The sequence below is a fragment of the Jiulongibacter sediminis genome, assembly GCF_001306455.1.
Classification (GTDB): Bacteria; Bacteroidota; Bacteroidia; order Cytophagales; family Spirosomataceae; genus Jiulongibacter; species Jiulongibacter sediminis.
Map to the genome: position 1 here is coordinate 980,207 of NZ_LGTQ01000005.1, position 57,671 is coordinate 1,037,877.

Here is a 57,671-nt window from a genome sequence, read left to right on the forward strand (position 1 = left end):
AATAATTCCTGAAACCGCTTCAGTTAAAATTAAATCTCCATTTTCAACACGAATATTACCATTTACTTGAAGCCGATCTACAGGATTTGTCGTATTAATACCAACAAATCCACTTTCTGAAATTCGCATTCTCTCAGGCACTAAAGCTCCATAATAATTCGGCCCCGTTAGAAAAGTAATACCTGTATGTCCAACTGAGTATTGCGTACTTGATCTTAATATTAATCCCTTTCCTCCTTTATTTGAAATTACCCCATGATCTGCATAAGTATCGAATAGACCGTATCCCGAGCCCAATCCATAGTTTTCGGCAAAATACATCGATTCCAGAAACTTATTTTCGCTAGGACCTGATTGTTTTATTCCTACAGTTCCAAAACTATCGAGATTCTTAAGGTAGACATAATTCCTTTCGTCAATAGATGACTCCCCCCCCCTAACACTATCTTCTACATATAGTTTTGTGTTAATTTCACTAGAATTTAAAGAGATTTTCGTCGTAACAATATGTGTTGATCCATCACTTATTGGTTTCAGACTATAGGGTACTTGACTAAAAGAAATAACTGGAAAAAAAGTAGCAAATGAAAGAATCAAAAATCTTTTTGAAAATTGCGGAATCATAAATTAGTGAGTATACAACTGCGGATAATGTTTGCAAGATAACTTAATTTTTTAATTGAAAATGTTTAACATCAATGTGCCTCCAACCAATTCTCACCGATCCCCATCCCCGTATCAATCTTTACTTTCATCGGGATAGCGTTGACCATTAGTTTGTGGACGTTTTCTTTGAGGATGTCCAGTTCGTCTTTGTGGGCGTCGAAAATCAATTCATCATGCACCTGAAGCAGCATTTTTGATTTGAGGTTTTCTTTCTTCATCCACTTGTCAATGTTGATCATGGCCACTTTGATCATATCTGCTGCTGAACCTTGAATTGGAGCATTTATGGCGTTTCTCTCTGCAAAACCGCGGTTGGTTTGGTTGCGGGAGTTGATATCTCTCAGATACCTTCTGCGGCCTAAGATAGTTTCAGCGTACTCGTTTTCCCGGGCTTTGTTAACGCACTCATCCATATAGGACTTTACCCGTGGAAACTGCTCAAAATAATTATCAATGATCTCTTTCGCCTCAGAACGGGCAATGCCCAATCGCTGAGCTAAACCAAAAGCTGAAATACCATAGATGATACCAAAATTGACCATTTTAGATTTACGACGCATATCCGAAGTTACGTCCGCAAGGTTTACCCCAAAGACCTTTGAGGCCGTGGTGCTATGAATATCTACGTCGTTATTGAAGGCATTTACCATAGACTCATCTTCACTGAAAGCTGCCATGATCCTCAGCTCAATCTGGCTGTAGTCTGCCGAGAATATTTTGTAATCTTCATTTCGCGGAATAAAAGCCTTTCTAATCTCACGCCCACGCTCAGTCCTGATTGGGATGTTCTGAAGGTTTGGATTATTGGAACTCAATCGTCCCGTAGCAGCAACAGCCTGATTATACGAAGTATGAATATGACCTGTCCGTTTATTGACCAATGCCGGCAAGGCATCTACGTAGGTACTTTTGAGTTTACTCAACTCTCTGAAATCTAAAATTTTGCGGGCAATGGCGTGCTCATTTTCATACTTCACAAGGATATCCTCACCTGTGGCATATTGACCTGAAGGTGTTTTTTTGGGTTTGAGATCAATTTTGAGATGATCAAACAAAATCTCTCCTAATTGCTTTGGCGAGCCCACATTAAACTCTGTTCCTGCAAGTTCAAATATTTCTTTTTGAGTAGAAACGATATCCGTTTGAAGCGTTTCAGACAATTCATAAAGCGAATGAACATCCACGTTGATCCCTTCCATTTCCATATCAGAGAGAACATGGACCAGGGGCACCTCTACTTCGTCCAGTAACTTCCTTTGGCCCCGGGCCTGTAGTTCGGCGTCCAGTTTGTGTTTTAGTTGAAGTGTGATATCGGCATCTTCAGATGCATATTCTGTCACCTGCTCTACCGGCACATCACGCATATTGCCTTGCTTTTTACCCTTTTTACCAATTAAGGTCTCAATGGAAACTGGCTGATAGTTCAAATATTGATCGGCTAAAGCGTCCATGCCGTGACGTTGATCGGGCTCAAGAAGATAATGAGCCAGCATGGTATCATATTGAGGACCAGCAACTCTCACTCCGTACGTTTTAAGTACCGAGATGTCATATTTTAGGTTCTGGGCTATTTTACCCACCTTTTCATTTTCAAAAACAGGTTTGAACTCATCGACGATGGCCTGAGTTTCCTCCCTTTTGGGTGGAGTAGGAACATAATAGGCTTCACCCGGTAAATAGCTGAAAGACATGCCTACCAGCTCCGCATCAAAGGCGTCTACATCAGTCGTTTCAGTATCAAAACAGAATTCATCCTGTGCCTGAAGATACTTTATAAGCTCGGCACGCTTCTCTTTGGAATCTATGCAGTAATACCGGTGATCCTTTGTCTCAATGGTTTGAATAACAGCCGGGAGGCCGGGTTCTGCCACGGCCACATCCGCACTGGTACCACCGAACAAATCCATTTGAGAAGACTCCACCGTTGCAGACTTTTTGACTTTTGCAGGAGCAGCAGTACTAACCGTCGCCGGTTCATCACTTGAGCTTTCTCCCGGCAGCATTCTCCTTTTCAGTGTTCTGAACTCCATTTCATCCAGAAATGCTGCCAACTCTTCTTTAGAGTATTCTTCAACCTTTAATCTTTCTTCATCAAAAGCAATGGGTACGTTGATATCAATCCTAGCAAGCTCTTTTGAGAGCAAGGCGGATTCTCTTCCATCACGTACCTTCTCTCCTATTTTTCCTTTGATTTCATCTGCATGCTCCAAAAGGCCCTCTACACTGCCGTATTCTTTTAGGTATTTCAATGCCGTTTTCTCACCCACTCCGGGTATTCCTGGAATGTTATCCACCTTATCGCCCATCAGGCCAAGCATATCCACCACCTGATCAATATGATCAATGCCCCATTTAGCTTTCACCTCCTCGATCCCCTGCTTTTCTATCGCATTTCCCATAAAAGCCGGCTTATATAGGAAGATATGCTCCTCCACGAGCTGGCCATAATCTTTATCGGGCGTGTACATATAGACCTCAAAATCTTCTCGTGCAGCTTTTTTGGCAATGGTACCAATGATATCATCGGCCTCATAGCCGTCAAGTTCAAGCAGCTCAACATTCATCGCCTTGGCCAACCTTTTCACCAACGGAATAGCAATACCAATATCCTCCGGCATTTCTTCACGATTCGCCTTATACTCTGGAAAGCGAACATGTCTGAAAGTAGGTGCTTTGGTATCAAAAACGATCGCAATATGGCTTGGATTTTCCTTTCTAAAAACCTCCAAAAGGGTATTGGTAAAACCAAAAACAGCTGAGGTATTCATTCCGGTTGTGGTAATTCTCGGGTTTTTGATGAATGCAAAATGTGCTCTGTAGATAAGGGCCATTGCATCAAGCAAAAAGAGTTTTTTAGAAGGCATCGGGGTTGAGATTTGATGAAAAATAAGTCTTCAATATTCGTTAATTTTACGCTCTATTAAAACCGAATGCTCAGATAATGATCAAAAAAACGGCTCTTGTCCTCCTGCTTTCTTCCTCTCTCATTTACGCACAGCAAATTACCCCTGGCAATTACCAGGCTCGTAACGAAACTGAGCTGGTTGAGTTTGAATTTGTGCTGCCGCCAAAGGCATACGATTTTAATACGTCTGATCTTCTGGTGAAATGGCATGTCATTATGTTTGATTTGCTGGAGCAATCTACCGGATACACCCCAAATGTGGCGGGTCGAAGCCTAGCTTATGTCAATCTGGCAGCTTATGAATCCATGCTTCCTGGGCATCCTGAGTATCAAAGCCTGAGCGGCCAAATTCAGGAATATAAGCGACCAGAAGATTATGATGTGGGTGAGGAATATTTCAATGACGCCACCGCTGTAAACAATGCCATTTTCTCAATGGTTGATAAGATGTTTGCCACCGCACCGTATGTTTGGATGGAAAAAGTTTGGGCTTTCAAAGACTCCGTCAATGGTGTGCTTGAGAGCCAACTGGATCTTGTGACTTACCAAAAATCCAAGAACTATGGACTTGCCATTGCCGATCTGATTTACGACTACTCCAAAACAGATGGTGGTCATCAATCATACATTAGAAGTTATGACATGAACTACCTTCTACCAGCCTGCGAGGCCTGTTTTGAGATTCACCGTCAGGCTGATGTGGAAAATACAGGCCCTCTGCACCCACAATGGATTAACAACAGAACCTTTGTTGCTGAGAATAACACCGATTTCGGGATTAAACCGAAAGTTACTTTCTCTAAATACCCTGAGTCACCTTTTTATAAAATGGCCAATGAGGTCTACGAGGAGTCGAAAACCGTTAACCCGGGCAATAAAAAATATGTGATTGCCAATTTCTGGGATGATGCCGCCGGCTTTACGTATACGGCTCCGGGGCATTCATTTGCCCTGTTGACGATGGTTATGAGAAACCGAACCATTTCTCTTGCAGAAGCTACTGAAATTTATGCAAGGTTGGGAATTGCCGTTAATGACGCTATCATTTGCAGCTGGAAAGGTAAATACAAGCATAACCTGATTCGTCCGGTTGCTTATATCAATCGCTATATCGACTCCGCCTGGGAGCCGAAACTATTGACACCACCTTTTCCAGAATTTCCTTCGGGTCATTCAGTGCAATCTGCCGCGATGGCTGAGGTCTTGACAGCCACCGTCGGTGACAATCAGGAAATCACGGATTATTCCAAATTCTGGGTGGGTGAGCCCCGTAAATTCAACTCATTCTGGGAAGCGGCTGATGAAGTCAGTATATCAAGACTTTATGGTGGAATCCACTATCGGGATGCTTTAGATCAAGGTCAGGATATGGGAAGATTAGTTGGTAAAAACGTACTGGAGCATTTGAAGTTTAGGGCAGATTAACTTCAGTGTTATTTCTCCAAAAAATCTAAAACAGCCTGCCAGTCCTCCTGATAAAAATCAGCGACTTCTTCCTTTTCTTTTTTGCTGATCAAAGGTTGATTTGAGAAAAAGGAATCCGGTACAATTTTGGCCAAATACATGACCACATACCTGATCGTATCTACTCTAAGACGGTAAAATCTGTTCCTCAAATCTGAGGAATAAGGCTTTGAACGAGAAATGTTGACATATTTCATAACCCATCGTAAAGCCTTCAATTGGCGATCATTATACGAAGTGTGGACGGGTTTGAGACTTACTGTTGATTCGTCAAATTCCTCACCGACGTAGTCCGCCAGCTTTTTGAGAAACTCCAGAGGATTTTTCCGTAGATCACCATGAATTAAATAAAGCGGCGGATATTGAGTTTTACTTTCCAGAAACTCAATCTTGGGTCTATACTTGATTTCCTCAGGATCAAAAACAGACTCACCATTCTGATTCCACAATTCATCAAAACGAATATTGAAACCGTTTTTAACGATGCGTTTATAATGAGAAACGAGCCAACCACTCAGTGGTCGCATCACCATGATAATCCTGGCCTGCGGAAAAGCCGATAAAAAATCATTCACCTCCACCTCAAAATGGCTGTTGAGGTTTAGCTCCATGGAGACCAGATACCGCTTATGCTCCTTTTTAAGAATGATTTCCTTCGCCTCAGGGTAGCGATCTTTATTGATGAAATGCAGCTTTTTATAGGACGGAAAAATGCTTTTCTGAAGGTACTTGGTTCCTGTACGTTCCACACCCACATGAAAGTAGATTTCTGTATCTGAGAAATCGGTGGTAAGCAGTTTTTCTTGCAGATCTGCCGGAGTCTCGCGAGGCACTCCGTATTCTATCATGTAAGGAATCATCATAAAAAAGCCGGAGGGTTGCTCCGGCTCAAAATTACTTAATCAAACTGAAAAGTCGTTTCCATCGAATCTTATTGAGCAGATTACCATCTGCATCAATTGACATCCAGATGAACACAGCCTTTCCAACAATGTGATCCTCAGGCACAAAGCCCCAGAAACGGCTGTCGTCAGACTCATAACGATTATCACCCATCATGAAATAATAATCCTGATTGAAAGTATATTCCGTAATCGGCTGACCATCAAGATAAACCTTTCCGTCTTTTACTTCAGCATTATCATTATGATCAAAAGTGGTGATCACCCCTTTGTAAAGAGCGAAATTCAGTTCATTGGTCAAATCAACGGTCATTCCTTTTTTAGGAATGGTCACCGGACCAAAGTTATCTCTGTTCCAGTTCACTAAATCAGGTCTGTACGGGAATGTCTTATAAGGAGTCAAAGAGTCATCCGCGGCAATGATATCAGGGTAAATATTGGTCACGAAATCAAGACCCTGAAGATTATTCACCGCACTTTCAGTGGCATTGATGGCATAATAATATTTGCCATCCTGAGTTCCCTGGCCACGCTCGCTCACATCGTATTTGTTCCATAGATTCGGGTTGATGGAAGTAGTACTTTCAAGTGTGTACCATTTCTGCATACCTTCAGGATTCTCCATGGCTTTATCATTGACATAGACCTGAGCATCTTTGACACTCACCTGATCTCCTGCTATACCGATACAACGCTTGATATAGTTCGTTCTCAGGTCAACCGGGTATTTATCAAAACCACCAAACTGATCTGGACGCTCAGGGCAGCCCGGATAGTTAAACACCACCACGTCGCCGTTCTTAACATCTGTGAAACCAGGTAATCTGAAATAGGGTAACTCAATGGCATCTGAATAAGAAGGCACCTCAGTAAACCAGATTTTCTGGTGCGTCAATGGCACCTGAAGTGGCGTCATAGGTGTACGAGAACCATAATGCACCTTACTTACAAAAAGGAAATCATTAACAAGAAGGCTTTTCTCCATGGAGCCTGTAGGAATGGTGTAGGCTTCGAGAAACAACCATCTGATGAGTGTGGCGGCTACTACAGCGAACAGAACGGAGTCAAACCATTCTCTAATCGGGCCTTTCTTTTTCTTTTCTTTGTCTTTAGCCATTGGCTTTAAAATTTTTGGCGAAACTAGTTTAAAATCTTTAATTATATCCTAAAAAATGGAAGAAGGGCATATTTCCGTGATCAAAACCCTAACATTTGATCCATGTTTAAGACCCCTTTTTTGTCTTTTATCCACTCGGCCGCAATTACAGCTCCCAGAGCAAAGCCCTGACGGCTTTTGGCCTCATGCTTTATTTCAATCTCATCAACTGCAGAGATATATTTAATACTGTGCGTACCCGGAACAGTACCTTCGCGACTACTCCAGATCGGCACCTCATTGGCCTTTGCAATTTCCTGATTTACCCAGCTATCTTTTCCCTCAATTCCTTCAATGATACCTTCAGCAAGTGTAATGGCAGTTCCACTTGGCGAATCCAGCTTTTCGGTATGGTGAATCTCATTGCTGGTCACTTCATATTGGTTTTGACCGTTCATCAGTTTGGCCAATTGCTTATTCAATTGAAAGAAGAGATTGACCCCGATACTGTAATTGCTGGCATAGAAAAATGCTGCTTCGTTTTCATTGCAAAGCTTTTCAATTTCAGCTTTTTTATCCAGCCATCCCGTGGTTCCTGAAACCACTTTTAAACCCTTTTTCATGCAAAACTGTAGGTTATCAAAAGCAGAAGCCGGCGAACTGAATTCAATCACCGCATCCGTATTTTCAGGACTAATCTTCTCACGATCTTCTTTATTGGCCACGTCTATTTTAAATGAGATTTCATGTCCGCGATCCAGAGCAATTTGCTCAATCACTCTTCCCATTTTACCGTAACCCAATAACGCAATTCTCATATACTCTAATTATTTAAACTCAAATGCCAAACTTATACCCGAGGCCTGCATACCAAAAGTCTGCGGCCCTGCCGGTTTTATTTTAAATGAAATATCTTCACTCATGTCAAAGGTTTTCAGGTGGGCCGCCACATTGGCCTCCAAGGCAAAAAACAGCCACCCGGCCGCAAAACCAATGTAAGAGGCATCACGCCATCTTCGGTATTGATTTTTGGCCGACTGAAAAGTTTGGGAATTGAAAGAACCTATGATCTCGCTGTCTTCCACATTCACCTCTTCCGCAACAAAATAGGTGGTTTGCACACCTTCAATATCACCTGATTGTTTATTCAGTACATACTTTTTGCCATCGGTATCTCTAACATAAAGAATGGCATTATCAGCATCATTTGATACAAAAAACAGACTGCTTTGTGGCAAAGAATTGGCAATCGAAAGGTCAACATTATCGTAAAAAGCCAGATTTCGGCTCACGAAAGTGGCTCGCTCATAATGGCCTAGATACTTCTGATATTGCTGGTTATTTGCTCTTATTCCGTAATACCAGCCGGCACCGGCAGCTCCGTAAACCAAGCCTACTTTCCAGAAATCACGATTGGTAATTTGCCCCCAGCCCGGTAAAAATAAAGATCGAATGAAAGCTACCCGAGGTTTTTCCAAAGACGTGTATGGTTTCACACCGAAAACCTTCCCCATGGTTTTGAAGAATTTTCCGGTAGTATCAGACTTTGTCACTGCCTTTTTAACTTCCTTAATCGCAGCCTCCACTTTAACAGAGTCCACAAAAACAGAGTCAGGCAACACCTGTGCTTTCAGGCTAACCGAAAAAATGAGGAGAACAGAAAATGTGATTAGTGCTTTCATTAAGCTTATTAACGCCTTTCAGACTGCTTAATTCTACTTTTTAAGTCTATTTAACAAAGTCTCAAGCTCTTCTTTGCTTTTGAAAGGAATCTTGATTTCACCTTTATTTTTGGCATCAGCTTTCACCAAAACTTTCGTTCCAAACCAGCCGGCAAGTCTTTCCTGAAGATCAAGCATTTCCCGTCTGATCTCCGAAACTTTCTTCGGTTTTGGTTCTTCATCCCCCCCCATTTGCATAGCTCTCACCAGCTCTTCCACTTTTCTTACGGAGAGCTGCTCGTTAACCGTTTTACGGTATAACTTTTCCATGGCTTTGTCATCCTCCAGACCCAATAGAGCTCTGGCATGGCCCATCCCAATCAAATTTCCCTGAAGACCTTGCTGCACCTCGGCAGGTAATTTGAGCAGTCGCAGATAGTTATTGACCGTTGAACGCTTCTTTCCTACCCTTTCGCCCAGTTCTTCCTGTTTGAGATTACACTCGGTCATGAGTCGTTGATAGCTCAATGCTACCTCCAAGGCATTCAGGTTTTCACGCTGAATATTTTCAATCAGAGCCATTTCCAGCATTTGCTGCTCGTCAGCGGTTCTGATGTAGGCAGGTATTTTTTTTAGGTTCGCCAGTTTTGAGGCCTGAAGACGTCTCTCACCGGAAATCAGTTGATAACGTCCGCCATCTATTTGTCGTACCGTGATCGGCTGTATAATACCCTGAATGCGGATAGACTCAGATAATTCCTGAAGAGCTTCCTCATCAAAATGTGTTCTTGGCTGAAAAGGATTGACATCAATGGAATCCACAGAAATATGAGCAGAGAGCTCGTCTGTCACTATTTTCTCTTCTTTCACCTCTTCCTTGTCCGGAAGAAGCGTACCCAAACCTTTTCCTAATCCTCTTCTTTGCTTCATCATATCCTATAATAACTGATTAGCTACACTTAAATAAGTTACTGCAGCTCTTTGAGTAAGCTCACTTAAAACAACTTTTTTAAAATCTTTCTGGCGGGCCAGATAATAGTTTCTTTGAATAGCTGGCAGCACTAAATCTCCAAAATTAAGCTTTAGTTCCTTTAGTACAGCCTCACTCGTCTCACTGTCCGGTTTATACATCACCGGCAAAAAACCACAGGTCTTAATCTTTACCGCATCGACTAACCGAAGAACGTCCGGCAATTCGTTTAAGCCATAAAATTCACATTCTACCGGAATTAACACCTCAGCAAGTGCTGACAGAGCTTTAAATATTTCACCCATTTTGTGAGCCGGGCAGTCAATCACAATTTTATCAAAAAGATCAAGGCTTTCTTGGTCTATCTCACCGGCATTCTGGAAAGTCAAAAATGAATTAAGGTTAATTCTTCCCTTTTTTGATTGACTACACAATCCCTCCATCCATTTCCCCGGATCCAGATCAATCAATAAGGTTTTCTGAGTTAATGTGGCAAAGCATAGTGCCAAATTTAGACTCGTTGTACTCTTCCCAGATTGCCGTGCACCGTTGGCTATGATGTAGATTTTTCCCATTGCCTAATTCTGGTGCAAATTTGAGCTTAATTCATGGTAAAGCCAATAGATGTTCCACGAAAAATTCAGGAATGTTCCACAGCTATATTGAGCCCTAAGAACATTGTAGCTTTAAGTGAAAAATAAAAGCTCGGTAACATCAGCGTAAATTTCCTCAGCTGCAACTTGGCCCTATCACTCAGGAGGTCTGGTCAAGAAAATCAATAAACTCCTGTGGATTAGCGAAGAAGGTGGCCTGTTCGTCTAAGGCATCAATTTTAATCCCTGAATACAAAAGGTCAGTTTGCGAATCGGCGAGAAAGCTTTTCAAATTTACGATCGTATCCTCTGCAGGGGGAATAGTAAAAATTGTCATGATTCGCTTCGCATTTGTTAACTCAATAACGGGTTGAAGATTCTCTACGGGCACTTTCCTGCTCAGGTAGACACACTTTATATTTCTTAGTTTGGCGAGATAGCAGCTTAGCAAAAGCCCAATCTCATGTTCTTCTTCATCAAGCAGAGCAAAAATCATAGGCGATTTGGTTCCTTGCGACATCTCCTCTAATTCTGCATTTAATCGCTGGGCAAGAAGATGACTCACAAAATGCTCCTGTGCCGGAAGTGATTTACCTGCGGCCCATAAAACTCCAAGGTATTGAAGGAAAGGATATATTAGAAACAGAAAAGTGGCCTCAAATCCTGATTGACTTATTTCGTCTTCAATAACTGCTCTAATGGTATCTTCGTCAAGAGCCAAGGTTGCCGTAGCAAGAAGTTTAACTAAATCAGTTATCGCTACATTCTGATCTCTGGCAAACTCCAGCACACGATCAGAGATTTCTTTCTGAGACATATCAGCTATTGCCGATATCTTGTAACCTCTTTCCAACAAAAAGCTGGCGTTTATTAAGGTAACCAACTGATCATCTGTATAATACCTAATTTTTGAATCAGTACGATTTGGCATTACAAAACCGTATCTTTTTTCCCAAGCTCTAAGAGAATGTGTACTCAGGCCTGTGAGCTTTTCAATGTCTGAAATCGAGTATTTTCTCATGTTTTTTGCTTGAAGTTGAACTTAGATGTAGATACATTAGTTACATCTACATCAACGATTGTCTAACTGTAAACACTTCAAAGTTAGACAAAATAAAAACTAAACAAATCAAAGCTATGGAAAAACTTATGCGATTCAAATGGACAACTCTTCTGCCTCTAATTCTCTTCATTACAGCCTTAACTGGTTGTGATAAAGAAGAACCAGACCCGATCATGGAACAGACTTCTATTGCTGAAATAGCTGTAGCGACCCCTGAACTATCGACTCTGGTATCCGCTCTTCAAACCGCCGATCTGGTGAGCACTTTCCAAGAAACTGGACCTTTCACAGTTTTTGCACCCACAAATGCAGCCTTTGAAAAACTTGACCCGACAACACTAAATACCATTCTGAATGATCAGGCTCTTCTAACAAGGCTGCTACAGTATCATGTGGTTGGAGGTGCGGTTTTATCTTCGCAGCTAAGCAACGGACCCGTACCCACGCTCGAGGGCTCCACAATTGCTGTTGATCTCACCTCAGGAGTAGTTCTGAATGGTTCAGCCAATGTTATAACGGCAAATGTTGAAGCTTCAAACGGTGTGGTTCACCTGATTGATGAGGTCTTGATTCCCGAAGACTTCTTTGCCCAAACCATTACACAAATTGCTACTTCTAACTCTGACTTTAGTATTCTTGCCAGCATTCTTGCTCGTCCCGAAATGAGCGATCTGTTAGCAGCAGCGTCCAATCCTTCTAGTACACTCACGGTATTTGCTCCCACAAATCAAGCTTTTACCAATCTCCTCGCTACCTTATCAACTTTAGGAATTAATAGTTTAGATGAGCTGCCGAGTGGGCTATTGGCAGAAATCGTTCAATATCATATCATAGGAAATACAGTTCTTTCAGGAGATTTGAGTGAGGGAGAAGTTCAGACGTTGTTGAGTGAAGAAAGTGTTAGCGTTAGCCTGGCTAATGGTGTAATGATCAACAATGCCAACGTGGTTCAGGCCGATGTTCAAGCCATAAATGGAGTTGTACACGCCGTAGATCAGGTTTTAATACCCAGCTTTATTGCAAACGCCTTGGGAACAATCTCTCAAAGTATAGTTTTCAACCCTGATTACACAATTCTGGCAGCAGCTTTACGTAAAGCCGGGTTACTCAACACCTTATCAACTACTGACAATTTAACGCTATTTGCTCCAACGAACGATGCTTTTACCGCCGCAGGAATCACTTCTCTTGATGGTCTCACGGCTGAATCCCTAACACCAATTCTTCTCTATCATGTATTGGGAGCCAAGGTTACATCAAACCTTTTGCCTGCATCAGGAATTGCCACTACTCTTCAAGGCGATAATCTGTACCTGGGCTATTTAGGTTCTGGAGGAGTGCTGATCAATGGACTATCCAACATTGTTGCGGTAGACGAAGAATTAGGATCTGGCGTAATTCATCAGATTGATAATGTCTTGACACCTCCTTCCCCGGATGTTGTTGACGTCGCGGTAGCCATGAGTCAGGCAGAGACAGCTGAATTTACAGTTCTCACAAGTCTGCTGACTTCACCCGACTTTGCCGCTGTAACTCAAGCACTAAAAACTGCGGAAAACGTTACAGTTTTTGCACCAACTGATGCTGCGTTTGCCGAAATAGCCGATGTCATTCCAACGCTTACAGTTGATCAGATTACTTCAATTCTTCAATACCACGTACTAGGTGACAGAGTTTTCAGTACTGATTTGACCAATGGACAAACGGCTACAACTTTGAACGGACAAACATTCCAAATCAATTTGGGAGCCACCGCCACTATTACAGACAAATCCGGAGGCCGTGATGCACAGATTCTGGAGACCAACGTTCACGGAAGAAATGGCGTCATTCATGTCATTGATAAAGTAATACTACCTGAATTATAAAATGAGCTGGAAGGTGACTCCAACGAGTCACCTTCTTAATTTCTAAATCACAGTCCAATGTTTAATCTATTCAAATCGAAAAAAGAGAAGCTGCAACTGAAACATAGAAAACTGCTTGAGCAGGCTTTCCAAATGTCAAGAATTGATCGCTCAAAATCGGATCAATTACACGCGGAAGCGGGAAAAGTATTAGAGGAAATAGAAAAACTTTAATTCCCGTTTTTTAATTATTTTTGGGCAAACCCTGTTGAAAAATCATGCTTAAAAAGCCCTTTATCTTTGTTGTCGGAACCATCATTCTTGCTCTTGGTTTAACTTATTATTTCGGCCCAAGACCAGAAAAACCAGATCTGCAAAAAGAATACTCTTTTGACTTACCCAATGAATTAGGTCAACTCGAAGCCAAAATTACTCAGGAAGAGCAAAATATTGATGGTATCAAAAAAGACAATGAGGCTGAATTCGTTTGGGCAGACAGCATTCCAAGGGTCACAGAATATTCCATCGTCTATATTCATGGCTTTTCTGCTTCGCATGAAGAAGGTGCTCCTGTTCATGAAAATCTGGCAAAAAAATATCACGCTAACCTTTTCAAGGCACGAATGGCCGAGCATGGCACTGATCGTGGTGATGAAACAATGGCTGAACTCACGACCGATCGTTATATTGAAACTGCTGAGCGGGCACTGGCTATCGGTAGAAAAATTGGTAAAAAAGTGATTATTGTGGCCACATCTGCAGGTGGAGCTCTTTCCTTACATCTGGCTTCAAAGCATGACGACATTGAAGCAATGGTTCTTTATTCCCCATGTATTCAGATTTATGACGAAAATGCCGCACTTCTTGATGACCCCTGGGGGCTCAAGCTTGGTCAAATGGTACAGGGAAAGCCTTTCAATGATATTACTCCGGCCAATGAAAACCAGCCGCTTTACTGGACCATGCATTACCGTCTGGAAGCCTTAGTCGCCCTTCAAAATCTACTTACTCACACCATGAATGAAGAGACCTTCTCAAAGGTGACATGCCCGGTTTTTGTAGGTTATTATTACAAAGACGAAGAAAATCAGGATAAGGTCGTTTCAGTTCCGGCAATCCTCAATATGTATGACCAACTGGGTTCAGAACATAAGGTCAAAAAAGCTTTTCCAAATGCCGCAAATCACGTTTTAGCATCATGGGTTTTGTCCAGTGATGTCGCAGGTGTTCAGATGGAAACAGAGAAATTCCTCGATGAAATAGTGGATAAGACTACTCTTTAACTACTTTAAAGAAGTGCCAAACACGGCTTTTATCCATCAGTTTCAAAACATAAACGCCGTCCGATAAACCTCTTAGATCAATCAAATCAGCAGAAATCGGCAAGTCATAGCTTTTCCCGTTTAATGCTACGGCAGAAGCCCTGAGAAAGTGCTTCTCAATATTAACACGAAGAAAATCTTTTGTTGGATTCGGATAAGGAGCGAGATACTGCTCAGAAGCTAGAGAACTCAATACTTTCTGAACCTCCACCGTAAGTTCCGCCGAGCCAACACAACCACGGCTATTGGTAACCTGAACGCTATAAACACCAGCATTAGCCTGAGCAGCATTTTGAACAAGCGGGTTTTGCTCAGACGAACTAAAACCGTTTGGACCTGTCCATTGATAAGTAGAGCCGCCAGTCGCTGACAGCTGAATATCTGCTCCTTCATTTACCGTTCCGCCGCCGGAAGCTGTGGCATTGACAGTAGCCACCTCAATTTCAATTTGCTCCTCCTGGCTTTCAGCACAGCCAGTTTTTTGACAGGAAGCACTGTAAGTAGTACTGCTTGCAGGAGAAACAAGAATATCCGATGTGGTTTCAGAAGTAGACCAAAGCAAATTTCCAAGATCACAGGTTCCTGAAAGGGTGATAGCCTCATCCGTTTCCGGGCATTTAAAATCAGCCGAACTGGTTAGAACCGGCTTTTGTAATTCCTGAATGGAGATATTGATAGCTTCCGATTCCAGACCTTCATGATTTTTGAAAATGAGTTGATAATCACCTTTCTCAATAGCTTCAGGTAAATTGAAACCAGACTCATTTTGAGTCAATATCATATTTCCACCTTCATTGATAATTTCCACGGAACTGATAGCATCTGATGAAGAGACCTCGAGCTTTTCACCGGCACAATAGTCGTTTCTGTTTAACTGAACCACCAGTTTCTGCTCCAAACCAAACTCACCTTCCGGGCTTATGTAGTTTGTGTAAAGGTCATATTCCTCTACGTTGATATCGTCATTTTTACTCCCCGAGTAAAGAGCAATGACTCCCCCACTTTCATGCGGAACTAAGCGGTAATTACTCCACCATTTAAAGTCGGTCAACTGAAGCCCAAATTCACCAAAAAGCTGATTTCCGTTTGCATCTAAATGCTGAATAGACATATCAAAACCAACCGCTTTTGAGGTAAACCACATCACATAACATCCGCCTTCCCCGTCTGAAGCAAACTTATGCGGGGTAAAATAACTTTTGCCTGCTTGTGTTTTGAATACCGGCTTTTGCCATAAGACATTACCCTGAGCATCTACTCCGGCAGCCATCATTTTAGTTTCGGTGAGGTTGGGTTCATTCCAGGCCATGATTCCACCACCGTTCTCGTTGGGACCGATATGAATGTCATAAGCATTATTTGTACCCAGCACCACACCGCCTGTTTTCCAGATGTTATTGAGGTTTTGATCTAGCTTTTGGGCGACAACCTTTTTTGGACCGGAGCCGGATAAACTGCGTCCCAAATAGGTAAAACCATCAATATTTTGAAAATCATCAATTCTTGACTCTCCTGAGAAAGAGTTATTTAAAACCGACTTTAAACCAACCAAATTTTGACCGGATAAATCATACTTAAACCCTTTAAAATCTTCAGGACCAGATTGCCTCACAAAAACGTCCAAAGTCCCTTCCCGTTTGTCGAAAGCAACTTTTGAGCCTTCTGCAAAAGCCAATTTTAAATTCACAGACTCCCCTTTTTGCAGGTCAGAATCGAACTTTTGAAGAACTAACTGATCCCCACTTCCACCGGGGGCATTATAAACCAGAAATAGATTTGTGACTGAATCCTCTCCAACAGTCAGCACCGCTTTATTGATATCAGAATTTAATATGCTTTGAGCTACCAAAATACCTTCTGAAGACATAAGCTCACCTGAATTGCTCACTTTAGTGATTCGAATATTCTTAATATTCGGCTGTGAAGAATTAATTATCTCATGCCAAACTACAACCAAATCGCCGTTCTGAGAGATAAATAATGATTTCGCGGCCAGTTGAAGGCTCACACCCGAAATAATCTTCCCTATTCTAAGACCTCCGGAGGTGAACTGAGACTCACCAAATTGATTTAACTTCTGTACATAAATCTCACCATTGCCTGACCTAAAGTCGGTCCAGGCGTAGTAACTATTCCCTCGATCATCCGAATTAAACGCCACATCAAACTCCGTAGCGGGCCCCTGAGCCATAGGCAAAGGAGTTTTGTCATTATTGTTCCATTGGGCAGTGGCCGAAATGGCCGTAGTGAGCAGCAAAAAAATTGTCTTAAGCTTCATTAGAAGGCAGGAAAGCGTAAATAAGCAATATTAAAGTATTGATAAAAAGGCCCAGCGACTCTCGTCCGAGTTCTATATTGATGGTTTTCATGCCCATTTCATTGAGCATCACTCCTTCCCACTGTTCAGGATAAAGGCTTACTCCCCAAAGAAAATAAACGATTGCCGGCAGGATAAATACCAACGATGAATCCTTGTATTTCATTTTACGCCAGCCTAAAAAGGCCACAATTAAATAAATGGGTATCCAGATATGCGGATCCGGGTCATTCCATTGAAAGAATGCGAAAAGAAGCATGAGAGCAATGCTGAGGTATAACAGACTCTTTTTTACTGACATAGCAAATAGGAAGATTATTTGGGGCGAATTTAGTGGAATTCCTGCACTAAAAATAAAACAGACTGATTTGGGGACCTATACAAATATTCTTACCTTTGTGACGGCAAATTACCAGCTCCTGCTGAATCCCCCAGGACCGGAAGGTAGCAAGGGTAGGCGGTTGTAGCGGTGAATTTGCCATTTTTTTTGAAACTTATTTTATAATTGTCAATCTGACATTTAAAACTATATCTCATGAAATTTTTTATCGATACAGCTAGTCTGAAAGATATTCAGGAAGCTCAGGATCTAGGTGTTCTGGACGGAGTTACAACTAACCCATCGCTAATGGCCAAAGAAGGAATTGGTGGTGAAGAGAACGTAAAGAATCACTACAAAGCCATCTGCGAAATTGTGGACGGAGATGTAAGTGCTGAAGTAATCTCTACTGATTTTGAAGGTATCGTTAGAGAAGGTGAAGAACTTGTAAAGCTTGATGATCAGATTGTGGTAAAAGTACCAATGATCAAAGACGGTATCAAGGCCATCAAATATTTCTCAGAAAGAGGGATCAGAACGAACTGTACACTTGTTTTCTCTGCGGGTCAGGCTCTTTTGGCTGCCAAAGCAGGTGCTACTTATGTTTCTCCTTTTATTGGTCGTTTGGATGATATCTCAACCGACGGTCTTCAATTGATTCAGGATATCAGAGACATTTATGATAACTACGGTTATACCACTGAAATTCTGGCGGCTTCTGTACGTCACCCAATGCACATTCTGGAATGTGCTAAAATTGGTGCCGATGTAATGACCGGACCACTTTCAGCCATTCTTGCATTATTGAAGCATCCGTTGACAGATAATGGTTTAGCCCAATTTTTAGCAGATCATGCCAAAGTGAACGGCTAAGTCTTTCATAATCATTTTTAAAGAATTCCGGTTTTACTCATCAAAGTTATATCTTTGCTGAGCCTCAAAACCGGATTTTTTTATGGTCATTTCTGTCAAAAACGCTGACATTTATCAAAAGGAACAACTCATTCTCTCAGATGTAAATTTTGAGGTCAATGAAGGCGAATTTGTTTACCTGATTGGCAAAACAGGCAGCGGAAAATCGTCACTTCTCAAAACGCTTTATGCCGAGCTGTGGCTTGAAAAAGGACAGGCTACTGTTGCAGGTTTTGACCTTCACGTATTAAGAAAAAAAGATACTCCGGAGTTGAGAAGGAAAATTGGAATCGTGTTTCAGGATTTTCAATTATTGACCGACAGGAACGTCAAAAAGAACCTTGAATTTTTTCTCAAAGCCATGGGCTGGAAAGAAAAAAGTCAAATTGATGCCCGTGTGGCCGAGGTTCTTGTTCAGGTTGATCTACCAGATGTTCTTCAAAAAATGCCCCACCAGCTTTCAGGGGGTGAACAGCAGCGTATTTCTATTGCCAGGGCTTTACTGAATCATCCGCAAATTATCATGGCTGATGAGCCTACAGGGAACCTGGACCCGGAAAAGTCACTGGATATTCTGAAGTTGTTTATGAAAATCAATAAAGAATCAAACACCGCTGTTTTGATGGCAACTCATGATCTGGAATTGATTGAACGCTTTCCAAGAAGAACCATTTTCTGTGATAAGGGCACTGTTAACGATCTTACAGAAAGTTTGTAAGATTTAATCGAATCTGAAAATTCGAATGCTTGATTACACTTTTATCGTGGTATATTTCATCGTAGCCTACAACAGGATTTTGTATGATATAGAATGAATCGCGGCGAGTAGTTGTAATTTTCTCAGAATCCTGAAAGTAAAGACCCAAATCAACATATCTGGGGTCACCGTCTTTTTTCAACCATTTGATGCCAATTCCAGCTCCTAATCCATAATTTTTTGTGGTCTTGGTATCTCCAAAAACTTTGCGGGTTTCACCTTCTCCGAGCAACTCGGTAACTTTTGAATTCACAAAAGCTGGTCCCGCAAAGAGATCAAAAAATGGATTAATCTTACTTGCCCCTGAAACCGGTCGCCATCGAGCCACAAAATTTAGCCAATAATAATTATGCTGATTGGTAAAGCGGTTTTTCTGGTAATAATCCACAGGATCAGAACCCCACCCAAGCAATCCGAACTCCCCTCCTACCATAATGGGAGAGTTGCGGTCTGATTTGGAAATAGGATTAAAAAGATAACCTCCAACTAAACCAATTTTAGAAGTATTTTTATCAAACCCGTCGAGGTATTCTTTGTAAGATCCTACGGCATTGGCGTTTAAAGGCCCCCAATACCACGATCCTTTGTCAACATATTGAGCTTTTGAATTAAAAAAAATGCTTAAAAAAAGTAAAGTTAGAAAGTACCTCATTTTGCTTTTAGATACACACAAGGAATAATGACTTCCTCCAAAGATACACCTCCATGCTGAAAAGTATCTTTATAATGGCTCACATAATAATTGTAATTATTAGGATATGCAAAGAAGTAATCGTCTGTTGTAAAGAAATAAGAAGTGGAAACATTCGGACTTGGTAAGCCATAATTGTCAGGTCTTCTAACCTCTATAACGTGGTCAGCTTTGTCAGACAGATTCAAGTTTTTGCCTTGTTTATACCTCAAATTTGTGTTGACATTCCTGTCTCCCACAATTCTTTTGGCATTTTTTACCCTAACCATCCCATGATCAGTGGTGATAATTACCCGACCTTTTTTCTCGGCAATCATCTTTAGCAAGTCCAGTAGCGGGGAGTGCTCTATCCAGGATTTAGTGATTGACCTGTAGGCCGCCTCATCGGGTGCTAACTGCTTAATCATCTGTGAGTCTGTACGGGCATGGGAAAGCATATCCACGAAATTGTAGACCACACAGTTCAGATCATTATTCATCAGATTATTGAAATTATCATTCAGCGTTTTGCCATGATTATTGGTAATAATCTTGTTGTAGGAAAACTTAATATCCTTATGCCCCTTGCTTAATTGCAGGCGTAGCAACTCCTCTTCATTTTGATTCAGTCCATCTTCATTATCTCCTTCATCAGTGACCCAAAGATTGGGGTACCTTTTTGAGATTTCCAGAGGAGTCATTCCGGCAAAGATTGCATTTCTTGAATATGAGGTGCTGGTGGGTAAAATTGAGTAGTACGTATCCTCTTTTTCAATTCTAAAGTACTCTGAGATCGTCTTGCTGATAACTCTCCACTGATCATATCTGAAGTTATCAATCAGAATAAAGAACAAAGGGCCCTCCTCTTCTTTGACCCGCGGTAAGACCATTTTTTTCATCAAATGATGAGACATCACGGGTCTTTCTGCATTGGGTTCACAAATCCAATCTTCATAAGATTCTTCAATGAATTGTGAAAACTTAGAATTGGCTTCCTGCTTTTGCATCTCAAAAACCTCTTCCATCGATTTATCAGAAGAACCATCAAGTTCTAAATCCCAGTAAACAAGTCTCTTATAAATATCAGCCCACTCTTCATGATCAATACGATCATTATATTGCATAGCCAGATTTCTAAAATCCTGCTGGTAACTCATATTGGTCTTTTCAGAAACCAATCGCTTATTATCCAACAGTTTTTTGACTGTCATTAATATCTGATTCGGGTTAATCGGCTTAATTAAGTAGTCGGCGATTTTTGAGCCAATCGCCTCTTCCATGATATGCTCCTCTTCAGATTTGGTGATCATAACCACCGGAATCGTGGGTCTGATTATTTTTATCTCTGCCAGCGTTTCCAAACCTGTCATGCCAGCCATCATTTCATCCAGAAAAACGATATCAAATCTGGTTTCTTTTACCTTATCAATGGCATCTGAACCACTGGGAACTGGGGTAACATCATAACCTTTGCCTTCCAGAAAAACAATGTATGGTTTTAGCAGATCTATCTCGTCATCTGCCCAAAGTATGGAATATCTGTTCATTGATTTAGTTTTGTTTCTATACTCTAATGCCCGATTTGCTTATTTATTGTCAAAATTCAGCTTTTCCAGGTCTTCCGGAGTATCTATGCCGAGACTTTCATAATTGGTTTCGCTCGCCATAATCCGATATCCATAACCCAGCCAACGGAGCTGCTCAAGCTTTTCGGTATTTTCAAGTACGTTTAAAGGCAACTTTACGATTTGTTCAAGTACATCTGATCTGTATGCGTATATGCCAATATGTTTATAAAACTCTGCATGGTCAAGCCATTCACTTTGCTCCACACCTCTCACATACGGTATTGTTTGCCTACTGAAATAAAGAGCCTGTTTTCTCATGGTCAACACTACTTTGACCACATTAGGGTTCAACAATGTTTCCTGGTCTTTTATACGTTTGACTACCGTTGCTATCTCCGTTTTGTAATCGAGTAATTCACAGAGTTCGTTGATCACTTCAGGGTCAATAAAAGGTTCATCTCCCTGAATATTAATGATATAATCATAGTCTGCTTTCAAAAGAGCATAAGCTTCTGCACAGCGTTCTGTCCCTGTTTGATGCATTTCTGAGGTCATTATGCACTTTCCTCCCAGCCCGGTGATCACGTTTTTAATTCGGGTATCATCCGTAGCTACCACCACATCAGTGATTTTCTCTGCCTTTTTGACCTGCTCATACACTCGTTGAATCATTGATTTACCACCAATGCTGACCAGAGGTTTACCGGGAAAACGGGTTGAGGCGTATCTGGCTGGTATTATTCCAAGGATTTTCAAATTCCTGAACTTTTCATGCAGCGAAATTAGCTAAGAATTAAAAAGTATTCAGATTTTAACCCAAAAAGCTCAATCAGGCAATAGAATTTATTACTTTTGTTTACAAACTTTCCTAATACATCAAGATGAAAACGATAACATTTACTTTTGCTTTATCGTTGTTTTTGCTGAACGCACACGCCTTCAAAACAGCGACTTATGACTCTTTGGGAACAAAGAGCGTCAATGAAGCCACCTATATCATTCACAAAGTACAACCAAAAGAAACTCTCTACAGTCTTTTGAGAAGATATGATTGCTCTTCTGCTGATTTCCACCGGTCTAATCCTGAACTGGGCGGTGGCCATAGCATTAAGGTCAATCAATTATTGAGGTTCCCAACGTTGGCCACAGTTAATACATCTACGAATATTGAAGCAAGCCGTTCGTTCGCGGAAGCAAACTTATCTGAAGAACCAAGTAAGGAAATCAACCGGGCAATGACTGCCATTCATAGGGTAGAGCCGGGGCAAACCCTTTTTAGCATTAGTCAGATGTACGGAATGAATATAGATGCCATAAAACAGCTCAATGGTCTACCAGACAATGAAATAAGCATTGGCCAATCGCTTCGTATCAAAACAACCGAAAAAAACTACAATGATGTCAGTGCAGGACTTTATCCACCAAACCTAACACCTGATATTCACCCTGATATAGAGATTGTCCCGAATGCCCCAAGAGGCGAAGAAGTAACCGAGCTTGGTATTGCCGAGGTTATTTCCGGAACCAGAAAGGGGTCAAATAAAATGCTGGCCCTTCACAAAACAGCTCCTTTGGGCTCTCTAATGGTTATTCAAAACGAAGCTACTAAAAACCAGGTGGTAGTAAAGGTTATTGGAAAGTTACCGGAGACGGGTAACAATGAAAATATTTTGGTCAGGTTATCACCAAATGCATTTTATAAACTGAACCCCAAGGACATTCGAATAAGGGCAAAAGTTACTTATTATCTTCCGCCTAGCTCATGAAAGAGCTAAACAAAAAAAGCCTGTGAATTAACACAGGCTTTTTTTGTTTCAATGCCAGCCATACCTTTGTCAGATGCAACATGAGGAGCTTTTTGAGCTATTAGAATACAAATATCAGCAATTTAACCAACCCGGATTTATTGAGTCTGACCCTATAACCATACCTCATCGTTTTAGAAGAAAAGAGGATATTGAAATAGCAGGTTTCTTTGCTGCAATTTTGGCCTGGGGCCAACGCAAGACCATCATTAATAAATGTACAGAGCTTTTTGAGCTCATGGATAACTCACCATATGAATTCATTCTAAATCATCGGGATGAAGATTTGAAACATTTCCAAAATTTTAAGCACCGTACTTTCAATGATACAGACACACTTTATTTCATAGAAGCACTCAAAAGCATTTATAACAATCACAATGGGCTTGAGGGGGCCTTCTCTAAGAAATTAAGTTCCAATGACGATTCTGTTAAAAATGCTCTGATTAGCTTTAAAGATATCTTTTTCAACCTGCCCGATTTTCCTGAAAGAACTCAGAAGCACATTTCTTCTCCTGCCAGAAACTCGGCCTGTAAACGTATTAATATGTATCTGAGATGGATGGTAAGGAAAGACGATAAAGGCGTTGATTTCGGACTCTGGGAAGGGATAAAACCTTCTCAATTGATTTGCCCCTGTGATGTTCATGTAGAACGAACCGCCAAACTTCTGGGTCTGACTACCTTAGAAAAACCTAACTGGAAAATGGCTGAGCAAATCACAGAAAACCTGAAGGCCTTTGATTGTGAAGATCCCGTCAAATATGATTTTGCTCTGTTTGGCCTTGGCATTGAAAAGTATTTCGAAAGCGGGATTTCATCCTAAGACTAGCCTCTTTATTCAGGATAATAGCTATTTTTGCCCCGCACAAAATCAAAGAGTTTGAATCTATCACTAAAAAGTAAAGAAGGCAATGAAGCCGTTATTGAGCTGAATGGTGCTTTAATCAGCAGGTTAATTCTTGGTAACGAGGATGTTATCAAATATCCGCTGAAAGAGGACGATCCTAAAAAAGGCTATCCTTCTGCCCTACTTTTCCCCTTTCCTAATCGAATCAAAGACGCCCGTTATACCTTTGAAGGCAAAGAGTATACGTTGGATATTAATGATACCGATAGCCATAATGCCATACACGGTCTTATTGCCTTCGAGCGTTTTGAACTGGTCAGTCAATCAGAAAACAGAGCTAAACTGAAGTACGTTTATCATGGACAAAATGAGGGTTATCCTTTCCCTTTCGAGTTCATGGTTGAATATTCACTATCAGGTCATCAGTTGAAAGTTGTTGCTGAAGGAATCAACACCGGAGAAACTAACATGCCTGTTGGTTTTGCATGGCATCCCTATTTTGGTTTTGGTTCTGCTCCAATCGGTGAAATGGAGGTTAAGGCTCCAAGAAGAGTTAAGATGGAGCTGAGCGAGCGAAATATTCCGACCGGTGAAAGCGAAACAGAAAGGGCAGGTCTAATTCCGTTGAAAAACACCATTCTTGATAGTGTTTTCACCTTACCCGAAGGAGAAAACGGTTCAGAGAACACGATTGAGCTGAGATTCAAAAAGAAAAAGCTTCTTGTTTCTCAAAAGACGGGCAAAAATAAGCTTAACTATTTTGTGCTTTACACGCCACCAAGCAGAGATTGCATCGCCATCGAGCCCCAATCTTGTAACACAAATGCCTTCAATAATGAAGAAGGACTGGTGGTCTTAAAGCCGGGGAAAAAAGTGAAATATGAAATGAGTGTTAAGCTGGAAGCCTAAGCTTCTGTCTTTATATTTGTAATAAGTGGATAAAACAAAACTCGAAATATTAGACATCTCACCTAGTCAGGTTCAGGCCGGTTCCTTTACACTGGTGCTGGGTGAAGAAAACGGCGATTTGAGATTGCCGATAATCATAGGAATGTTTGAAGCTCAGGCCATAGCCATTGAGCTCGAAAATATAAAGTCAAAGCGACCGCTGACACATGATTTGTTTGCGTCTTTTGCCCGGTCTTTTGATTACACCGTAGAAGAGGTACTTATTACAGACATCGATGAAGGCGTATTTTATGCCAAAATAGTATGTTCTGACGGTATTCGTCAGAAAAATATTGATGCCAGACCTTCTGATGCTATTGCTATTGCTTTAAGATTTAATGCACCTATTTACTCTGTGCAAAAAGTTCTGGACAATGCCGGTGTAAGTACCGCCGATCTTGTAGGCGAACGCTCTGAGGAAGCGGAAGAAGGGAAAAAAGTTTCTGTCCCCGTTTCAGGTTCAAAAAGAGCAAAGCCCCTCTCTGAAATCAGTATTTCTGAATTGAAAAAAATGCTTCAAGAGGCTCTAGACAAGGAAGCCTATGAAGATGCCGCTAAAATCAGAGATGAAATAGAAAGAAGAAACTAGGTTCTTTCTAAACCTTAATCCACAATTTTATTAAATTGAGATGCTTGACATTGGTCAATTGATCTTTTATGCTAAAAACCCTAAGAAATTTTCTCCCTGACCCACCCGAGAGCAGACAAGGCTTAAAACGCTTCCTGTCTTACATTGACATTTTAGGTCTTTTCCAAACCGACCCCTGGGGGAATTCTCTTTTCTTAAAGCGAGTTATTATTTTTGTTGCCGGATGGCCTACTTATTGGCGTATTGCAGTTGCCAACAAACTTACTATTGAAGGCGGCGATCAGCTTAAGAAGCTACCAAACAGTAATGTGCTGTTCATCTCAAACCACCAGACATACTTTGCTGACGTCATCACGTTTTACCATATCTTTTGTGCAGCCAAATGGGGAATGTTCAGAAAACTATACCCTTTCTATCTTTTCTCGCCAAGAGGTAAAACGTTTTATGTGGCTGCCAAAGAGACGATGAAATCCGGCTTTCTACCCAAAATGTTCAGCCTTGCTGGTGCAATTCTCGTGGAAAGGTCATGGCGGGCTAAAGGGGAAAATGTTCAAAGAGAAGTAGACACCTCAGCTGGAGATAACGTCGAGAAAGGATTGAATTATGGCTGGGTGATTACCTTTCCACAGGGCACTACCAGCCCCTATGCTCCTATCAGAAAAGGAACCGCCCATATCATAAAGCACAATAACCCCGTTGTAGTACCCGTAGTTATTGATGGCTTTCGCCGAGCTTTTAATAAAACCGGACTTAGTTATAAGAAGCGAAACACCAATCTAAAAGTCAGGTTCAAATCTCCAATCTATTTTACAGAGGATCAGTCATTAGAAGAAATCGTTCAGATTGTCTCAGATATTATTGAGCAGAATATTCCTGAAAATATTGCTGAATGGCGTGAGGAAAACTCGAATTCTTAAAAAAAACTAAATGCTCGCTGAAGTATTTTCATTCGCTTATCTTTGCTGAAACCATAGGTCATAAATGCGATCAAACAAGAAACTAGGTAGCTATCCGGGAATACTGATTACAGTCAGTCTAACCGTTGCTTTGTTTCTTATTGGCTTCTGCGGATGGGTAGCCTTATCATCGAAAGAACTCATCAGATACGTCAAACAGAATATTGAGGTACAGGTTTACCTTAACCATGACCTTACTCAAAATAGCATTGACTCTCTTCAAAGTATTTTTGCAGCTTTGCCTGAATTGGAAACCAAGAGTGCGGAAAATACCATTTCATTTGTGTCCTCTGAAAAGGCCGCAGAAGCCTTTCTTGCAGAAACCAATGAAGATTATAAAGATATTCTTGGTGATAATCCTTTTCGGGATGCCTTTACAATGAAGGTGAAAGAAGAAATTCTTAGCGAAGGTCAGCTGGCCCTATTTAAGAAAAAAATTGAGGCCTACCCGGGGGTATATGAAGTGGATTACGCCAAAGACTTTGTGAACGGAGTAACAGAGAATGCCAACAAAGCCTACTTGATTTTATCGGCTATAGTGCTCATTTTTTTAGTGGCGACTATCCTTTTGATCAACAATACCATAAAGCTGGCACTTTATTCTCAACGCTTTATCATTAGAACAATGCAGTTGGTCGGTGCTACAAATGGTTTTGTTCAAAAACCTTTTATCACAAAAGGGCTTATTCAGGGATTTGTGGCCGGAGCCATTGCCGCTGTTTTGTTGTTTATTACCCAGCAATTGGCATTAAAGCAGTTGGAAGGTTTAAGTCTGATACAAAATAGCGGGCTTATGACCGTCGTGCTACTAATATTACTAATTTTGGGTCCCCTAATTGGTGTTGTAAGCACCTATCAATCAATAAGTAGATATTTAAATGTGGATCTGGACGATCTGTATTAATCGATAAAAAAATGTCAAAAAAGAATAGAAAAAACTCAAAACCCGAAACAAAGGTGGATGCCGTCATCGACGAGTCTCCAAAAGCAAAAGTAGTCTCAACTGACTCCGCAGCAGCTTCAGAGTTAGCTTTTGGAAAATCTAATTACCGCTTCATGCTTATTGGTATAGCTGTAATTATCATCGGTTTCTTCATCATGACTCAAGATAAAGAAGAGTTCGGTTTTGGTTTTATGGGCATCACTCTTGGTCCAATTGTCGTTTTCCTCGGTTTTATGATCGAGCTTTATGCTATTCTTAAGAAAAAAGCCTGATATCTTACCATAAATGGATTCTATTCAAGCGATTATCCTCGCTATTATTGAGGGTATTACCGAGTTTCTACCCATCAGCTCTACCGGTCACATGATCATTGCCTCATCCTTTATGGGTATTGACAATGATAATTTTACTAAGCTTTTTGAGGTCAACATTCAGTTTGGAGCTATTATTTCTGTAATTGCACTCTACTGGAAACGTTTTGTCCAGTCGCTGCAATTTTACTACAAACTAATCTATGCCTTTTTACCGGCAGCTGTCATTGGTTTTTTACTCAATGATTACATTGATATGCTTCTGGAAAGTGTCATCGTTGTAGCCATTATGCTGGTCCTGGGTGGTATAGTGCTCATTTTCATTGATAAAGTTTTTGAAGGAAAAGAACAGCATGACGAGGTATCTTACGGCACTGCTTTGAAAATCGGCTTCTTTCAATGTATCGCTATGATTCCTGGTGTTTCACGTTCTGCTGCTTCGATTATTGGTGGTATGACTCAGGGATTAACCCGGAAATCTTCTGCTGAATTTTCTTTTTTCCTTGCGGTACCTACCATGTTTGCAGCTTCAGCATACAAAATGCTCAAAGCGTATCTTGATGAAACTTTAAGTTTTTCTTCTGAAGAGATTCAACTTCTGGTTATAGGCAATGTAGTGGCATTTCTTGTTGCTCTCGCAGCCATTAAGTTTTTTATCAGCTACTTACAGAAATACGGTTTTAAAGTTTTTGGTTACTATCGTATCGTAGTAGGTCTTATCATTTTACTTCTGGTAGCCTTAGGCTACGACCTCAATATTTAATGGATTATTTTGACGAGCAAGGCTGTGTAATATTGGTTGATAAACCATTAGAATGGACCTCTTTTGACGTAGTGAACAAAATCCGCTATTCCGGCAAGTTCAAAAAAGTAGGTCACGCTGGCACTTTAGATCCGCTTGCCACAGGGCTTTTAATATTGTGTGCGGGCAAGAAAACGAAGCAAATAGATACCTTTCAGGCTCAGGAAAAAGAGTATACAGGTAAACTGGTTCTGGGAAAAACTACTCCGTCAGTAGATTTAGAAACTGAATTTGATGGTGAATTTCCAGTAGAGCATATCTCAGAAGAGGATTTAGAATCCGCCCGACAAAGTTTTACCGGCTTCATAGAACAAACTCCACCTGTACACTCAGCAGTAAAGGTTAAAGGAAAAAGAGCTTATGAGGCCGCCCGTAAAGGAGAAGAGATTAAACTCAAAAGCAGAACTGTTGAAATAAAAGAGTTCGATATCGATACCTCAAACTTTCCGGAAGTTAGTTTTAGAGTCGTTTGCAGCAAAGGCACTTACATCAGGAGCCTGGTTTCAGATTTCGGTAAAGCTCTGAAAAGCGGGGCTTATATGTCAGAGCTTCGGCGAACCCGTATCGGTGAATTTTCTGTTGATGATGCCGAAGGTGTGATTGAACTCGCCGACAAAATCAAAGAATTGCGTGAAAGTCTATAAAAGCCTGAGTGAATTTAAAGCATTGAAAAATGCCGTGGTAACCAGTGGTACCTTTGATGGTGTGCATTTGGGGCATGGGAAAATCATTTCAATGTTGAAAGAAACTGCGGCCAAAACCGGAGGAGAAAGTGTAGTGCTAACCTTCTGGCCTCACCCCAGACTCATTGTTTCACCATACGATCAGAAAATAAAGCTCCTTAGTACTCTCGATGAGAAAATTGAGTTACTTGAAAACCTTGGGATAGACCATCTCGTTGTTCTTCCCTTCACCCGTGAATTTTCTGAATTAAGTTCTGAAAAATACGTTGAAGATGTTCTGATTTCTGGAATTGGAACACAAACACTGGTTATCGGTTACGATCATCGTTTCGGTAAAAACCGTGAAGGTGGATTTGATTATCTCAAAAACAACGCCCATCGCTTTAAAATTGATCTTGTTGAAATTCCTCGTCAGGAAATTGAGAGTTTGACAATCAGTTCAACTAAGATTCGTGAGGCACTAAATAATGGAGATATTTTAATTGCAAACGGGCTCTTGGGTCGGCCATATTCATTTGAGGGTTTAGTCAAAAAAGGAAGGCAGCTGGGCAGAACCATCGGTTTTCCCACAGCCAATGTTCATGTTGCTAAAAAGTATAAGCTCATTCCCTCAAACGGCGTTTATGCTGTTCACGTTTACCTCCGCGGACGGTCTTTTCAAGGGGTCATGAATATTGGAGAAAGACCAACCGTGGACGGAAAAGGCATCACTCAGGAAGTCCATATTCTGGATTTTAACGATGATATATACGGCGAAACCTTAAGGGTTGAAATCGCCGATTTCATTCGTCCGGAAACTAAATTTGCCAGTGTTGATCAACTTGTAGGGCAAATCAAAGCCGATTGTGAGAAAGCAAGAGAACTACTTAGTTAGATATTTCTCACATAACTACCCAAAACCTTAATATGATCCTGGTGCTTCTCAATGATCTTGCTAAGTTTTTCATCTTTATAATACCCTCCTACTTCCAGGAAAAACCAGAAATTAAACTCCTGACTGCCTTTATAAGGTCTGCTTTCAATTTTTGAAATATTGATCTCCTGTTCCTTAAAGTCGGTCAGGAAGTCTGCTAAAACGCCGGGGTTCTCCGTATGCGGTAAGCGGGCAATCATCGTGGTTTTATCATTGCCGCTTGGCTGATTCTCAAAGTTTTTGGCAAGAATAAAGAATCGCGTTCTGTTATTACTACTGTCTTCAATATTTTGGAATACCATGGGTAAACCAAAGAGTTTAGCAGCAATCTCAGAACAAATGGCAGCACTCTCAGGATCATTAAAGGCCATCTTAGCCGCTTTTGAAGTAGATTCTACCTGTATTTCCTCAATTCCCTGCTGCTCAAAATACTTATTGAGAAAACTACGGCATTGACGAAAAGCAATATCTTTTGAATAGATTCTCTTAATATCAGTGAGATGATTAGCCACGGAAGCCAGAGCAAAATGAATTGGAATTTTTAATTCGGCCACAATGCTAACATCCATTTCATTGAGAAGGTCAACCGTCTCATAAACGATACCAGCCTGATTGTTTTCAATGGGAATAACACCAAAACGTGCTCTCTCCGTATCAACCGACTCAAAAACAGCCTGAATTGAAGGGAGCATAATATATTCACTCAGTGCTCCGAAGCGGCTCTCAGCAGCCTGATGAGTAAAACTACCTTCAGGGCCCATATAAGCCACTTTTTCCGGCAATTCGATATTACGGGCAGTGGCAAAAATCTCAAGAAAAATAGCCTCGATAGCCTTTTGATCAAGGGCACCTTTGCTCTCAGCAGCCAATCTGCTGACGATTTCCTTTTCTCTTTCTGGTCGGTAAATTACTGTTTTGGTTTCTCTCTTGAGATCACCAACCTGTTTTACCAATTCCATGCGTTGATTGAGCAATTCTAATAATTGACTATCAATGCTATCGATACCTTTCCTTAGATCGTCTAAGTTCACTTTCCTTCTTCTTTTTTGTAATTATCGTCCCAGTTTTTGACATGGGGTTCATGAATTTTCCCTAAACTTTTACCGACCAGCAATGCCACAGTGGCATCACTCGTCACATTAACAGAGGTTCTTATCATGTCCAGTGGTCTATCGACGGCAAAAATAAGAGCAATTCCTGCGGGATTCACACCAATCGACTCTAAAACTATGACCAACATTAAAATTCCTGCTCCGGGTACAGCGGCAGTACCTATGGAGGCCAAGGTTGCGGTGAGAACAATCGCCAACTGATCACCCATGGTAAGATCGTTTCCGAAAACCTGGGCTATAAAAACAGCTGCAACTCCCTGATATAAACTGGTACCATCCATATTAATGGTAGCTCCAACGGGTAAAACAAAAGAAGACACATCCTTATCAACACCAAGGTGCTCCTCAACCCTTTCCATAGTTACCGGTAAAGTAGCAGCACTTGAACTGGTGGAAAAAGCAAGTAACTGAGCCGGAGAAATACCATTCATGAACTGGCGATAGCTTAGCCCCGCAAAAAGCTTTACAGCCGTAGGGTAAAGAATAAAAAGCATGAAACCTAAACCCAAAACCACGGTAAGGGCATATGCTCCTAGGGCCAAAAAGACATCTGCTGATGGTGCCTCTACCACCAGAGCGGCCAACAGAGCAAAAACTCCGAACGGAGCTGTAAGCATGATCAGGTCAATCATTTTAAGGATAACCTCATTAAGCCCGTCAAAAAAATCTTTAACCGGCTTTGACTTTTCTGGCTCTATCAAAATGATTCCGATGCCAAAAAAGACGACAAAAAAGATCACCTGCAGCATATTTCCATTAGAAGACATAGCACCGATGATATTATCCGGGATGATATCAACTAAAGCTGCCAATGGACCACGTTCTTTGGTTTCAGCAGCAGAAGCTATCCTATTTCCGGCCTCTCCTGAGAAACTCTCCATCATATCTGTACGGGTTCCTTCATCAATGAAACCACCTGGTTCAATTACATTAACCATCAACAGACCAACGGTGATAGCAATAACTGTTGTTATCAGATAAATACCAATGGTTCTTGTCCCCATTTTAGAAAGCTGGCTGATGTCATTCAGATCAGAAACACCTTTCACTAAGGAGGCCACTATCAGTGGAATGGCGATGAGCTTTAAGGAATTGATAAAGAGTGTACCAAAAGGTTTGACCCAGTCAATGGTAAACTGTTTTCCCCAGTCAAAATTTAGAATTAGAGCACCAAAAAGTACTCCGGTTACCATTCCGATAATGATCTGCCAATGCAGAGCCAGCTTTTTCATATAGTTTAGTTTGTTGAATGTTATGCTGCTTCTTCCAGCTCAGTCTCCTCTTCCTCAGGAATCAACTCACCGTTTTCATCCACAACGTCTTTCTCAATTTTGAGGTTTTCAATGATGAACTTCTGACGCTCAGGAGTGTTCTTACCCATGAAATATCCCAATATCTTGGAAACCGCTGACTCTTTCTCCAGAATAACCGGATCAAGTCGGATATCTTCTCCGATGAACTCTTCAAATTCCCCAGGTGAAATCTCACCCAATCCTTTAAATCGGGTAATCTCTGGTTTCCCACCAAGTTCCTTTATGGCCTTTTGACGCTCCTCATCTGAATAGCAGTAGATCGTTTTTTTCTTGTTACGAACTCTGAATAAAGGTGTTTGAAGGATATAAAGGTGTCCCTCTCTCACAATATCAGGAAAGAACTGAAGAAAGAATGTCAAAAGAAGTAATCTGATATGAGAGCCATCAACATCCGCATCGGTAGCAATAACCACCTGATTATACCGCAGCCCTTCCATTCCAGCTTCTATGTCAAGAGCATGCTGAAGTAAATTGAATTCTTCGTTTTCATAAACCACTTTTTTTGATAAACCAAAACAATTTAACGGCTTACCTCTTAAACTGAAGACAGCCTGTGTGTTTGGATTCCTGGCTTTAGTGATTGAGCCTGAAGCCGAGTCTCCTTCTGTTATAAAGAGAGTAGTCTCCAGTCTGTCTTCGTATTTTTGATCAGTAAGGTGATATTTACAGTCCCTCAGTTTCTTATTGTGCAAGTTGGCTTTTTTAGCTCGCTCATTTGCCAGTTTTTTTACACCTGCCAGTTCTTTTCGTTCACGTTCGGACTGCTCTATTCGCCTCTTCAGAGCCTCTTTAGTCTCTGAATTCATGTGAAGGAAGTTATCCAGATGTTCTTTAACAAAGTCATTGATAAAAGAACGAACCGTTTGCGAGTTCTCGTCAGGAGCAATATTGACTGAACCTAGTTTAGTTTTGGTTTGTGACTCAAAAACAGGTTCCTGAACTCTTATTGAGATAGCACCAATAACAGAAGCTCTGACATCTTCAGCTGCATAGTCTTTCCCATAATGATCTCTGATTGTCTTTACTATTGCCTCTTTGAATGCAGAAAGGTGAGTTCCACCCTGAGTGGTGTTTTGACCATTGACAAAAGAGGAATATTCTTCACCGTACTGATTGCCATGCGTCATAGCCAGCTCAATATCTTCCCCTTTTAGGTGGATGATTGGATAACGGTTACTTTCTTCGTCAGTTTTTCGCGAAAGCAAATCAAGCAGTCCGTTTTGAGAGAAATATTTCCTCCGGTTAAAGTTTATGGTCAATCCGGCATTGAGGTAGCAATAGTTCCAGATCAGGTTTTCAACATATTGTGGTATATAATGGTAGTTTTTGAAAACAGTGTTGTCAGGTACAAACTCAATAAGCGTCCCGTTTTTTTCATCGGTAGTTTCTTCTTTTGACTCCTGGGTTACCTCCCCTTTGTTAAACTCAGCCCAGGCAGTTTTACCATCACGAAAAGCCTGAACTTTGAAATACGTAGAAAGGGCATTCACAGCCTTGGTACCAACTCCATTAAGACCTACAGACTTTTGAAAAGCTTTGCTGTCATATTTGGCTCCTGTGTTGATTTTTGAAACCACATCCACCACTTTCCCGAGAGGGATGCCGCGTCCATAGTCTCTTACAGTAACCTTACCATCCTCTGAAATTCGGATATTGATACTTTTACCATGGCCCATCGCATATTCATCAATACTGTTATCAACCACCTCTTTCAGAAGCACATAAATACCATCATCGGCAGAGGCTCCGTCACCTAACTTACCGATGTACATTCCGGGTCTTAATCTAATATGTTCTTTCCAGTCTAGTGACCGGATACTGTCTTCATTGTATTGAGCTTCACTCATTTTGGTTTATGCGATAGTTTTAAGGGTACAGATTATGTATGGCTTTCCAGAAATATTTAAAATGAAGTCCAATTTCTCAAAACCGAAAATGTTCCGTTATTTTGCACGAAATTAATACTAAACCAAACCTCAAACCGGTTAAATAGTTTATTTAAAGTCTTTCTATGAAACTGTCCAAAGTTAGGAATTCAGTTCGACTCCCGAAAGTTCTAATTAGCATATTGATTTGTACTTTTTCCACATTTTGGGCTTCAGCCCAATATCCTGCCGGTTATCCACAAGGCTACCCTCAAACGGGAGGAATTCCAGGTTACCCTAATGGATATCCGGTTGGCAACTATCCAGGCCAAACCACTCCAACCAGAACAGGCACTCTTCCTACCGGCGATGGTATTAGAACGACTGAAATGACAGAAGAAGATGAGCAAGCTATGACTCATGAGGATTCTGTTAGAGTAGCCCTGGAAGAACGCGAAACAGAAGACCTCGCTCTTGAAGACTTCAGGAGAAAAATCTTTGGTTACAAGCTTTTTAATGGAAGAACTTTTGACCCTAATAGCGTTCTGAACATCCCTACGCCTAACAACTATGTTCTAGGGAGCAACGACCATCTTATCATTGATGTTTACGGTGCTTACACACAATCCCAGCAAGAAGTTGTGATCAATGCTGATGGATATGTCACTTTGAATCGAGCCGGTGCCATAAAGGTTGGGGGACTACCCTTTGAGGAGGCTGAGGCCAATATCAGAAAGGCCTTATCAAACACAATTGCTGGTTTTAGCACAGGAACTACAAAACTCAGAGTTTCATTGGGAGACGTGAGAAGTATAAAGGTTACTATTACAGGTGAGGTTATAGCACCCGGCACCTACACAATGAGCTCTCTCAATTCCATTTTCAATGCTCTTTATCGTGCAGGCGGGCCAAACGAATTGGGTTCGTTCAGAGAGGTCAAATTGATTCGTGATAATAAGGTTATTGCTACCCTTGACCTCTATGATGTGCTTATTAAAGGGTACTCTGATAGCAACAGACTATTGAAAGACCAGGACATTATTCAGGTACCTACCTTTAAAAATCGGGTAGCTGTTTCCGGTGAAACGAAAAGAAAAGGCTACTTCGAGTCTACAGATGGAGAAACACTTGAAAACCTGATGGTATACACAGGAGGTTTCTCACCGAAGGCCTATACTCATCGTGTTAAGGTTTACAGAAACACCCCGAGAGAGAAGGAGATTCTTGATGTTACTAAAATTAATTTTAGTCAATTTAAGCTTCAAAGCGGCGACTCGCTCTTTGTGAGTGAGGTGATTGATAGGTTTACAAATCTGGTTAGTCTTGAAGGTGCAGTTTATCGACCGGGAGAATATTCCATAAATAGCAATGCTACGCTTAAGGCCTTAATAGAAAATGCTGAAGGAGTTTTACCGGATGCCTTAATTGGAAGAATTTCAATTCTAAGAACAAACGAAGATCTAACCAGCTCAAATATTTCAGTTAACTACAGAGACATTCTCAATGGAACTGCCGAAGATATCCAACTTCAGCGTGAAGATGTGGTCATGATTCCGTCAAAATTTGATCTTTATGAAGAATCATTCATTCGTATTTCCGGAGCTATCAATAATGAGGATGCTGGAGATGGCGTAGAAATTCCATTTGCTAGAAATATGACACTTGAGGATGTATTGGCAAGAGTAGGGGGTCTTACCGAAGCTGCAAGCCTGTCACGGGTTGAAATCGTGAGAAGGAAAAGAAACGTCGATGTATCAAAAGCAAATGCTCAGATTTCAGAAATCATCAATCTCGAGGTTACACCGGATCTTGAAGTAGTAAGTGGACGTCAAAACATTGTGCTACAGCCTTACGATGAAATCTTTGTAAGACGTTCACCCAATTATGAAGAGCAAAAATTTGTAGACATTCAGGGTGAGGTTTTTTATCCGGCCAAATACGGAATTGAGAGCAAAGAAGAAAGAATAAGCGATGTTATCAAAAGAGCAGGTGGTTTAACACTTCAAGCTTATATACCTGGAGCTACTTTGATCAGAACAATAGTACTTTCGGAAGTGGAACTAGAACAACGTCGTCAAGCCTATGAAGATCTCGCAGGAGCCGCAGATGACAGTCAGATCATTGAACTTGATGAAGTGGATGAAACTATTGAAGAGTCCATTGGTATCAATCTATCGAAAATTTTAAGAAACCCAGGCTCTGATGAAGACCTAATTCTTCGTGACGGAGATATTATCAGAATTCCTCAGGCTTTGGAGACCGTTCGTGTTCAGGGCGAAGTGCTTTACCCAACCAGTGTTAAATACGCTTCAAACAACAATTTTGTAGATTATATAAGTGGTGCAGGTGGATTTACTAAACAATCTTTCAAAAGAAAGGCTTACGTAAGGTATCCAAACGGTTCAATAGATAGAACACGAAAATTCCTTGTTTTCAATATCTACCCTAAAGTACAGCCGGGCTCAGAAATTATCATTCCTGAAAAGGCTCAAAATGGTGCTGAGCAATTAACTGCCTTTGGTAGTATCCTTGGAACCTTGAGTGCCACATTAGGTACGATTTTTACAATTTACAGCTTGGTAAAGCTTAACACTCCTGCACCGTCATCTGGTACTAATTAATTGTTAATGGAAACAAAAAGCTCAATAGATACTCAGGTTTCTACCAAAGAACTTCTGGTAAAAACGTTCGGCTTTTTTAAGCTGCTTTTTACCAAATGGAAAATTTGGTGCTCTGCCCTGCTATTAGGAGCTATTGCAGGCCTCATTCATGATTATTTTGTGGATGAAGAGTTTAACTATCGTGGTGTTATTATTTTTAATCTGGAGTTGGGAGGCAGCACTCAAATGAGCCAGTTTGGAGGTCTTGCCAGTACCCTGGGCCTAATGGGTTCACAGGGTGCTTCGAGTGGAGAACTCTTCACCAGTCAGAATTTCCCCACAATTGTAAGATCAAGAGCCGTAATTGAAAGGGCTCTAATGAAAGAGGTTGAGGTGGATGGTGATACCTTGCTCATGATCAATTATGTTGCCGATAGCAGTGACATAGCGGAAAAGGAATGGGGTGGTGATTTATTCCACAAACCGTTTACAGCAGCTATTAATTATACTTTTGAGAAAAAGGAACCAAAGGACTTTACCATTCTCGAGAACCAAATCATAAACACCATTTATGAGAAACTGAGGGATGCCACATACCTCGATCTTGCAAAAGGAACGAATAGTATCATGGTACTTTCCGCTCTTTTGTCAGACGAAAAGCTCACCAAAAAATGGGTAGAGACCGTTTTGGAAACGACAGAAGAGTTTTATGTGGAAATGAAAACCAAGAAAACTCGAGAGCTTCTGAAGATTCAGGAAAAAAGACTTAAGAAGTTAGAACAAGATCTTCTTTCAACAGACAGTCGTACAGCTCAGTTGGCTCTTCAAAACCCGAATTTCATAGACCCTTTGGGGAGAATGCAGGAAACTCAGGCGAACAGAAAGTCAAACTTTCTTTCCAATCAATATGTCACTCAACTGGCCACCATTGAAGGCCTGGAAAGAGTCATACTTGAGCAAACTCCGATTTTTACAATTGTGGAAGAAACGAGACTTCCTCTTGAGAAAGATTTTAACCGTGAAGGCCTTGATGTCAAACTGGCTAGTCTTGCGGCTTTGGTATTAACTATTTTAACGCTTGTTATTGTGGATGCTTATAAGCAGATCATGAAGCCCTAAAATTATCATCTTTGAAAAGCGAAAAAGTAAGAGTAATAACCGCTAAACCTTCTTTCATTGAATACTGGAAAGAGGTTTTTGATTATCGAGAGCTCTTTTGGATTCTGGCCAAAAGAGACATTATGGTCAGGTATAAACAAACCATTTTCGGTGTTCTTTGGAGTATACTACGCCCTTTAATCTCCTCCCTGGTTTATGTTTTTGGGGTTAACAAAATCGGAAATCTTGGAGCTAATTCAGAGATCCCTTACATCCTCATCATTCTTCCCGGAACTATCCTTTGGTTATTTTTCTCTCAATCTTTACTGAATATCAGCTTAAGTATTGTTACCAATAATAATCTGGTCGCCAAGGTTTTCTTCCCCAGAATTATTATTCCGTTCAGTTCTTTTTTTCTGGGTTTGCTTGACTTTCTGATAGGGCTAATCGTTTTTTTCGGGTTTAGCTTTTATTATGGTTTGTTCCCCGAAATAAAAATCATATTCACTGTTCTTTTTGTGGTTCTGGCCTATTTAGCCACAACAGGCATCGGACTTTTCGCCGCCGTTTTAAATGTGAAATACCGGGATATAGGCCAGTTAATTCCTTTTGTCCTTAGTTTCGGACTTTTCATTTCTCCTGTTTTGTACACCACTGACAAAGTGATGGGTGACTGGACCTATAATTTGTATGTTTTGAATCCCGCTGTAGGGGCCATAGATGGTCTCCGATGGGCTTTACTCGGCGAGCACGCTCAGTTTAACTGGGATAGTTTTATACCACTGGTTGTTTTCTGTATTGTCAGTGTTTTTATTTCAATTCGCTTCTTCAGAAAGCACGAAAACTCTTTTGTAGATTATATTTAAAGGATGTCGGTAATAGAAATCAATAATGCCTCAAAGAGTTATGTCATTAAGCATAAGCTTAACAAGGGAAACACCCTTAGAGATGACATTGTCAACTTTACGAACTCTGTTTTCAGAGGAAAAAAAGCATCTAAAAAAGAGCTTTTCTGGGCTTTGAAGGATATCAACCTGAAAGTAGAACAAGGTGACAGACTTGGCTTAATTGGCTCAAATGGTGCCGGTAAATCTACACTCCTGAAGCTTTTGAGCAGAATTACAGCCCCAACAAGTGGAGAGATTAAAATAACGGGGCGAATGGCCAGCCTTCTTGAAGTTGGTACCGGATTTCATCCAGAGTTAACGGGTCGTGAAAATATATACCTCAATGGCTCAATTCTTGGCATGAGGAAATACGAGATTAATCAGCAATTTGACAATATTGTGGAGTTTGCTGGTATCCAAAAATTTCTGGATACGCCTGTTAAGCGTTATTCCAGTGGAATGTATGTTCGTCTGGGTTTTGCCATTGCCGCTCATTTAGAGCCAGAAATTCTTGTTGTAGATGAAGTTCTGGCCGTAGGCGATGCTGATTTTCAAAAGAAAAGTATCGGTAAAATGAGGGACGTCTCGAAAAGTGGAAGAACCATCCTTTTTGTGAGTCATAATCTCACCGCCGTAGAAAGCCTTTGTAATAAAGGAGCCTTTCTAAATAAGGGAGAGCTCATTGACCACGGTCCTATCAAAAATGTGATTAATAATTACATTCAAAAGGTATCCTCGTTCAAGATCAAACAAGAATGGATTGACATCTCCGATGCCCCAGGCGAAAACGGCATCTACGCCAAAAGAGTTGAACTTACTTCTGACGAAGGCCTGGAAAGCGGGATACAGTTAACCACAAGAATTCCGTTGAAAATTGAATATGAATTCTGGAATGATTTGGAAGGGGCGAACCTTAACCTAAGCGTTTTCCTTTATTCTATGACCGGGGAGTGCATTTTTAACATGGCCAATGAAAGCCAAAGCTTTAGCAAGGGGATTGTTTCATCGGAGTTTAGAATTCCGGGAGATTTTCTTAATGATGGATCTTACTTCATCTCCTTAATGGTAGTTCAAGATGGCCTGAAGCCACTTTTTGTATTTGATGAAGCTCTGCAATTTGATATTCATGACTTCAGAGAAAACTCTGAATACCTTGGTAAATGGCCCGGAGCTATCAGACCAATGCACCTCAAAGTGAAGAGCTGGCAAAAAGAACTGGCCGAATAAGCACTTATTTCCTTTCATTCTTTAATTTTGGTCTTCACCTTAAAGCCGGCCGTTTGTGAGCATTTTTGTCACCAAGACCTTTTTACCGCCCAAAGAAGAATATCAGAAATACCTTGACCAAATCTGGGAGTCGCATTGGTTGACCAACAATGGCCCTATTCTTCAAAAACTTGAAGCAGAATTAAAAGACTTCCTGAATTATCAGAACTTTCTTTTTGTCAGCAATGGAACCATTGCGATCCAGTTGGCTATAAAAGCTTTAGACTTAAAAGGGGAAATAATAACCACCCCCTACTCCTACTGTGCCACCACCACATCTATTTTGTGGGAAAACTGTAAACCTGTTTTCGCCGATATCAATGAGCATGACCTCAACATCAACCCTGATTTAATCGAGGATAAAATCACCGATAAAACCGAGGCAATTATTGCCACACATGTTTACGGAAATCCATGTGATGTTGACAAAATTGAAGCTATTGCAAAAAAGTATTCACTTAAAGTTATTTATGATGCGGCTCATGCTTTTGGAGCAAGCTTGAGAGGAAAATCTGTTTTAAACTATGGCGATGTATCCACCTGTAGTTTTCATGCTACAAAGGTTTTTCATACCATTGAAGGTGGTTCTGTGATGTGTAAAGATGATGGTCTTTTTGAGAAAATTAAGCTTTACCGGAGTTTCGGTCACATAAATGATGATTATTACACCCAGGGAATAAACGGTAAAAATTCTGAATTTCATGCCGCCATGGGTCTGGCAAACCTTCCTTATCTTTCTGGAAATATTATCAAAAGAAAGCGAATTTCTGAACTTTATGATTCTCTTCTTGATTCTAATAAGCTTATAAAGCCTGAAACAAAAGAGGCTGACTTTGAGTATAATTACGCCTATTATCCAATTGTTTTAGAAAACGCCGAGATAACAAATCAGGTAATTGATGAGCTTAAAGCACAAAATATTCATCCGAGGCGTTATTTTTATCCTTCGCTGAACAGATTGGATTACGTGCACAGCCAGGATATCTGTCCGGTTTCAGAATCTGTGGTACAGAGGGTTCTTTCTCTCCCGTTATATCCTGATCTGGCGGAGGAAGATGTCAAACGAATCTGTCAAATCATCAACAAAACCCTATAAAATTGAGTCGTTCAAAACCTAGTATTCTATTTATAAGTCATGACGCAAACAGGGCTGGTGCTCAGCTTTTTTTGCTCAACATTATGAAAGATTTCCAGCAAAGAGGTTTTGAGATGGAGTTGCTGTGTATGACTAAATGGGGACCTCTTTTGCCTGAATTTGAGGCTATTTGCCCCGTAAGTACTGTTCCTGAATCCAATCAGGGGCGAATGTCAAAGCTTTTTGGAGGCAATCCGGAAGACTCCATAATGAGTTACATCCGAGTTCGATATCAGCAAATTGATATTGACTTAATTTACGCCAATACAATCGCCTGTGCCGGCTTGGCTGTAATTGCCAAAAAGGCACTTGAAGTGCCTTTAATTTCACATATTCATGAGTTGCAATTCTCACTGAACATGTATGCTGAAACAGAAGATAAAAGAAGACTTTTCGAACTCTCTGACGGTGTAATTGCCTGTTCTCAGGCCGTAGCCGATAATCTGATCGCCAATAATGGCGTAAATCAAGATAAAGTGAAGGTCATTCATTCTTTCATTGATAATGAAAGAGTTATTGATGTGATTGAAAACTCAAATTCTGACCAAATCTTTGAAGAATTTCAACTACCTCGGAACCAATTTTTAGTTGGAGCCTGTGGCAATGCAGAATGGAGAAAAGGTCTTGATATTTTTATCAATATTGCTCAGGAAGCATCTCAAAAGCTTAATTCCGTCCATTTTGTTTGGATCGGTGTTAAACCTGAGGGTGAGTATTACGATCAGGTTATGTACGATGTTCGTAAAATGGGCATTGAAAATCAAATTACTTTCATTCCTCCCACTCCTAAAGCTGTTGAAATCATCAATACCCTGGATGCTTTTTTGGTTTCCAGCCGTGAAGATCCTTTTCCACTGGTAATGCTGGAGGCTGCTTTATGCGAAAAGCCCATTCTGGGTTTTGAAAACTCTGGAGGCTGCTCAGAGTTTGTCAAAGATAAGGCCGGTTTACTAGCAAAATACATGCATATTTCCGGCGTTGTTGACAATCTTAAAACCTTTATTGAAAACGAACAACTTCGAAAAGAGAAAGGTGAAACTGGTAAAAGACAAATTCTTGAATTATACAATTTTGATCAATCAAGTCTCAAACTCAAAAATTACCTGGAGCAATTTCAAACCGAAAATGAGGTTTAATCTTTCAAAAGGCGGAAGGTTTTCCTGTGAAGATCTGTAATTCCGAACTCCTTGATAGCCGCCCTATGTTTTGGTGTCGGATATCCGGCATTTTGCTCCCAACCGTATTGAGGATACCTCTCAGCATACTTTTCCATTAGATCATCCCGATAGGTTTTAGCCAGAATACTTGCCGCGGCAATACTTTGATATTTAGCGTCTCCCTTTATAACACAAGTGTGGGGTATGCCAAAGTAAGGTTTAAAACGATTTCCATCAACCAACAAATGTTCAGGCTTCACCTCCAAAAGTGTGACAGCCTTATGCATGGCTTTCACGCTGGCCCAAAGGATATTAATTTCATCAATCTCAGTTTGGCTACATATACCAATGGCAAATGCACTGGCTTCAGCTTTAATGATTTCAGCTAGTTCATTACGAGATAATTTATCCAGCTGTTTGGAGTCGTTTAGCATAGCATTATCATACCCATTGGGTAGTACGACAGCAGCGGCAACGACAGGTCCCGCAAGGCAGCCTCTGCCGGCTTCATCAAGGCCTGCCTCTATACACTTGTCATTATAAAAAGGTAGTAGCATACAACAATATTAAAATCATAGGCCCAAAATTCAAAAAAGCAGCCCTCATATGAGAACTGCTTTCCATTTTATACAATTATAATTTTATGCTTCTTTAAACACCCAGGTAAGAAGGCGAGATCATTGAAACAGCCTTTGCTTCGAGGAAAGACTCACCCATAAGATACTCATCTACAGCTCTGGCAGCTTCACGACCTTCTGAAATGGCCCAAACAACGAGCGATTGCCCCCTTCTCATATCACCTGCTGCAAAGATTTTTTCATTGCTCGTTTGATATTTCGGAGCATTGATATTTCCTCTTTGGTCATATTCTATGCCTAGATCATTCAGTAATCCATCATGCTGAGGATGTAAGAAACCGGCCGCAAGCAAAGCCAACTCACAAGGAATCTCCTTCTCAGTTCCCTGGATATCTTTCATGACCATTCTGCCATTATCTTTCACCCATTCAATCTCTACTGTTTTCAGAGCTTTGAGGTTACCGTTTCCATCACCAACGAACTCTTTAGTATTGATTGACCAGCCCCTTTCGCAGCCTTCTTCATGAGAAGTACTGGTTCTGAGTTGCATTGGCCATAAAGGCCAAGGAGTACTTTCGGCCCTCTCTTTTGGAGGCATTGGCATGATCTCAATCTGACTTATACTCTTCGCTTTATGACGATTTGAGGTACCCACACAGTCAGAGCCGGTATCACCTCCACCGATGACAACCACATTCTTATCCGTTGCCCAGATTTCTCCATTCTCATAAGCAAAACCCTGATGGTCAACCGACTGATCGACATTCTTTCCTTTTGAGTCAGCGACTCTTTTGTTTTGCTGACTTAGGAACTCCATTGCAAAATGAACCCCTTTAAGCTCTCTTCCCGGAATATTCAAATCACGTGGCACTGTAGAACCTCCTGTAAGCACGACTGCGTCGAAATCTCTTTCTAGTTGAGAAGCTTTTACATCAACACCAACATTGACGCCGGTTTTGATAATGATACCTTCAGCCTTCATAACTTCGGCCCTTCTATCAATAATATCCTTGTTCAGTTTAAAATCCGGAATACCATATCTGACAAGACCACCGATCTGATCTGCTCTTTCATAAAGTGTGACAGTATGACCAGCTTTGTTCAACTGATCAGCAGCTGCCATACCAGCAGGGCCAGATCCTACCACGGCTACTTTCTTACCGGTTCTGTTTTTTGGCGGCTGAGGTACTACCCAACCTTCTTCAAATGCTCTTTCGATAATTGATTTCTCAATATATTCGATAGCCACCGGCGGTTTATTGATACCGAGAACGCATGCAGCCTCACAAGGTGCCGGGCAAATTCTTCCAGTAAACTCCGGGAAATTGTTAGTACTGGAAAGGAGCTCATAGGCCAATTTCCAGTTTTCATCATAAACGGCGTCATTAAACTCAGGAATGATATTTCCTAAAGGACAACCGCTGTGACAAAAAGGTATACCGCAATCCATACATCTGGCTGCCTGATCTTTCGTTTGCTCACTGCTGTAAGCAACGTCGACTTCCTGATAATCCTTTTTTCTATCTTCTATGGCTCTCTTTTGAGAAGCCTTTCTTTCTATTTCTAAGAAACCTGTAGGTTTTCCCATTTTAATCTTGTTGTACTTTTAAAATTAGATTTCTTTATGCCGCTACCAAATTGGCTTTCTCTTTCCTTTCTGTCAGAATACGCTTGTAATCACGAGGATAAACCTTCACAAACTTATTCTTTACGCTTTCCCAGTTGTCAAGAATCTCCTTGGCAACCGTGCTTTTCGTAGCTTCCAGATGCTTGTTGATCATTCCTTTCAACATAGCCTCGTCGTCGGCATCTATTTCTTCAAGGTCAACCAACTCTTTATTACACTTCTCATCGAAACTGTCATCCTTGTCAAAAACAAAGGCTAAACCTCCACTCATACCAGCAGCGAAGTTCCTTCCGGTTTCACCAAGAATAATAGCGGTTCCACCCGTCATATATTCGCAACCGTGGTCACCAATACCTTCCACAACCACTCTGGCACCGGAGTTTCTCACACAGAATCGCTCACCTGCTAAACCTCTGATGAAGGCCTCACCTGAGGTAGCTCCGTAGAATGAAACATTACCAACAGCCATATTTTCCTCAGCTTTGAAAGTAGCTTCTCTATCAGGATAAACGATCAGTTCCGCACCACAAAGACCTTTACCGAAGTAATCATTGGCATCACCTTCAAGTTCAAACTTCAAACCTTTCGTTGAGAAAGCACCAAATGACTGACCAGCAGTTCCTCGGAATCTGTAATGAATTGTACCCGCAGGCAAACCATCACCTTTGTATTTCTGAGAGACCTTGTTTGAAAGCATGGCTCCGATGGTTCTGTCCAGATTATTAACCTTGTATTCAGCTTTAACCTGCTCACCTTTTTCAAGTGCAGGTTTAGCATCTTTGATCATTTGTCTGTCTAAAACCAATTGAATACCATGATCCTGCTCCTCCTGCTTATATTGAGCTACGTCTAAGGTTGTTGGCTCTTTGTAAAGGATTTTTGAAAGATCAAGCTCTTTGTATTTCCAGTGCTTGATATCATTTCTCTTCTCAAGCAACTGCACTTGACCAACCATCTCGTTGACAGTTCTGAAACCTAGCTCAGCCATGATTTCACGCATTTCCATCGCCAGATAAGTAAACATGTTCACCACATGTTCAGGCTTGCCGCTGAATAGAGCTCTCAATTCTTTTCTCTGCGTGGCAATACCGACCGGACAAGTATTCATGTGGCACTTACGCATCATGATACAGCCTGCAGCTACCAATGCAGCAGTTGCTACACCGTATTCTTCCGCACCAAGCAAGGTTGCAATGGCAAGATCGCGACCAGTTCTCATCTGACCATCGGCCTGAACTACAATACGACCACGAAGTTTGTTTTTAACAAGAGTTTGATGCGTTTCAGCAAGACCAAGCTCCCATGGCAAACCAGCATGTCTGATTGAAGAAAGTGGCGAAGCACCCGTACCTCCATCATAACCAGCAATGAGTACCACATCAGAGTGTGCTTTTGCAACACCAGTTGCAATAGTACCTACTCCAGCTTCAGAGACCAGTTTTACAGAAATTCGAGCATCCTCGTTAGAGTTTTTCAAATCATAAATCAACTGAGCCAAATCCTCAATAGAGTAGATGTCGTGGTGCGGTGGTGGAGAAATCAAACCAACACCCGGAGTAGAATGTCTTACTTTACCGATCCAGTCATCAACCTTATGACCCGGAAGCTGACCACCTTCACCAGGCTTAGCTCCCTGAGCCATTTTGATCTGCAGCTCCTTCGCATTTGACAGGTAATAACTTGTTACTCCAAATCTACCGGAAGCCACCTGCTTAATTTTTGAAGATAGGTTGTCTCCATTCTCATCCGGAGTGTAACGAATCTCGTCTTCCCCTCCTTCACCTGAGTTTGAGCTACCGCCAATTCTGTTCATGGCAATGGCGAGCGTCGTATGAGCCTCCCATGAAATCGAACCGAAAGACATGGCTCCTGTCGCGAATCTTTTGAAGATTTCTTCAACAGACTCCACTTCATCCAGAGGTACAGGCTCAGACTCTTTGAATTGAAGAAGACCTCTTAAAGTCAAAGCGTCCTTGGTCTGATCATTGATCAGCTTGGTATACTTTCTGAATATTTTGTATCCTTCATTAATGTCCTTCTCGCCTACTCTACATGCCTGCTGAAGCAAATGAATAGTATCCGGATTGAACATGTGCTTCTCACCACGCTGTTTCCATTGGTAAACGCCGCCCACTTCAAGTCGTTGAACAGACTCCTGTTCAACAGCAGGATAGGCAACACGGTGTCTGATGATAACCTCTTTGGCAATTTCATTGATACCCAAACCACCAACACGAGAAACCGTTCCGGTGAAGTACTTGTCAACAACAGATTTATTCAAACCAAGACACTCGAAAATCTGAGCTCCCTGATACGACTGAAGTGTTGAAATTCCCATTTTTGAGAAGATCTTCAATAGTTCTTTATCTGCAGCCTTGATATAATTATAGTAAGCTTGTTCATCCGTAAAATCACCGTCAAGTCTGCCATCCTGATTCATTTGAGTAAGGGTCTCAAAAGCCAGATATGGACAAACTGCCGCTGCACCGAACCCAATCAGTGTAGCAATATGATGAGACTCCCAGATATCGGCAGCCTCCACAACCAAACCTATTTCACCACGTAATCCTTTTTTAATCAAATGATGATGAACTGCTGATGTTGCAAGCAAAGAAGGAATAGCCGCATGCTCAGAATCAACCGCTCTGTCTGATAAAATCAGGATCTCAAAACCGTCTCTGATCGCGTCTTCGGCATATCTACAGATTCTTTCAAGAGCAAAGGCCAGCGATTCTCCAACATTCTCAGTATTGGCAAAGAAGTAGGAATTGATAGTTTTAGCCTGGAATCCTTCATAATCCACAAACCTCAGTTTATCAAATTCCTTCGGAGTCAATACCGGCTGTTGTAACTGTACTTGTCTACAGTGCTTAGGAGACTCTGTCAGAATATTTTGTGCAGAACCCACAAAAGATATCAAAGACATAATTGATCTCTCCCTAATGGAATCAATCGGTGGGTTGGTTACCTGAGCAAAGAGTTGCTTGAAATAAGAAGATAGGTGCTGACTTTGATCAGAGAGAATAGCCAATGGCGTATCCACACCCATTGAACCAATCGCCTCTTTTCCAAGAGAAGCCATAGGCCCAAGAATCATTCTTAGATCCTCAGAAGTATAACCGGCAGTAATTTGTCTTTTGAGAAGCTTTTCTCTGCTGTAATGCGTATAAGGTCTGATGGACTCCGGAAGATTCTCAATATTGATTTTGTTATTATCAATCCACTCCTGATACGGCTGACGACTACAAATATCTGCTTTCAACTCCTCGTCAGGAATAATACGGCCTTCTTCCATGTCAACCACGAACATACGTCCTGGTTGTAAACGGCCTTTTGAAACTACCGTTGACTGGTCAATATCTAAAACACCGGCTTCTGAAGCCATTACTACGGTATCATCGTTCAATACCCAGTAACGTGAGGGTCGAAGACCATTTCTATCAAGAGTGGCTCCCACTATTTTGCCATCTGTAAATGATATGGAGGCAGGGCCATCCCATGGTTCCATGATAGTAGCGTGATACTCATAAAACGCCTTTCTTACCGGATCCATATCTTCATTACCATCCCAGGCTTCCGGTACAAGCATCATCATTACATGCGGGAGCGAACGGCCAGACATGTAAAGAAGCTCAATCGCATTATCAAGCATCGCTGAATCTGAGTTTCCTGCCTCACAAATCGGCAGAATCATATCCATTTCTTCTTTGGTGAAGAACTCAGAGAAGAAAGTCGTTTCAGCGGCTCTGATCCAGTTTACATTACCTTTTACGGTATTAATCTCACCATTGTGAGCGATATAACGGAAAGGCTGAGCCAGTTTCCATGAAGGGAAAGTGTTGGTAGAGAAACGGGAATGTACAATTGCAAAAGCCGACACTACTTTCTCATCCTGTAAATCAGGGAAATAATATTTCAGCTGATCAGTGGTAAGCTGACCTTTATAAGATATTGTTCTGCAAGAAAGGCTTGAGCAGTAATAACGCTCCTTAGCACCTTTCACAGAGTCTTTAATTACTCCTGAAGAGTACTGACGCAATACATATAATTTACGCTCAAAAGTAAGCTCATCTTCAATATCACTTGGTTTCTTTACAAAAACCTGCTCTACCCAAGGTTCTACTTTCAATGACCCTTCGCCAAGCGTGTCATTCAAAGTAGGAACTTTTCTGTAGCCTAAAATTTCAAGGTTTAACTCTTTTGCCAGACGATTAAAAATCTCTCTGGATTCTTCTCTTACTTTCTGATCAAAAGGAAAAAAGATTTGTCCGACGCCATATTCCCCTGCACCGGGAAGTTTAAAGCCATTTTTTCTCGCTTCCGAAATAAAAAATTCATGCGGTATCTGTAGCAAAAGACCTGCCCCATCACCTGTATTGGGGTCGCAGCCACAAGCACCACGGTGATCCATTCTTTCCAACATCTGAATGGCATCGGTGACAATACTGTGCGATTTTCTACCCTTTAAATGGGCTCTGAATCCAATACCACACGCATCATGCTCAAACTCCTGCTGGTATAAACCTGTGTTTTGTTGAGTTTCAATCATTCCTTAAACTATTATTTTGATGTACTCAGGGGCCGTATTTCACCTTCCTTTTTCACTCAGTAAAAGATTGGCAGACTATAAAACTGTTGATTTTATTTTAGGCTCCGACTTGCAATATAATAACAAAAAAAGTGGACAACGGCAGTCCATTTTCAATTTTATTGTCTTGACAATTAAAAAATTTTTATTTCAAAACTTTGGCTTAGAATAATACAATTTAGCAAATGAAATCATAAAAAAAGGAGACGATTGTGGTCAATTATCTCCCTATTATCCTTAGAAACTCTAATTCAGTTATTGAATAAATCCAAGTCCGGCAGTGTTATTTGTCATTGGGTCAATCAAGATAAATGAGCCGTTCAGGGGATTATCTGCGTATTTGTCCGCGAATAGTTCACCTGCTGTTTTAATGTTGACCAATCCGATTTCATTCAGCTTAATATCAGATCTTTCTGAAGACTCTTCTAAATGCTCCACATCAAGGACAGACTCAATAGACAAAATTTTGGCCTTTTGATCATTGATACCATGCTGAAGAATATACGTCTTTCCAGCTGACAACGGAGTACTATCCATCCAGCATATTTTAGCCTGAATAGCTTTTGTACCTTCCGGAGCCTGGCCCACTTTGGCCAACATGTTTCCACGACTGATATCAATGTCATCCTCGAGCGTAATCACCACGGAATCACCGGCAGAAGCCATATCAAGCTTGGTTTCAAACTTCTCAATAGACTTAATTGAAGATATTTGTCTACTCGGCAATGCAATTACCTGATCACCCACCTGAAACTCACCACTACTAATTCTACCGGCGTAGCCTCTGAAATCATGATATTCAGTCGTTTTTGGTCTGATCACATACTGAACTGAAAGACGAGCCGGGAAATCATCATCTCCGATTCTCTGCTGTCTGTTTTCAAGCTGCTCCAGCTCCTGAAGTAGAGCATTCCCCTCAAACCAGCTCATTTTTTCTGATTTGGTGGTGATATTCTCACCATATAAAGAGGAAAGTGGAATGAAAGTAATTTTCTGACCTTCAAAACCGGATTTACCTACTGTATTTTCAAAATCAGCTTTGATCTCCTCAAAACGCTCCTGGCTGTAATCTACAAGGTCCATTTTGTTGATAGCCACGATTACGTTCTCCATTCTTAGCAAAGAGCTGATATAATAATGTCTCTTTGTTTGCTCAGACACCCCGTTTCTGGAGTCAATAAGAATGATAGAAACAGAAGCGTTACTTGCACCTGTCACCATGTTTCTGGTGTACTCAAAGTGCCCCGGAGTATCAGCAATAATATATTTACGCTGCGGCGTATTGAAATAAATATGAGCTACATCGATTGTAATCCCCTGCTCACGCTCAGCAATTAGGCCGTCAGTCAATAAGGACAAATCGGTAAAGTCAAGTCCTTTTCTTTTGGAAGCTGATTCCAGAGCCTCGATTTTGTCTTTCGTGATTGATTTTGTTTCGTACAACAAACGGCCGATCAGAGTACTTTTCCCATCATCCACCGAACCTGCTGTTGCTATCTTAAGTATGTCCATTTCTCTATTTTGAAAATTGAATGCGTAAGACCGGTTAAAGAAGCTATTTCTTTAAATAACCGACCTTCGTCACATGTCTTGTTTTAAAAATACCCCTGCTGCTTTCTTTTCTCCATCGCCGCTTCTGATCTCTTATCATCAATTCGGGCACCGCGTTCTGAAATTTCAGCACTTACGATTTCATCAATGATCTGATCAATATTATCTGCATCTGAGCTTACGGCTGCCGTACAGGTCATGTCTCCTACTGTTCTGAATCTCACGACGGCTTCATAAGGTACTTCATCTTCTGACTTATTGATAAAGTCGGAATCTGACCAAATCATACCATCACGATCAAACACCTTTCTGGTGTGAGCGTAGTATATTGAAGGAATTTCAATTCCCTCTTCTTTGATATAATTCCATACATCAAGCTCCGTCCAGTTTGAGATAGGGAAAACTCGAACGTTTTCACCAATTTCAATCCGGCCATTTAACATATCAAACATTTCAGGGCGTTGCTTTTTGGCATCCCATTGACCGAAATCATCTCTGACACTGAAAATACGTTCTTTAGCTCTCGCCTTTTCTTCGTCACGACGAGCTCCACCAATACATGCATCAAATTTGTTGGCTTCAATATGATCAAGTAGCGTCACGGTTTGCAGAGCATTTCTACTGGCATATTTGCCGGTCTCCTCTTTAACTTTACCTTGCTGAATTGACTCCTCTACTGAACCTACAATTAACTCCAGTCCAAGTTCAGCGACCAGTTTATCTCTGAATTCGATGGTTTCAGGGAAGTTATGACCGGTATCAACATGTAATAAGGGAAAAGGAATCTTGCCTGGGTAAAAGGCTTTTTGTGCTAATCTTACCAAGGTAATTGAGTCTTTACCACCAGAAAATAGAATAGCCGGCTTTTCAAACTGAGCTGCCACCTCTCTCATGATATAAATGGCCTCATCTTCAAGCTGCCTCGGGAAACTTTTGTTTGTAGCGTAATCAGTTCTGTTGTTCAATTCTGACACTGTTTCTTTCGTATTTAAATTCATTTTCAATTCTATTTTACCGCGTGTAAGCCACACTCCTTCTGAGATTCTTCCCACCACCATCTACCGGCTCTTGGGTGCTCACCTTCGGTAATTGCCCGGGTACATGGGGCACAACCTATGCTCACGTAACCCTTTTTGTGAAGACTGTTTTGAGGAACTTTATTTTCTTTCAGATAGATGCCTAACTGATCAAAAGTCCAGTCAATCAGCGGATTAAACTTATGAACCTGATTGGCCTCATCCCACTCCCACATCGGCATGTCTTGTCTGTTTTCACTTTGGTCAGCACGTAGACCTGTAACCCAGATATCCGCATTTTTCAATGCTCGCCGCAAAGGTACGATCTTCCGAATAAAACAGCACTCTTTACGGTTTTCAACGGACTCGTAAAAGCTATTGAATCCTTTCTCTTTGACCAGTTTTTCAACCTTATCCTGATCAGGAAAATAAGTTGTAAAATCCTTTTTATAACGATATTTGGTCTTATCCATCACCTCATAAGTTTCCTGAAAATGACGGCCGGTGTCCAGCGTAAAAACCTCAATTTCCAGATTTTGAGAAAAAATGGCATGGGTTATGGCCTGATCTTCCTGGCCGAAAGAACTGGAGAAAACAATATTACTATGGTTTTCAACGACCCATTGTAACCGCTCTTCAAGTGTTTTATTTTTTAACTCTGCGTTCATCATCTTAAAAAAATACAGTAATCACATTCAAGACACTTACCAAAATAACTACCACGGCTACGGTAATCATCAGTGTCTTTGTTGGAATAAATTTCACTAAATATGCCCCCAAAGGTGCGGCAAAAATACCTCCAATAATAAGAGCCGCGATATGCTGCCACGCCTGAGTATCTACGAACAACATAAAAATGCCGGTGCTGAAAAATGCCACAAAAAACTCCGCTGTATTAACGGTACCTATCGTTTCTTTTGCCGGATTACCCTTACTTAACAGATTTGATGTTACTAAAGGTCCCCAGCCACCACCACCGATTGCATCAAAAAAGCCTCCGTAAAGTCCGAGAATGCCAAGGTTTCTGTTGGCTGGCACTGCCGGTTTCTTTTTGAAGGCTTTGAGTAATATCGTAATACCTAGAAATACCAAGTAAATGGAGACAAAAGGTTTAATGGTATCCCCGTCTAAAATTTCGGAGATCGCATAAGCACCAATCATGGAACCAACTACCCCTGTAATGACGATTCTGAAAAACATTTGCTTATCAATGTTTCCAAGAAAAATATGGGAAAGCCCCGAAACCCCTGCCGTAAAGACTTTAGCAGTATGAACACCTGCTGTTGCATATGCTGGTGGTACCCCAACACTAAGCATCATAGAACTACAGGTGGCACCATAGGCCATTCCAAGAGCTCCATCAATCAGTTGAGCAATGAAACCCACAAAAACAAAATAGTAGAATAAGGGATCCAGTTCAAAAGTAGCAGGGGAAAAATCAACATATACCCGGTATATCAAAACGCCTGCGAGTACCAGTTTCATTACCACCATCAGGATAGCAATGCTCTTAAATTTTACGATGTCGCTAAGCGAAAGTGCAATTTTTTCCATTCTGAAAAATCTTTCGAAAACAAATAACAATTAGTACTATTCTTAGAAAAACGACCGATTAATAAGTCTTTTTGATGACCATTTATTTTCTCATTATAATTGAGAAATTAAATCATTACGTCTTCTTAATCCACATCAGGCTCTTCGCTCATAAGCGAGGAGCTTTTCATTTTCCGTCTTCCCAAAACCGTTTTTCAAGGCGTGTACTACATCACCAATTATGATAACCGCAGGATTACTCAAGTCATTAGCCTCGGCCATTTGAAGAAGCTCACTTGCTTTTCCCACACATTTTTTTTCTTTTGAAGAAGAGACGTTTTGAATAATTGCAGCAGGTATATATCCCTTTCCTGCATTAACCAAAATATTTGAAATCTCTTGCAGCTTACTCATACCCATCAAAATGACCAAAGTCGCATTTGATTGGGCTGCAAGCTGAACATCACGACTTAAAGAGCGATCTTTTTTATGACCCGTAATGACCCAAAAACCATCCGCACTGTTTCTATCTGTTAACGGAATGCCACTCATACCAATAGAGTTTACCGATGATATTCCCGGAATGTAGGCAGCTTCAATTCCTCTTTCCGTAGCGAAATTGATCTCCTCTCCTCCTCTGCCAAAAACAAACGGATCACCTCCCTTCAAACGAACAACATGACCTTTCTCAATGGCCTTCTCGACAATGAGTTCATTGATCTGATCTTGAGAAATACCTCTCTTGTGTCCTCTTTTGCCAACGTAAATCAACTCAGCTTTCTCAGAGCAATGCTCCAAAAGTTCATGATTTGCCAATGCGTCATACAAAACCACATCGGCTGAAGCCAAAGCCTTAACAGCTTTTAGCGTAATCAGATCAGGATCTCCGGGACCAGCACCAACAAGTGTTAATTTTGGATACATGATCAGGCGGTTTGTAATGATTTGCTTTCTTCTCTGAATTTGATGGCTTTGTGAATAAAACTCTCGGCCTTTGAAAGGTAGTCAAGTGCAAACTCTTTAGAGGGTTCATTCTTATTTATTCCAAGAATTTGCTCGGCAATTAATCCTCCAAACTCTTCTTTATAATTTTCATCAAACTCAGCAATTACACGCATCTGAGTATTGGTTTTCACATCTTTGTCCAGCAGAAGAGCTTTAGCAGCATTCACCTGAGCAGCATAGATGTGGTAAATTCCATCGGCATATCGTTCTTCAGCAATGGCCTCTTTAGCGTTATCAATTTTCTCTTCACTCTCAAGGAACAGAACTCCTACTAAGTCTACAATTACTGACGCACACTCACCTACCCCAATCTCTGTTTTAAACTGCTCATCTCTTCCCCAATCCACAAAATCAGTTTCCTGAAGATTATCAAGTTCAGCCAAAGGCTTTAGAAGATCATAAAAGTAGATTTTACCCTGACGGTCGTAGTAGTCATTAAAGCTTTCACCTTCATTTTTGAATTGCTCATAATCTCCTAAAACAGAAATCAGCACCTGAGGTCCTCTTTTACTAGGCACTTTAATAACTTTTTCAGCTGCTCTTCCTTCTCCACTACCAAGGGCCCCTCCTCCTAATAATACCTGAAGAGCCGGCATTACCCTTTTATCTTTTGTACGAATGCTGCTTCCATGGAAACCAATATTGGCCATTCCATGCTGACCGCAAGAATTCATACAACCGGAAATTTTGATATTGATTTCTTTATTTTTTACCAATTGAGGAAAGTTTTGTTCAAGTGTCTCTTCAAGTACTTTGGTTACGCTTGTACTGTCTGAGATAGCAAGGTTACAGGTATCCGTACCCGGACAGGCCGTGATATTGAAAACACTATTGGCACCAGAACCGGCAAAACCGTATTTTTTCAGAACCTGATAAATATAGGCTAAATTCTGGGCCGGCACATTTCTTAAGAAAAGTCCCTGATTAATTGTAACCCTTATATCATTACCAATAAACCCTTCAAGCTCACCTAAAATTTCTCGCGAACGAGTGGTACTGATATTTCCTAAAGGAACGCGGACATAGACACCCCTGAGGTCTTCCTGCTTTTGAACTATCACATTGGTGTCTAGCCACGTCTTATATTCTTCAGATTCGTCTGTTGTTTCTGCAATTTTATAGGCTAACTCCGGAGCATCCGTAAGCGTATTAATCTTTACTTTTTGATTTTTTAATGAAGCTCTTTCTGCCTCTAAAAGGCTCATGAACTCATCAAGACCAATCTTGTCGAGCAAGAATTTCATTCTCGCTTTGCTTCGGCTGTTACGCTCGCCATGACGATCAAAGACACGTAAAACGCTCTCAGCAAAAGGAATGATTTCATCTTCATGAAGAAACTCATAGGCTACATCGGCCATTCTTGGCTGGGCACCTAAACCTCCACCCACAACTACCTTAAATCCTCTTTCTCCATCCTTAATACGAGGAATAAAACCCATATCATGCATAAAAGCCAGACTGGTATCCTCATCAGTATTAGAGAAAGAAACTTTTATCTTACGCCCCATTTCTTGGCAAATAGGGTTTCTCAGGAAATACTGAAAGAATGCATGAGCATATGGCGTCACATCAAAGGCTTCACCTTTATCGACACCAGCAGTTACTGAGGCGGTCACGTTTCTGACCGTGTTACCGCAAGCTTCTCTTAAGGTTACATTATCACGCTCCAGCTCGCTCCATAACTCTGGGGTACTATCAAGGCTAACGTAATGAATTTGGATATCTTGTCTCGTCGTAAAATGAAGATTACCTGTAGAGTACTCATCACAAACATCACAAATTCTCCTCCACTGATCAAATGTCATTTTGCCATAAGGCAGCTTTATACGAATCATCTGAACACCCTGCTGACGCTGGCCATAAACACCTCTCGCCAACCTCAGACTTCTGAATTTCTCCTCATCAATTTTCCCTTCCTTGAAAAGACGTATCTTTTTTTCTAAATCGATGATATCTTTTTCTACCAGCGGATTCTCCAATTCTGTTCTGAAACTCTGCATAAAATCACTTCCTTTTTGATGTAATGATGTGCAAAGATATTAATAATCTACTAAATCGGTAGAGTATATAGTTTAAATGTCCAAATTTTTTATTTTATCTCATAATTCTTGCCCTGTTCCGCCAATTCTGAGTTCTCGAAAACAGCCTGAGCCTCAGTAAGATGCCCTTCAATATCTTTGTATCTGGAGGAGAAATGACCGAGCACTAACTTTTTAGCTCCTGCAGCCTTCGCAATTTCAGCAGCCTGTTCAGCAGTGCTGTGTTGTGTTTTTTGAGCTCTGGCGGTCAATTCTTTGGTAAAAGTAGCCTCATGATAAATCAAGTCTGCGTTCTTGATGGTCTCAAGCATTCCAGGATTAAAGGCTGTATCTGAGCAGTAGGCAAAAACCTTTGGCGGATCGCCCTCAGTGGTATAGTCGAGATAATGATATGTTACCCCATTGAGTTCATCAGTGACATCTTTACCTTCTTTGAGCAAATGAATAAAAGTATGTGGAAAATCATCCGGCAATTTATCCGGAATTAAATGCCTTTGACCTCTTTTTTTTGTGATCAAAAAACCTGTAGTAGGAATTCGGTGAATCAATGGAAAACACTCAATCTTAAAGTGCTTCTTTTCCAATACCAATTTTCTGTGTTGAGGGTCTGTTGGCACAAAAATGAGTTCGAAGCTCAAATCATTGCCTGAGTTCAGCAACTGTATATTCACGATCTCCAGCAGGCTTTTCGGGCCAATTAGAGTCAGCGGTTCGTTTCGTCGGGCAAGACTAAGGCTGGATAGTAAGCCAACTAAACCAAAGTAATGATCTCCATGCAGATGACTTATGCAGATAGTTCTGAGACGAGTATGCTTGATTTTATGTTCAAGCAGGCGAAATTGAGTACCTTCTCCGCAGTCTATCAGCACATACTCGTTTTCTATCTCAAGCAAAAATGCTGAAGGGTGTTTCCCTATCTGGGGTGTAGCTGATCCAATTCCGAAAACTGTGAATTTCAAAGTGGCTCTCTTATTCTTCGCCCATTTCAGAGCGAAACTGTTTTTCTAATTCGTTCATCATTATCGCCTCTTCGGCTTCATGAAGGGTGGGTAGGTAAATAATAAATTCGCTTCCCAATTCTTCTATACCCTTTTTCAAACTGTCATTATTGACAAAAATAAAAAGAGTATAGTTTTCTTCGAGCTCACTTTTGACTTCCTGCAGCCCACCCAAAACCTCATTTGAGAGTTCTCCGGTTAATTGAAAAACTGAAGAAACCTCAAGCTTTTTTAATGCTTGGTTCAATTCAACTTCTCCCTCAGCATCCTGAGTATAAAGCGTATAATTACCTTTTGACTCCTGTCTTACTTTCATTTAATTCCTGATTGTATTTCATTTCCCAAATCTTGGCATCAACTAAAAATCGGAACCAAAAACCTTGTAAAAAATGGAAAACCAAACCTTGTTTCCCTTCCAGAAAACCGCCTTTTAAAACGAATCTGTAACCAAAGTAAAGAAAGACTCTCAAA

51 protein-coding genes and 1 other RNA gene (2 of these 52 running past the window's edge) are annotated in these 57,671 nt (G+C 41.0%); 23 read left to right on the forward strand and 29 right to left on the reverse strand.

Features of this window, described 5'->3' with window-relative positions:
• A protein-coding gene (locus AFM12_RS04320; protein WP_055144246.1) for a hypothetical protein crosses the window boundary here: on the reverse strand, positions 1 to 624 show its 5' portion. Its footprint begins 84 nt before the window's first position; the window shows 624 of its 708 coding nt (coding positions 1-624); the start codon lies at positions 622 to 624; its stop codon lies off the left edge, out of view.
• Positions 625 to 695: 71 nt separating this feature from the next.
• A complete protein-coding gene (gene polA, locus AFM12_RS04325; protein WP_055144248.1) occupies positions 696 to 3,530 on the reverse strand; it encodes a DNA polymerase I in 2,835 nt (944 codons plus the stop codon).
• A gap of 77 nt (positions 3,531 to 3,607) precedes the next feature.
• Here polA and AFM12_RS04330 point away from each other — a divergent pair, with 77 nt between their 5' ends.
• On the forward strand, positions 3,608 to 4,996 hold the full coding sequence (locus tag AFM12_RS04330; protein ID WP_055144249.1) for a vanadium-dependent haloperoxidase: 1,389 nt from the start codon (positions 3,608 to 3,610) through the stop codon (positions 4,994 to 4,996).
• A gap of 8 nt (positions 4,997 to 5,004) precedes the next feature.
• On the opposite strand, the gene AFM12_RS04335 is transcribed toward AFM12_RS04330, so the two are convergent.
• From AFM12_RS04335 to AFM12_RS04365, 7 genes are all read right to left on the reverse strand, one after another.
• Positions 5,005 to 5,898 (reverse strand): hypothetical protein, encoded by an 894-nt coding sequence (locus AFM12_RS04335; protein ID WP_055144250.1) that lies wholly within the window; start codon positions 5,896 to 5,898, stop codon positions 5,005 to 5,007.
• A 31-nt stretch (positions 5,899 to 5,929) separates the two neighbouring features.
• Complete coding sequence (gene lepB, locus AFM12_RS04340) at positions 5,930 to 7,054, reverse strand: signal peptidase I (protein WP_055144251.1); 1,125 nt, start codon at positions 7,052 to 7,054, stop codon at positions 5,930 to 5,932.
• Between the two features lie 80 nt (positions 7,055 to 7,134).
• Positions 7,135 to 7,851 (reverse strand): 4-hydroxy-tetrahydrodipicolinate reductase, encoded by a 717-nt coding sequence (gene dapB, locus AFM12_RS04345; RefSeq protein WP_055144252.1) that lies wholly within the window; start codon positions 7,849 to 7,851, stop codon positions 7,135 to 7,137.
• 9 nt (positions 7,852 to 7,860) lie between these two features.
• Positions 7,861 to 8,715, reverse strand: coding sequence for a DUF5683 domain-containing protein (locus AFM12_RS04350; RefSeq protein WP_055144253.1), 855 nt, complete (start codon positions 8,713 to 8,715; stop codon positions 7,861 to 7,863).
• A gap of 33 nt (positions 8,716 to 8,748) precedes the next feature.
• Positions 8,749 to 9,627 (reverse strand): ParB/RepB/Spo0J family partition protein, encoded by an 879-nt coding sequence (locus tag AFM12_RS04355; RefSeq protein ID WP_055144254.1) that lies wholly within the window; start codon positions 9,625 to 9,627, stop codon positions 8,749 to 8,751.
• Between the two features lie 3 nt (positions 9,628 to 9,630).
• Positions 9,631 to 10,239, reverse strand: coding sequence for a ParA family protein (locus AFM12_RS04360; RefSeq protein WP_055144256.1), 609 nt, complete (start codon positions 10,237 to 10,239; stop codon positions 9,631 to 9,633).
• Positions 10,240 to 10,417: 178 nt separating this feature from the next.
• Positions 10,418 to 11,278, reverse strand: coding sequence for a MerR family transcriptional regulator (locus AFM12_RS04365; RefSeq protein WP_055144258.1), 861 nt, complete (start codon positions 11,276 to 11,278; stop codon positions 10,418 to 10,420).
• A 116-nt stretch (positions 11,279 to 11,394) separates the two neighbouring features.
• Between AFM12_RS04365 and AFM12_RS04370 the strand changes: the two genes are divergently transcribed.
• The 3 genes from AFM12_RS04370 to AFM12_RS04380 are packed head-to-tail and all read left to right on the forward strand — an operon-like array spanning position 11,395 to position 14,450.
• Entirely contained in the window at positions 11,395 to 13,188 is a 1,794-nt protein-coding gene (locus AFM12_RS04370; RefSeq protein WP_131458183.1) for a fasciclin domain-containing protein, read from the forward strand.
• A gap of 57 nt (positions 13,189 to 13,245) precedes the next feature.
• Positions 13,246 to 13,401, forward strand: coding sequence for a Lacal_2735 family protein (locus AFM12_RS19670; protein ID WP_055144262.1), 156 nt, complete (start codon positions 13,246 to 13,248; stop codon positions 13,399 to 13,401).
• A gap of 44 nt (positions 13,402 to 13,445) precedes the next feature.
• A complete protein-coding gene (locus AFM12_RS04380; protein WP_055144264.1) occupies positions 13,446 to 14,450 on the forward strand; it encodes an alpha/beta hydrolase in 1,005 nt (334 codons plus the stop codon).
• Here AFM12_RS04380 and AFM12_RS04385 read toward each other — a convergent pair.
• Together AFM12_RS04385 and AFM12_RS04390 are read right to left on the reverse strand one after the other, a co-directional pair.
• A complete protein-coding gene (locus AFM12_RS04385; RefSeq protein WP_055144265.1) occupies positions 14,440 to 16,767 on the reverse strand; it encodes a hypothetical protein in 2,328 nt (775 codons plus the stop codon). The two genes, AFM12_RS04380 and AFM12_RS04385, sit on opposite strands and share 11 nt — an antisense overlap.
• Positions 16,757 to 17,107: a transmembrane 220 family protein gene (locus AFM12_RS04390; protein WP_082391190.1), complete on the reverse strand. Its 351-nt coding sequence runs from the start codon at positions 17,105 to 17,107 to the stop codon at positions 16,757 to 16,759. Before AFM12_RS04390 ends, AFM12_RS04385 begins: the two co-directional genes overlap by 11 nt.
• 99 nt (positions 17,108 to 17,206) lie before the next feature.
• Between AFM12_RS04390 and ffs the strand changes: the two genes are divergently transcribed.
• The 3 genes from ffs to AFM12_RS04405 all read left to right on the forward strand — a co-directional run bounded on the left by ffs (position 17,207) and on the right by AFM12_RS04405 (position 18,755).
• Positions 17,207 to 17,292: signal recognition particle sRNA small type (gene ffs, locus AFM12_RS19450), an RNA gene on the forward strand.
• A gap of 49 nt (positions 17,293 to 17,341) precedes the next feature.
• On the forward strand, positions 17,342 to 17,998 hold the full coding sequence (gene fsa / locus AFM12_RS04400; RefSeq protein WP_055144271.1) for a fructose-6-phosphate aldolase: 657 nt from the start codon (positions 17,342 to 17,344) through the stop codon (positions 17,996 to 17,998).
• 82 nt (positions 17,999 to 18,080) lie between these two features.
• Complete coding sequence (locus AFM12_RS04405) at positions 18,081 to 18,755, forward strand: cell division ATP-binding protein FtsE (RefSeq protein ID WP_055144273.1); 675 nt, start codon at positions 18,081 to 18,083, stop codon at positions 18,753 to 18,755.
• Here the strand turns inward: AFM12_RS04405 and AFM12_RS04410 are convergent.
• From AFM12_RS04410 to kdsB, 3 genes are read right to left on the reverse strand one after another with little or no spacing between them, the layout of a single operon-like run.
• A complete protein-coding gene (locus AFM12_RS04410; RefSeq protein ID WP_055144274.1) occupies positions 18,739 to 19,446 on the reverse strand; it encodes a hypothetical protein in 708 nt (235 codons plus the stop codon). The two genes, AFM12_RS04405 and AFM12_RS04410, sit on opposite strands and share 17 nt — an antisense overlap.
• Entirely contained in the window at positions 19,443 to 21,011 is a 1,569-nt protein-coding gene (porX, locus tag AFM12_RS04415) for a T9SS response regulator signal transducer PorX (RefSeq protein WP_055144275.1), read from the reverse strand. Before porX ends, AFM12_RS04410 begins: the two co-directional genes overlap by 4 nt.
• Positions 21,012 to 21,050: 39 nt before the next feature.
• Positions 21,051 to 21,788, reverse strand: coding sequence for a 3-deoxy-manno-octulosonate cytidylyltransferase (gene kdsB / locus AFM12_RS04420; protein WP_055144277.1), 738 nt, complete (start codon positions 21,786 to 21,788; stop codon positions 21,051 to 21,053).
• A 125-nt stretch (positions 21,789 to 21,913) separates the two neighbouring features.
• On the opposite strand from kdsB, the gene AFM12_RS04425 reads away from it, so the two are divergent.
• The 10 genes from AFM12_RS04425 to AFM12_RS04470 all read left to right on the forward strand — a co-directional run bounded on the left by AFM12_RS04425 (position 21,914) and on the right by AFM12_RS04470 (position 29,793).
• Entirely contained in the window at positions 21,914 to 22,798 is an 885-nt protein-coding gene (locus AFM12_RS04425; RefSeq protein WP_055144279.1) for a DPBB and LysM peptidoglycan-binding domain-containing protein, read from the forward strand.
• Positions 22,799 to 22,871: 73 nt separating this feature from the next.
• The gene (locus tag AFM12_RS04430; protein WP_055144281.1) at positions 22,872 to 23,663 is read left to right on the forward strand and encodes a TIGR02757 family protein; all 792 of its coding nucleotides are present in this window, start codon (positions 22,872 to 22,874) and stop codon (positions 23,661 to 23,663) included.
• A 57-nt stretch (positions 23,664 to 23,720) separates the two neighbouring features.
• Complete coding sequence (locus AFM12_RS04435; RefSeq protein ID WP_055144283.1) at positions 23,721 to 24,596, forward strand: aldose 1-epimerase; 876 nt, start codon at positions 23,721 to 23,723, stop codon at positions 24,594 to 24,596.
• A 25-nt stretch (positions 24,597 to 24,621) separates the two neighbouring features.
• A complete protein-coding gene (locus AFM12_RS04440) occupies positions 24,622 to 25,224 on the forward strand; it encodes a bifunctional nuclease family protein (RefSeq protein ID WP_055144285.1) in 603 nt (200 codons plus the stop codon).
• Between the two features lie 68 nt (positions 25,225 to 25,292).
• Positions 25,293 to 26,141 (forward strand): lysophospholipid acyltransferase family protein, encoded by an 849-nt coding sequence (locus tag AFM12_RS04445; RefSeq protein WP_055144287.1) that lies wholly within the window; start codon positions 25,293 to 25,295, stop codon positions 26,139 to 26,141.
• Positions 26,142 to 26,205: 64 nt separating this feature from the next.
• The gene (locus AFM12_RS04450; protein WP_055144289.1) at positions 26,206 to 27,084 is read left to right on the forward strand and encodes a cell division protein FtsX; all 879 of its coding nucleotides are present in this window, start codon (positions 26,206 to 26,208) and stop codon (positions 27,082 to 27,084) included.
• Positions 27,085 to 27,095: 11 nt separating this feature from the next.
• A complete protein-coding gene (locus AFM12_RS04455; protein ID WP_055144291.1) occupies positions 27,096 to 27,395 on the forward strand; it encodes a DUF3098 domain-containing protein in 300 nt (99 codons plus the stop codon).
• Positions 27,396 to 27,408: 13 nt separating this feature from the next.
• Positions 27,409 to 28,197, forward strand: a complete 789-nt coding sequence (locus tag AFM12_RS04460; RefSeq protein ID WP_055144293.1) for an undecaprenyl-diphosphate phosphatase — start codon at positions 27,409 to 27,411, stop codon at positions 28,195 to 28,197.
• Positions 28,197 to 28,880, forward strand: coding sequence for a tRNA pseudouridine(55) synthase TruB (gene truB / locus AFM12_RS04465; protein ID WP_055144295.1), 684 nt, complete (start codon positions 28,197 to 28,199; stop codon positions 28,878 to 28,880). The genes AFM12_RS04460 and truB overlap by 1 nt, the downstream gene beginning before the upstream one ends.
• Positions 28,867 to 29,793, forward strand: a complete 927-nt coding sequence (locus AFM12_RS04470; protein WP_055144297.1) for a bifunctional riboflavin kinase/FAD synthetase — start codon at positions 28,867 to 28,869, stop codon at positions 29,791 to 29,793. The genes truB and AFM12_RS04470 overlap by 14 nt, the downstream gene beginning before the upstream one ends.
• Here AFM12_RS04470 and pheA read toward each other — a convergent pair.
• The 3 genes from pheA to AFM12_RS04485 are packed head-to-tail and all read right to left on the reverse strand — an operon-like array spanning position 29,790 to position 34,104.
• The gene (gene pheA / locus AFM12_RS04475) at positions 29,790 to 30,863 is read right to left on the reverse strand and encodes a prephenate dehydratase (RefSeq protein ID WP_055144299.1); all 1,074 of its coding nucleotides are present in this window, start codon (positions 30,861 to 30,863) and stop codon (positions 29,790 to 29,792) included. The two genes, AFM12_RS04470 and pheA, sit on opposite strands and share 4 nt — an antisense overlap.
• On the reverse strand, positions 30,860 to 32,176 hold the full coding sequence (locus AFM12_RS04480) for a dicarboxylate/amino acid:cation symporter (protein ID WP_055144301.1): 1,317 nt from the start codon (positions 32,174 to 32,176) through the stop codon (positions 30,860 to 30,862). Before AFM12_RS04480 ends, pheA begins: the two co-directional genes overlap by 4 nt.
• Positions 32,177 to 32,196: 20 nt before the next feature.
• The gene (locus tag AFM12_RS04485; protein ID WP_055144303.1) at positions 32,197 to 34,104 is read right to left on the reverse strand and encodes a DNA topoisomerase IV subunit B; all 1,908 of its coding nucleotides are present in this window, start codon (positions 34,102 to 34,104) and stop codon (positions 32,197 to 32,199) included.
• A gap of 164 nt (positions 34,105 to 34,268) precedes the next feature.
• Here AFM12_RS04485 and AFM12_RS04490 point away from each other — a divergent pair, with 164 nt between their 5' ends.
• From AFM12_RS04490 to AFM12_RS04515, 6 genes are read left to right on the forward strand one after another with little or no spacing between them, the layout of a single operon-like run.
• Complete coding sequence (locus AFM12_RS04490; protein WP_082391192.1) at positions 34,269 to 36,743, forward strand: polysaccharide biosynthesis/export family protein; 2,475 nt, start codon at positions 34,269 to 34,271, stop codon at positions 36,741 to 36,743.
• Positions 36,744 to 36,749: 6 nt separating this feature from the next.
• Entirely contained in the window at positions 36,750 to 37,841 is a 1,092-nt protein-coding gene (locus AFM12_RS04495; protein ID WP_055144307.1) for a hypothetical protein, read from the forward strand.
• 11 nt (positions 37,842 to 37,852) lie between these two features.
• Positions 37,853 to 38,686 carry an ABC transporter permease gene (locus tag AFM12_RS04500; protein WP_055144309.1) on the forward strand — a complete coding sequence of 278 codons (834 nt, stop codon included), beginning with the start codon at positions 37,853 to 37,855 and terminating at the stop codon, positions 38,684 to 38,686.
• A gap of 3 nt (positions 38,687 to 38,689) precedes the next feature.
• Positions 38,690 to 39,934: an ABC transporter ATP-binding protein gene (locus tag AFM12_RS04505; protein WP_055144311.1), complete on the forward strand. Its 1,245-nt coding sequence runs from the start codon at positions 38,690 to 38,692 to the stop codon at positions 39,932 to 39,934.
• Positions 39,935 to 39,989: 55 nt separating this feature from the next.
• Positions 39,990 to 41,069 (forward strand): DegT/DnrJ/EryC1/StrS family aminotransferase, encoded by a 1,080-nt coding sequence (locus tag AFM12_RS04510; protein ID WP_055144313.1) that lies wholly within the window; start codon positions 39,990 to 39,992, stop codon positions 41,067 to 41,069.
• Between the two features lie 2 nt (positions 41,070 to 41,071).
• Positions 41,072 to 42,244, forward strand: a complete 1,173-nt coding sequence (locus AFM12_RS04515) for a glycosyltransferase family 4 protein (protein WP_131458187.1) — start codon at positions 41,072 to 41,074, stop codon at positions 42,242 to 42,244.
• Here AFM12_RS04515 and rnhB read toward each other — a convergent pair.
• The 12 genes from rnhB to AFM12_RS04580 form a co-directional block, all read right to left on the reverse strand.
• Positions 42,241 to 42,822, reverse strand: a complete 582-nt coding sequence (gene rnhB, locus AFM12_RS04520) for a ribonuclease HII (protein ID WP_055144317.1) — start codon at positions 42,820 to 42,822, stop codon at positions 42,241 to 42,243. The two genes, AFM12_RS04515 and rnhB, sit on opposite strands and share 4 nt — an antisense overlap.
• A 94-nt stretch (positions 42,823 to 42,916) precedes the next feature.
• Positions 42,917 to 44,431 (reverse strand): glutamate synthase subunit beta, encoded by a 1,515-nt coding sequence (locus AFM12_RS04525; RefSeq protein ID WP_055144319.1) that lies wholly within the window; start codon positions 44,429 to 44,431, stop codon positions 42,917 to 42,919.
• A 34-nt stretch (positions 44,432 to 44,465) separates the two neighbouring features.
• Complete coding sequence (gene gltB / locus AFM12_RS04530) at positions 44,466 to 49,019, reverse strand: glutamate synthase large subunit (RefSeq protein ID WP_055144321.1); 4,554 nt, start codon at positions 49,017 to 49,019, stop codon at positions 44,466 to 44,468.
• A 294-nt stretch (positions 49,020 to 49,313) separates the two neighbouring features.
• Positions 49,314 to 50,570 carry a sulfate adenylyltransferase subunit 1 gene (locus AFM12_RS04540; protein ID WP_055144326.1) on the reverse strand — a complete coding sequence of 419 codons (1,257 nt, stop codon included), beginning with the start codon at positions 50,568 to 50,570 and terminating at the stop codon, positions 49,314 to 49,316.
• Between the two features lie 83 nt (positions 50,571 to 50,653).
• Positions 50,654 to 51,607 (reverse strand): sulfate adenylyltransferase subunit CysD, encoded by a 954-nt coding sequence (gene cysD / locus AFM12_RS04545; RefSeq protein WP_082391193.1) that lies wholly within the window; start codon positions 51,605 to 51,607, stop codon positions 50,654 to 50,656.
• An 8-nt stretch (positions 51,608 to 51,615) separates the two neighbouring features.
• Positions 51,616 to 52,296 carry a phosphoadenylyl-sulfate reductase gene (locus tag AFM12_RS04550; RefSeq protein ID WP_095533191.1) on the reverse strand — a complete coding sequence of 227 codons (681 nt, stop codon included), beginning with the start codon at positions 52,294 to 52,296 and terminating at the stop codon, positions 51,616 to 51,618.
• Position 52,297: 1 nt separating this feature from the next.
• Positions 52,298 to 53,179 carry a sulfite exporter TauE/SafE family protein gene (locus AFM12_RS04555; RefSeq protein WP_055144328.1) on the reverse strand — a complete coding sequence of 294 codons (882 nt, stop codon included), beginning with the start codon at positions 53,177 to 53,179 and terminating at the stop codon, positions 52,298 to 52,300.
• Positions 53,180 to 53,314: 135 nt separating this feature from the next.
• Positions 53,315 to 54,082 (reverse strand): uroporphyrinogen-III C-methyltransferase, encoded by a 768-nt coding sequence (gene cobA / locus AFM12_RS04560; RefSeq protein ID WP_055144330.1) that lies wholly within the window; start codon positions 54,080 to 54,082, stop codon positions 53,315 to 53,317.
• A 2-nt stretch (positions 54,083 to 54,084) separates the two neighbouring features.
• Positions 54,085 to 56,163, reverse strand: a complete 2,079-nt coding sequence (locus AFM12_RS04565) for a ferredoxin-like domain-containing protein (RefSeq protein WP_055144332.1) — start codon at positions 56,161 to 56,163, stop codon at positions 54,085 to 54,087.
• Positions 56,164 to 56,252: 89 nt separating this feature from the next.
• Complete coding sequence (locus AFM12_RS04570; RefSeq protein WP_055144334.1) at positions 56,253 to 57,161, reverse strand: ribonuclease Z; 909 nt, start codon at positions 57,159 to 57,161, stop codon at positions 56,253 to 56,255.
• A 10-nt stretch (positions 57,162 to 57,171) separates the two neighbouring features.
• Complete coding sequence (locus tag AFM12_RS04575; RefSeq protein WP_055144336.1) at positions 57,172 to 57,516, reverse strand: hypothetical protein; 345 nt, start codon at positions 57,514 to 57,516, stop codon at positions 57,172 to 57,174.
• Positions 57,488 to 57,671: the end of a glycosyltransferase family 2 protein gene (locus AFM12_RS04580; protein ID WP_055144338.1), read on the reverse strand. It continues 716 nt past the right edge of the window; only the last 184 of its 900 coding nucleotides appear in the window; the start codon falls outside the window, past its right edge; its stop codon occupies positions 57,488 to 57,490. Before AFM12_RS04580 ends, AFM12_RS04575 begins: the two co-directional genes overlap by 29 nt.

What these genes read in the sequence shown, in the direction of transcription:
- polA (WP_055144248.1), bottom strand. Translation starts at nt 3,530, where the DNA reads ATGCCTTCTAAAAAACTCTTTTTGCTTGATGCAATGGCCCTTATCTAC.
- AFM12_RS04330 (WP_055144249.1), top strand. Translation starts at nt 3,608, where the DNA reads ATGATCAAAAAAACGGCTCTTGTCCTCCTGCTTTCTTCCTCTCTCATT.
- AFM12_RS04335 (WP_055144250.1), bottom strand. Translation starts at nt 5,898, where the DNA reads ATGATGATTCCTTACATGATAGAATACGGAGTGCCTCGCGAGACTCCG.
- lepB (WP_055144251.1), bottom strand. Translation starts at nt 7,054, where the DNA reads ATGGCTAAAGACAAAGAAAAGAAAAAGAAAGGCCCGATTAGAGAATGG.
- dapB (WP_055144252.1), bottom strand. Translation starts at nt 7,851, where the DNA reads ATGAGAATTGCGTTATTGGGTTACGGTAAAATGGGAAGAGTGATTGAG.
- AFM12_RS04350 (WP_055144253.1), bottom strand. Translation starts at nt 8,715, where the DNA reads ATGAAAGCACTAATCACATTTTCTGTTCTCCTCATTTTTTCGGTTAGC.
- AFM12_RS04355 (WP_055144254.1), bottom strand. Translation starts at nt 9,627, where the DNA reads ATGATGAAGCAAAGAAGAGGATTAGGAAAAGGTTTGGGTACGCTTCTT.
- AFM12_RS04360 (WP_055144256.1), bottom strand. Translation starts at nt 10,239, where the DNA reads ATGGGAAAAATCTACATCATAGCCAACGGTGCACGGCAATCTGGGAAG.
- AFM12_RS04365 (WP_055144258.1), bottom strand. Translation starts at nt 11,278, where the DNA reads ATGAGAAAATACTCGATTTCAGACATTGAAAAGCTCACAGGCCTGAGT.
- AFM12_RS04370 (WP_131458183.1), top strand. Translation starts at nt 11,395, where the DNA reads ATGGAAAAACTTATGCGATTCAAATGGACAACTCTTCTGCCTCTAATT.
- AFM12_RS19670 (WP_055144262.1), top strand. Translation starts at nt 13,246, where the DNA reads ATGTTTAATCTATTCAAATCGAAAAAAGAGAAGCTGCAACTGAAACAT.
- AFM12_RS04380 (WP_055144264.1), top strand. Translation starts at nt 13,446, where the DNA reads ATGCTTAAAAAGCCCTTTATCTTTGTTGTCGGAACCATCATTCTTGCT.
- AFM12_RS04385 (WP_055144265.1), bottom strand. Translation starts at nt 16,767, where the DNA reads ATGAAGCTTAAGACAATTTTTTTGCTGCTCACTACGGCCATTTCGGCC.
- AFM12_RS04390 (WP_082391190.1), bottom strand. Translation starts at nt 17,107, where the DNA reads ATGTCAGTAAAAAAGAGTCTGTTATACCTCAGCATTGCTCTCATGCTT.
- fsa (WP_055144271.1), top strand. Translation starts at nt 17,342, where the DNA reads ATGAAATTTTTTATCGATACAGCTAGTCTGAAAGATATTCAGGAAGCT.
- AFM12_RS04405 (WP_055144273.1), top strand. Translation starts at nt 18,081, where the DNA reads ATGGTCATTTCTGTCAAAAACGCTGACATTTATCAAAAGGAACAACTC.
- AFM12_RS04410 (WP_055144274.1), bottom strand. Translation starts at nt 19,446, where the DNA reads ATGAGGTACTTTCTAACTTTACTTTTTTTAAGCATTTTTTTTAATTCA.
- porX (WP_055144275.1), bottom strand. Translation starts at nt 21,011, where the DNA reads ATGAACAGATATTCCATACTTTGGGCAGATGACGAGATAGATCTGCTA.
- AFM12_RS04425 (WP_055144279.1), top strand. Translation starts at nt 21,914, where the DNA reads ATGAAAACGATAACATTTACTTTTGCTTTATCGTTGTTTTTGCTGAAC.
- AFM12_RS04430 (WP_055144281.1), top strand. Translation starts at nt 22,872, where the DNA reads ATGCAACATGAGGAGCTTTTTGAGCTATTAGAATACAAATATCAGCAA.
- AFM12_RS04445 (WP_055144287.1), top strand. Translation starts at nt 25,293, where the DNA reads ATGCTAAAAACCCTAAGAAATTTTCTCCCTGACCCACCCGAGAGCAGA.
- AFM12_RS04450 (WP_055144289.1), top strand. Translation starts at nt 26,206, where the DNA reads ATGCGATCAAACAAGAAACTAGGTAGCTATCCGGGAATACTGATTACA.
- AFM12_RS04455 (WP_055144291.1), top strand. Translation starts at nt 27,096, where the DNA reads ATGTCAAAAAAGAATAGAAAAAACTCAAAACCCGAAACAAAGGTGGAT.
- AFM12_RS04460 (WP_055144293.1), top strand. Translation starts at nt 27,409, where the DNA reads ATGGATTCTATTCAAGCGATTATCCTCGCTATTATTGAGGGTATTACC.
- truB (WP_055144295.1), top strand. Translation starts at nt 28,197, where the DNA reads ATGGATTATTTTGACGAGCAAGGCTGTGTAATATTGGTTGATAAACCA.
- AFM12_RS04480 (WP_055144301.1), bottom strand. Translation starts at nt 32,176, where the DNA reads ATGAAAAAGCTGGCTCTGCATTGGCAGATCATTATCGGAATGGTAACC.
- AFM12_RS04485 (WP_055144303.1), bottom strand. Translation starts at nt 34,104, where the DNA reads ATGAGTGAAGCTCAATACAATGAAGACAGTATCCGGTCACTAGACTGG.
- AFM12_RS04490 (WP_082391192.1), top strand. Translation starts at nt 34,269, where the DNA reads ATGAAACTGTCCAAAGTTAGGAATTCAGTTCGACTCCCGAAAGTTCTA.
- AFM12_RS04495 (WP_055144307.1), top strand. Translation starts at nt 36,750, where the DNA reads ATGGAAACAAAAAGCTCAATAGATACTCAGGTTTCTACCAAAGAACTT.
- AFM12_RS04505 (WP_055144311.1), top strand. Translation starts at nt 38,690, where the DNA reads ATGTCGGTAATAGAAATCAATAATGCCTCAAAGAGTTATGTCATTAAG.
- rnhB (WP_055144317.1), bottom strand. Translation starts at nt 42,822, where the DNA reads ATGCTACTACCTTTTTATAATGACAAGTGTATAGAGGCAGGCCTTGAT.
- AFM12_RS04525 (WP_055144319.1), bottom strand. Translation starts at nt 44,431, where the DNA reads ATGGGAAAACCTACAGGTTTCTTAGAAATAGAAAGAAAGGCTTCTCAA.
- gltB (WP_055144321.1), bottom strand. Translation starts at nt 49,019, where the DNA reads ATGATTGAAACTCAACAAAACACAGGTTTATACCAGCAGGAGTTTGAG.
- AFM12_RS04540 (WP_055144326.1), bottom strand. Translation starts at nt 50,570, where the DNA reads ATGGACATACTTAAGATAGCAACAGCAGGTTCGGTGGATGATGGGAAA.
- cysD (WP_082391193.1), bottom strand. Translation starts at nt 51,607, where the DNA reads ATGAATTTAAATACGAAAGAAACAGTGTCAGAATTGAACAACAGAACT.
- AFM12_RS04550 (WP_095533191.1), bottom strand. Translation starts at nt 52,296, where the DNA reads ATGATGAACGCAGAGTTAAAAAATAAAACACTTGAAGAGCGGTTACAA.
- AFM12_RS04555 (WP_055144328.1), bottom strand. Translation starts at nt 53,179, where the DNA reads ATGGAAAAAATTGCACTTTCGCTTAGCGACATCGTAAAATTTAAGAGC.
- cobA (WP_055144330.1), bottom strand. Translation starts at nt 54,082, where the DNA reads ATGTATCCAAAATTAACACTTGTTGGTGCTGGTCCCGGAGATCCTGAT.
- AFM12_RS04565 (WP_055144332.1), bottom strand. Translation starts at nt 56,163, where the DNA reads ATGCAGAGTTTCAGAACAGAATTGGAGAATCCGCTGGTAGAAAAAGAT.
- AFM12_RS04575 (WP_055144336.1), bottom strand. Translation starts at nt 57,516, where the DNA reads ATGAAAGTAAGACAGGAGTCAAAAGGTAATTATACGCTTTATACTCAG.